The organism is Mangrovibacillus sp. Mu-81 (assembly GCF_036867415.1).
In the GTDB taxonomy this organism is placed as follows: domain Bacteria; phylum Bacillota; class Bacilli; order Bacillales; family Bacillaceae_B; genus Rossellomorea.
Window position 1 is genome coordinate 57026 of record NZ_JBAJHU010000012.1, and the last position, 45609, is coordinate 102634.

Genomic DNA, 45609 nt, shown 5'->3' on the forward strand with positions numbered 1-45609 from the left:
AATGGCAAGGGTGAATGAAAACCTTGCCAAGATGCCCGGCGTCAACGTGACGACAGATTGGATGAGACGCTATTCAGGTGATGACACATTGCGATCCATCCTGGGGAAGGTATCATCAGCCGAGCAGGGACTTCCAAGTGAACTCGTAAACTCTTATACAGCCAAAGGATATGCCCTGAATGACCGGGTGGGAACAAGTTACGTAGAATCCCAGTACGAAGATGTCCTAAAAGGACAGAAGGAAGAAATCGAATATATCACCAAAAACGGAAGCGTCCTTGAAGAGCAGCTTGTAAAAGAAGGGCACAGCGGTAAAGATGTTGTGTTGACCATTGATATGAAGCTGCAGAAGGAAGTGGAGAAGATAGTGGAGGAGGAGCTGAGTAAGCAGGCAGCGAAATATTGGGAATCGCCTTATCTAGATCGAGCATTTGTGGTGATGATGGATCCTCATACCGGGGAAATTATGTCAATGGTTGGAAAGAAATATGGTGAAAACGCAAATGGACAAACAGAGCTTCAGGATTATGCACTGGGCACATTCACATCAGCTTATGAGGCTGGCTCCGCAGTGAAAGGTGCCACTGTTTTGACTGGATATATGACTGATAAGTTAAATATAGGTGACGTATTGTATGATGCACCTATGATGATAGGTGGGGAACTGAAAAGCTCATGGTTTAATGCCTCACAAGGAAGTAAGTATTTATCAGATATTCAAGCTTTGGAAATTTCATCAAATGTTTATATGTTTAAAACTGCACTAAAAATTGCAAATGCACCTACCACACACAATCAAGAGTTTGTTGATATTGACCTGGAAGCCTTTGACACTATGCGAAACCATTTTAGTCAAGTTGGTTTAGGTGTAAAGACGGGAATTGATCTGCCAGGTGAAACCTATGGTCTAAAGGGCCTTGAAAAAAAACCCGGATTACTTCTTGACCTTGCAATCGGGCAATATGATTTATATACCCCCATGCAGCTTGCGCAGTATGTTTCATCTATCGCAAATGACGGCTATCGCATTGAACCTCATATCATGAAAGAAATACGTGAACCATATCACGAGAAAAACAAGATTGGACCGATTGTTTACGAGAATAAACCTAAGGTCCTAAATAGAATAAATGTTTCAGAAAGAGAACTGCAGCAGGTTCAAGATGGATTCTACCAAGTGGCACATGGATCCAGGGGTACAGCACGTGTTCAATTTAGGGATGCTCCTTATAACGCTGCTGCTAAATCAGGTACCGCTGAATCATTTTATAATGGAAAAGATACTTATAATACAACCTTGATCGGTTACGCCCCTTTTAATAATCCTGAAATTGCCTATTCGGTTGTGGTGCCTTGGTCACATCAGGACACGGATCCCGGAGTCAATAAAACAATAGCCAAACGCATAATGGACAAATACTTCGAACTAAAAAAAGAAGCTGAAAAAGATGGTTTATTTGAAACATCCGTTGAAGGAGAAGTTCGGGTCATGGATGATTCAGATGGTCAATCACAGACGGAAACCGGAGAGTAACGAAAAAAGCGCAGTTCACAGCAATCATTATCACAATAATGGATTGCGGAATTTTCTAAAGTATTCAATAATATGAAACTTTTCTTCAGGTAACTCGTATATAGTAGTGAGCATAGGGTTTATTATCCTTATCTGTATAAGGAGGGGTTGATATGCTATGGTTCATCATTGGTTTAGCTATATTTTTCGCAGTAATCAGCGCAGCTTTGAGACGAAAAACATCACGCTTTCAGGATCCGAATGCCAGTGAGCGTCAAATACAGGAAGAAGAAAGAATCAAAGCAGGCAGCTGGTTTGGCGGTGGTCAATAATTTCGGGGATGCATGAGTGTTTTCACATGCATCCCTTTTAGTTAAATACAGGTTGTATTTATTGCAAAACACATAGAGAGGAAGTTAGACGATGAAAACCGAATACGACATCATTCAGTTAATTAAACAAGATGAGTGGATGATGAAAATCATTAAAGCAGTTCATACACTTGATTTGCCGGATAGCTGGGTTTGTGCAGGATTCATTCGGACAAAGGTATGGGACACATTGCACAGGAATAAACTTCGGTCCAATCTCGCTGATATTGATGTAGTGTATTTTGACCCCGATAATATTTCAGAAGAAAACGAGAAGAAATATGAACAAATACTCCACGGAATAATGCCTGTTGAGCCATGGTCAGTAAAAAACCAGGCAAGAATGCATGTCATAAATGGTGAAGAGCCTTATACGTCGACAATCGATGCTGTATCCCGTTTTCCGGAAACGGCCACTTCGATTGCAGTAAGGTTTATTAACGATGATGAGATCATCCTTGCTTCTCCATGGGGTATCGATGATTTACTGACTATGCAAATTAAGCCCACACCTTTTTTTATACAAAAAAAAGAGTTATCGATCATTTATAATGAAAGGATACATAGGAAGAAGTGGAAAGACAAATGGCCAATGGCAGAAATCCATTGCCTGTATCCATAATGATGAACACTGCTTCCCATCCTGCCTTCCTCGTATAGATGATATCTGTCAATCGTCTGAGAAGGGACACTATACGATTTTCCCGAAAAAGTGTATACTTATTTAGAGTAATTTTCTCTCAGCCAAAAACCTGAAGAGGTTTTGGCATTTTTTCAATTGAACAGATTATGTCTGTTTGATCAGTCAAATAGTAGAAATAGATAAACATCATTAGGAGAGTGACGTTTTTTTGGACGATATACCACTGTATTCATTGGTTTTATTGGGAGTATTAATTCTGCTTTCTGCCTTTTTCTCATCGGCAGAAACTGCTTATTCGAGTGTGAATAAGATCAGGTTAAAGAACTTCGAAGGTGACGGAGTAAGAGGAAGTAAAAAAGCTGTCTATATCGCAGAAAACTTTGATCATGCTTTGTCGACCATCCTCATCGGTAATAACATCGTTAACATTGCTGCAGCAAGTATTTCCGCAAGCCTTGCAGCCAAGATTGTCGGCGGCAATACCGGCTTGGTCATCAGTACATTTGTCATGACCATCGTCATCCTCATATTCGGGGAGATACTGCCTAAGTCATTGGCTAAAGAAAATGCGGAAAGCTGGGCCTTGACGATATCCGGAGTTCTATATTTGTTGATCAAGATTCTCACACCGATCAATTTCCTGTTCCTTAAGTTAAAGGAGCTGGTTTCTAAGCTGTTCTCTAAAAATGATGCAATGCCTTCAGTAACAGAAGAAGAATTAAAGGCAATGCTTGATATTAGTGAAGAAGAAGGCGTAATCGACAAAGAGGAAAGAGAGTTAATTTATCGCTCAATGGATTTTGATGATATCATCGCATCAGAGGTATTAACTCCTAGAATCGATGTAAAAGCGGTAGAAGTAAATCAACCAATAGAGGAAATTAAAGAAATATTCTTTGAAGAACGTTTCTCCCGTATCCCGGTTTACGAGGATCATATCGATAATATTATCGGTATTCTATCAGAGAAAGAATTCTTCACCCACTTATTGAAATTCGGTGAAGTAAATATCCGTGAACTGATCAGAGAACCGATGTTTGTATTCGAATCCGCCAAGATTTCTTTATTGCTTACAAAATTACAAAAAGATAAAGTCCATATGGCGGTCGTCGTCGATGAATTCGGTGGAACTACAGGACTGATCACGTTAGAGGATATCCTGGAAGAAATAGTTGGCGAAATCTGGGATGAACAAGATGAAAAAGTACATTCAATGACTAAGATCAATGAAAAAATGTATAAATTTGACTCTCAATATCAGCTCGATGATTTCACTGAATTACTGAATGTCCCGGAGCCAGAAAGCTCCTATCATACTCTTGGGGGCTGGGTAGTGGAAAGTTTCGAAGATATACCGACTGAAGGTGAAAGCTTCGAATACGAACACTTAAAGATTACAGTGGATGAAGTGGATAACCGGAGGATTCGTACAATCAAGGTCGACATTCTTGAACAATCAGCAGAAGACCTGATACAATCATAGTTTTACTGATAAAGGTAATAAGATTACCAGCAGTAAGAGAACATAATAGTTATAAATAACAGGCAGTTTAATGCCTGTTATTTTTTTAGAAAAAGAAGAAGGAGATTATACTTATATGACTCAACATGAAACGAAACAATATTTACTTCAAGAGCTTGAAGTCGTTGCTAAATGGGAGAAAGATCAGAAAGGGCTGTGGTTCTGGGAGAAAATCGGCAGGGTGCCATTTATGATACTTGATCGAATTACGCCGAAAATGGTACATAAAAAAGTGGGGCAGGCACTTGATGAAATCGGAAGCTTCATCCAAAAAGGAGGAAGCTATCTTACCAGCGAAAAAGAAGTGTTAAAAAGAGTTCATAAACTAACGGATAACGACCATGTATCGATCGATTCCCTTAAGGAGCTGCCGTTGACAGTGATGGATGATATCAGCGAGGCAATCGTTCAGTCCAGAAAAAAAGTGGCCATGACCCAAGGAGCAACGACAGGGATTGGAGGATTTCTTACATTAAGTATCGATATCCCATTCATTTTGGGTATCTCATTAAAAACACTCCAGGAAATTGCCTTAAGCTACGGATTTGACCCGAGTGAACAACGTGAGAGAATCTTTATCATCAAATGTCTTCAGTTCGTTTCTTCTGATATTGTCGGCAAACAGGCAATACTTCAGGAATTAACTGATTTTAACTCTCTCAATCCTGAAAAAAGGGACCAGACTCTCTCGCAACTTCAAGGATGGAGAGAAGTCATGGTCAGTTTCCGTGATAATTTCGGATGGAAAAAGCTATTTCAAATGATTCCGATCGCGGGCATACTGTTCGGATCATTGATCAATAAATCAATGATGCATGACATAGGGGAAGCAGGGCGTATGCTTTACAGAAAACGCCGCATTCTAGAAAAAATCGGGGAGAAGCAGAACGTTGATCATAAGCATTCTATAGAGAGTTCTTAATAAATGAAATCAAAACACTAAAGTAAAGGGAGAAAAAGAAAGTGAATATTAACGGTTATCGCATAGCTCCAGGAATATTAAGAGAATGGGGCAAGAGCCTGATTCCGGAATTGGAATGGTTTTACTTTGAAAAGAGTATTCCAGGGATGGACATGTTTTCACTGTCATCCTTAGAATATTCTGCAGTTCCGTTAGATATCCGAACGTCATATGGGACCTGGTCATTAAGCAGTGAAACGAAATTTTACACAAAGATGAGTCCACAAGTATTCTCAAGTCTATCCGCTTCTCTTCAAACTGAAATCATCAAGCAGCAGTGGCAGACTGGGAGAGGACTTGTATTTGAACTTGAAGAACTTATGGAGCTGGCAGGAATAAACAGACATTCATATACCGGCGTTTCGATCGCAGACAATAAAGAAATTATTTTGCTGAATCTCCCTTTATGGGAGAGCTTTTCGGAAATGGAGCGTCATCGTTTTCTAGTAAACTACGGAACTCAATGGGTGAATGATAAAGCACTTTGGAGTGAATTAGAGAAAGATAGTCAAAATGAGTTGAAAGAGAAATACCTTTGCCTTGCGGATAAAATCGATACATTTCCATCTTCGAATGGTCCGAATTGTTTGGCTGCTGTTGCAGGAGCCATTACAGGCGATGAAACATTTTTTAACTCATGGATGAAAGAGGAAGCGTTTTTAAGAGTCATAAAAGATGCGAATTATGAACCTCGCGGGTCTGAAACAATCACAGAAGGTGACGTATTGATATGGTTTAACGAATCGAAACAAGTCATTCATTCCTGTTATGTCTTAAATAGCGAATTTGCTTTTAATAAACAGGGACAAACCATGTTCAATCCATGGCAAATCCTTAAACTTCCGGATATCATCAATAGCTGGAAATATCCAGGTACTTACTCAATACTCTATAGAAAACCAAAGTAATAAAACAAAAGCGAGGGACGGGCCATCGTTTTCTAATGGCCCGTCCCTCGACGCGTTAATTGATTAAACGGTTTTACTCATCTTCTGACTCTTTGTTGAACCAAAGCGGTTCATCGTTGTCGACTTCACCGTTGTAATTGATGAGTAGTTCTTCACCTGCTTTAATATCTTCATAAGCATAAAAGTCAAACGTATGATTATCGAAATTTATCTCGTAAATCGTATTTGGGGTGTATGAATGGTTAAACAGCATACCATAGCCCAATAGCAAAGCAGTATGGTTGATTCCATATTCAAAAACATAATCTGCAAGGAACGTTTTTTCGATATGTTCGTGCTCTTCATTCGGATAGGGGATAACCGGTGCTTCATGTACGAGCTCCCCTTTAGTGATATCCCTCTTGGCAAAAACGCCTCTATTCAAATCACCATCACTTAGTGAGGACATCTTCACTTCAATCATTTTTTCACCTTCTTCTTATAATACTGACCTAGTAAGCTTGTCATGAATCGGGAGAGAAAGCAACTGTTTTGATAAGAATGAGGGAAATCAGAAGGTGATTCAACAATTCCCTAACTAACAAGAAAATATTGCAGGGAATTCCATTCCCTCGTTAAAACAACATTTCGAAGAAGTCGCCGATATTTCTTGCACTTCTTACAAACCAGTTTGCTTTCTCTACAGATACAGCGGCGTATACATCAACTGCTATTTCTTGTTCAAGATCGTCCAAAATGTACTCATTTTTTTCACTTTTAACTAGAACGAGTTCACCAATCTTTTCGCCTTTTTTTATAGGGGCTTGAAGTTCTCCGTTTTCGTTTAATTTATCCAAATTCAACTTCACTTTCGCTTCGCTGATTTCGTCTTTTGGCAATCGGATTTTCAACGGCTTTTTCACTTCCATCTTTACTGTATCCTTTTTTCCGTCTATTACCGGAAGCGTCTTTTCCTTTACAGCATCATCAAGGGTGAACTGCACAGTTTGTATTTGATTGAAGCCATAATCAAGAAGCTCTTTCGTTTGAATGAACCGCTCTGCACTGCTTGGTTGGCCGTATTCATCTTTGGCATCCAGAATGACGCTGATGTATCTTACATCATTTCGTTCTGCTGTACCAGTAAATGTGGAGCCTGCAAATGGGGTTGTTCCTGTCTTCAATCCATCCGCACCTTTATAGGCATGGGCACGGCCGTCCAGCAATGCATTTGTATTCTTCATCAGATACTCTTCATCCGTACCTTTTCGGAAGTACTTATAATTTGCTCCTGAAGTTTTCAGAACTTCGGGGTAATCTTTTATCAAATGATAGGCAAGTGTCGCCATGTCTTCTGCAGATACCATGTTTTCATCATTCACGTCTGTTCCTTCAGGATGTAATCCAAGCATATCATAGTTGCTCAAACCACTTGAATTGACGAACTGGTAATGTTCCAAACCAAGTTCTTTTGCTTTGGCGTTCATTCGCTTCACAAAATCGCCTTCGCTGCCGGCAACCACTTCTGAGAGAGCAATGGCTGCACCGTTCCCTGACTTGATGACCATCGCCTCATAAAGTTCCTTTACAGTGTACGCTTCTTCTGCGCGCAAAGGCACATTGCTCAACCCGGGGGCATTGGCGAGCTGATAGACTTTATCACTGACCGTATACGTATCAGCCCAATTAACCTTGCCTTTATCGATTGCTTCAAGTACGAGATATTCTGTCATCATCTTCGTCATTGAAGCAATCCCGAGAAGTTGATCTTCGTTATGTTTTTCAACGATTTTCCCTGTATCTGCATTCACCAATATCGCAGCATCTGCATGAATTTTAATTTTTGACTCTCCGTGGACAGTACCCTCGAGTGAGGAGAATGCCAGGAGAGATATCAATACCACAGATAGACTCTGTTTCACTCTGACTTTTTTCAAACCAGTACCTCCAGGTGGATTTTTCACAACTAAATTATTTTAACATAGAAAAATGAAAATATAGAAAGGATTCTGCAAGTCACAGAATTGTAAAAAACTATTGCTAAATAAAAGTAAAATGTTACCATTATTTAGTAGAGGAAAATGACTAATAAGGGGACTGGGACATGCCGAATAAATTACTTAATACGACAGGAGAAATCCTGTTAATCCTGGCGGGGATCATTTTTGTAAGCGCATCCTCAGCACTTTTTGAAAATCAGACTCTTTCAATGATGTCTTATATCAAACAAATCGGGGAAATATTTTCAGATCTGTTTTCTCCAGCCGACCTTGTATATATTAATCCAATATCGGATATCGAAAGAAATTTATTCCCTATTATCCTGCTGGCTTTGTGGAGCAGTGCCCGAATTTTTTTTCTTTCTTTAGCTCTGGCACTGATCGTTTCTATTATCCTGCTGATTCTTTATTTTACTTTTAATAGTTTTTTAAAGAAGGCATTAAAGGCATTATCATTCTTATTTGGTTCTTTACCAGATATCTTCATTATTATCGTTACTCAATTGACGATTGTCTGGTTTTTCAAAAACACAGGTATACTTATTATTGACCTTGCATCTGTTGGTCAGAATCAGGTCATCCTGCTGCCTGCAATAACATTAAGTGTGCTCCCTGCCTTTTTCTTTTTCAGTAATATGGTTCAATTTCTTCGTGAAGAAGAGGGGAAGCCTTATGTGGACCTTGCGAGAAGCAAGGGACTTACCCAATTCGGAATCTTATTTACCCATATGATGAGAAATGTCCTCATCAGCCTTACTCATCATGGAAAGCAAATTGCCTGGATGATGATTTCTAATCTATTGATCCTGGAGTATCTTTTCAACGTATTTGGCGTGACTTCTTTCTTATTCACTTATAATAGCCCTTCGATATTTGCGATTGCTTCCATTTTATTATTCCTTCCACTGTACTTGCTGATAAAATTATTGCAATTTGTCATCAGCCGGAAGACTGGAAAGGAGATGAGTTTATGAGAACCACGACTCTTTATTGGACAGGCATCATTCTATTCTCAGGTATCATACTGCTATTGTTACTCTCAAGCATTCTGTATAATCTAAACCCTGATAAAGAAATTCCTCAAATGCTTCTTCTTCGAGATAGTGGTGGAAAGATCATTGGGGATGCACCGTTTCCGCCTTCTTTTCAGTTCCTGTTTGGGACAGACCGTGAAGGATTCGATGTCGGTTATAAGCTGCTTGAAGGTGCACAATATACCATTGGAGCAGCAATCCTCATTTCACTCCTAACCTTTATTCTAGCTTTTATTATAGGTGTTTTTGGAGGTTTCACCCGATGGAAAGTTAAAGTGTGCGCACACAAATTCTTTACATCTTTCTATTTTATCCCTCAAGCGATACTAGCCTATAACATATTATATCCTGTTATTTGGGAACCTGCAGAAGGCTTTACGACAACTCTCTCTGAAAGGATGATCATTGAAATTCTTGTTTTGGCTATTATTATCGCGCCGACTACAGCCATTCTCATTTCAAATGAAACAGAACAAATTCTTGGCGAAGAGTTTATTACATCAGCAAGAGTGCTAGGCGGGAGTTCCTATTTTATTTTTTATAAACATCTGATGCCTCACTTAAAGATGCGGCTGTTTCTCATTTATCCGAAGATTGTGATTCAAGCTCTTCTTATCATTGCCCATTTAGGGTTTTTCACCTTGTTTTTCGGGGGGACGGATGTTTGTTACACACCCTATTGCCATCCACCAAAACCGATCATTCAGGAATGGTCGGGGATGATGGGAACCAATTACAAAGAATTAGGGCTTTCCTGGTGGATTTTCATGGCTCCATTGTTTAGCTTCGCCATGACGATCCTTCTGCTAAACGGGGTGGCGAAATGCCTCGAGGGATTAGTGGAAACTTCTGGTCACAAAATAAGTGTATCCCCTTTAAAAGAGGAGGAAAAAGCGGAGAAAAGTGAGCGATCTATAAAGCCTGAACATTTTCAACTTAGGGAATGGATATAAAAAAAGAACGAAGAATGAAAATGATTCCTCGTTCTTTATTGTCCTTATAGAAATAACACCATGTATTCTTCGTCCAAGTATTCTCCATTGTACTTTAGTGCCCTTGTTTCCAGCCCGAAAGTAGTAAAACCCATGGAAACGTATAATCCTTTTGCAGCGTCATTCGTCGTGACGACAGTCAGGTTAATTTGTTCAACTGTTTTAAGCTCTCTTGCTTTTAGAATCGCTTTATCCATCAATGCCCTGGCAATCCCGTTCGCTCTGAATTCCGGGGTTACGTACATACCAAAAATGGAGGCTTTATGGTTCATTTTTTCAGCTGATTCCGGTACCAGAATCAGCATCCCGGCTAAATTTCCATCCACAAACGCACCATATGTGAAATTTTCACGCTGATCGAGCCTTGCTGCCGTATGCTCAACAGGATTCTTTCTGGCAATTGTTTCTTCATAGCTTGAACCGAATGCCTCTGGATTTGTTTGAAGTGCTTCCAGTCTCAGCTGAAGATACGATTCTGCGTGCGACCTATCCAATCGTAATACTTCCATTGTTTACAACCCTGCTTTCCATAAAGTGTTATGATAGTAGAAACATATGTTTCTGAATTATTACCATTCGACAAAACTTGCTAAATTCCTTTGATGATAAGGGGGAAATTAAATTGCATATACATCAATGCCTGGGATGCCGGCTTGCCAATAAAGAACAAGTTGTTCATCTGATATATGAAAATGATAAATTGAGCTGTATATTGGATCATGATCCATTCAATGCGGGACATACTATGATTCTTCCTAAACAACACTTGGAAGAATCCCATGAGTTCAGCGATGAAATGAATCTTTCTATAATGAGAGCCGTTCAACTGTTATCAAAAGCCATCAACGAACTTTACACCCCAGATGGTATCACCATTTGCCAGAACGGGGGCATCTTCAGTGAATTGACTCATTATCATATGCATGTGGTACCAAGGTACACAGGACAGAATTTTGCTGACTTCTATCAAGACGGGGGAGCCATTGATGATCCCGATGAACCTTTTGAAAAGACAGCGAAAAAAATGAGAACTTATATTGAACGATTAGTAAGAGAGGAGTATTAAAATGAGTGAACATAAAGACTTTCAACATAAATTAGACCAATATGCTGAACTTGCGGTGAAAGTGGGAGTAAATGTGCAAGATGGCCAGGATTTATGGGTGGCAGCACCGCTTGGGACACAGGAACTTGTCAGGAAAATTGTCAGACACGCTTATATGGCAGGGGCGAAGTCTGTTCATGTACAATGGGAAGATGAAGATATTATCCGTATGCAATATGAGCTTGCACCGGATGAAACATTTCAGGAATTTCCCATCTGGCTCTCGGAGGCGTTCGAATGGGTGGTCGACAGGAAAGGGGCATTCCTGCAGGTTGAAGCAAATGACCCTGATTTATTAAAAGGAATCGATCCTGAACGGATTCAAGATTTCGAAAAAGCCAAAGGACTTGCACTTGACCGGTTCTATGAGGCGATCGACACAGATTCCATCAGTTGGTCGATTATCGCAATGCCATCCAGGAAGTGGGCGAACAAAGTTTTCCCGCATCTGAACCAGAAAGAACAAATGGATACACTTTGGGACCGTATTTTTGCTTCCGTTCGAATCGGAAGCGAAGACCCTGTAGCTGAATGGCGCAGCCATATTGACACGTTGAAGAAAAAAGCCAATGAACTTAATAAGATGAAATTAACAGGTCTTCACTACACAGCAGATGGCACTGACCTTACCATCGAGCTTCATGAAGATCATCAGTGGCTTACAGGAGCAAGTACAACACCGTCAGGTACTGATTTCATCGCCAATATGCCCACAGAAGAAGTCTATACGGTGCCTGTCAGAACAGGAGTAAATGGAATCGTGAAAAGCACAAAACCGTTAGCGTATAACGGAAATGTAATTGAAGATTTCACGCTCACCTTCGAAAAAGGGAAGATTGCAGAAATCCATGCAGGGGAAGGTTTGGATATTTTAGAAAAATTGATTGAAACGGATGAAGGCGCTTCTTATTTAGGAGAAGTCGCACTGGTTCCGCATAAGTCACCAATCTCAGATACAGGCATCCTTTTCTTCAACACATTATTTGATGAAAATGCCTCGAATCATTTAGCGATCGGTTCTGCGTACCCTACCTGCATCAAGGATAGCCAAACCCTTTCAGACGAAGAGAAAGAAGATAAGGGCTTGAATGAAAGCGTCGTCCATGAAGATTTCATGATCGGTTCCTCTCATATGAACATTGACGGAATCCTTCAAGATGGCAGCAGGGTCGCGATTTTCAGAGATGGAAACTGGGCATTTTAATGAAACGGGAGAGGACCGAGGAAACACTGTTCTCTCTGTTATGACAGGGAAGGGAGTCGATTTGAATGATCTATGAAATGACCGTACAGGTACGCGTATCAAATATAAAACAAGGGCAATCATGGTATGAAACGTTATTGAATAAAGAACCTGATTTTTCACCTCACGAAGGTTTTGCCGAGTGGCAACTGCTGCCTGGATGCTGGTTACAGGTAGCAGAAGGTATACCTTCTTCCGGAAGCGGACCTATCCGTTTAGGAGTAGCGGACCTGGACGGGGAAAGAGATCGCCTGATCCAATCATTGGGGATTGAGAAATTTAGCATTCATTCAAGGGAAGATGTTCCAGTCAAGTGGGCAACGTTTTCAGACCCATGGGGGAACGGCATAGGACTATTTCAGTATTCAGATCAGCAAGCGGTCCAGAAACGGATTGTGACCCTTTTAGGGAGGCACATCCAATGATAATAAACTCATTATCACAGCGTTTCAAAACCTTTGCAGAACGGGAATGCCATCAATCGAGTCCTTTATACGAGCACCTTGCCCACAGGATAGCAGATGATCATGAAATCTTGGTAATATGCAGTGCTTGCCGGGAAGGGCAGCCTGTACCAAACCTGCTGTTCGGTTCTGTACATTACTTATTAATGAACCATTCATCTCACACTTTACGGAACTATTATCCCAGCATCGTACAAACACCTTTACCTTTTATAGAATCGTTTCCCCACTTCAAAGAATTCTGCCTGCAGAATAAACAGCACCTGACTCACTTATTGCAAACCAAACTAGTCCAGACCAATGAAGTAAATAGATGTGCGTACTTATATCCGGCATTTTGTTATATATATGAAAAAGTGAAAAAACCACTTGCCTTGATCGAGATAGGGACAAGTGCAGGTTTACAACTTGCGTGGGATCGATATCGGTACCAATATAACCAGTTAAAAGAAACCTACGGCTATGCCTCTTCAGAGGTGATGATTTCTTCAGAAGTTAAGGGGCATCAACTTCCGAATCTTCACTCCGCTCCCCCGCCAATTTCATCCAGAACAGGGTATGATTTGCACATTAACAGTGAAGAGGACCATCCTTGGCTGTTAGCCCTCATTTGGCCGGAACACTCTGAAAGAAGGGACCTGTTTACTTCAGCTTCAAAAATGCTAAAAGAAGTCGATATTGATTATTTCGAAGGAGACGGTGTTGAACTCCTCCCTCATCAGATAAGAAAGATTCCTGAAAGCGATGCAGTCTGTATCTTCCATACCCATGTAGCCAATCAGATACCCGAAGTTTCCAAAAGGCAACTTCAAAAACAAGTAAAAGAATTAGGCAAGAATAAAGATGTATTCCATCTCTATAATAATATGTGGAATCGCAAGCTTCATCTAGATTGTTATATTAACGGCGAAGAAGAATGTCATGTCATCGGGGATACAGATGGGCATGGCAAATGGTTTGAATGGAATTTGTTACAACAGAGTTATTCCAAATAAGCTTACATAAAAGGAGAAATGCTTCATGGGTGAAAATGTGAAATTGGTAAAGCCAACTGTTGAATTAAGAGAAGAATACTTAGACTTCTATGATGAGTGGAAAGCTTCCGGTGAAGATATGGTCCCCTGGGTCATCAAAAAAGATCCCGCTAAATTTGATGACATGATTCAATCTTTGCATGATGCTGAAATAGGAGAAAGCCTTCCAGCAGGCTGGGTGCCGGATTCAACCTATTGGTTGATGACAGACCATAATCGTTTAGCAGGGGTGGTAAACATCCGTCACAGCCTGACTGAAAAACTATTGAATATCGGTGGACATATCGGCTACGGAATCAGGCCATCAGAAAGAAGGAAAGGGTATGCAACAAAGCTTCTTTCACTATCCTTGCAAAAAACAAAGGAACTCGGAATCAAGAAAACCTTGGTGGTTTGTGATAAATGGAATGAAGCATCCAAACGGACAATCCTAAACAATGGGGGAAAACCTGATCTTGACTTCATCGAGGAAGATGGTAATGTGATTCTGCGTTATTGGATCGATACGGAGGATAAAAAATAATGCAGGAGACGAATTAATGATCAAAGAAGAATGAACTCGAGCAAGGAAATGATATCAACTTAATTGAATGATAAATGTGAAATGTAAAGAAAGGGACATAGCTATGTTTTCCGAAGAAAGAAGAGAAAAGATTTTAGAAAAAGTAGAAAGACTCGGCCGGGTATTAGCAAAAGACCTTGCTGAGGAATACGGTGTTTCCATCGACTCGATTCGAAGGGATTTATCCATCATGGAGGAACAAGGATTATTGAAACGTACCCATGGCGGAGCAATCCCGAATCAGAAATCCCGCAATAAACCCCAGCCCGGTTCCAGACGATATGGAGAGGGAGATGTTCATCAAATTGCGATTGCAAAGACAGCCGTACACTATATCAAAGAAGACGAAACAGTATTTATCGGCGGTTCTTCAATCCATTATGTGATGCTTAAATACCTCCCCAAAACGATCGCTTTCACTGTTGTGACCAATTCTGTAGAACTTGCCTATCACTTAAGGGGATTTACAAATATTGAAACGTATCTGATTGGCGGCATGATGAAAGCCTCCGGAAATATTACAGACGGTTTGGCCAATGAATTTGCAAGGCAATTCACTGTGGACCTCCATTTCGCGACGGCCGGGGGGATATCCTCCCGCGGGCTCAGTACGGCCACACCTGAAGTAGCGAACTTCCATAAAACGATTATTGCTAATGCAAGGAAAAACATCGTATTGATGGAGAGCTTCAAAATAGGCGTCGATCTTTTTGCAGGAGTGACTTCTCCTTTGTCAAAACTGGACCTCGTCATCACTGATGATGAAGCAGCCGAAGATAAAATTGAACATTTGCACTCGAATGGTGTAAAGACGATCGTAGCAGATCGAGAAGATCAGTGCTCAATATAAGATTCATGAGCTGTACAGTGAATTCATGATTTAATTTCATTATCGGTTATACTTAAATAATCAATCCTCAAGCATACAAGGACTTCTATGCTATAATTACCACTTATAAAGAACCGTATATACCATAATTAGGAGGTGGAACCAATGAGCTTTGAAGGACAAAAAATACTTCCTGCCATACGGTCGATGAAGGACTTTGATAAAATGCTTGAGACATCATTTGAATACGGAGTCTTTCTTGATCTTCACGTCGGTATGCTGAAGAGTGTATTTCAATATGCAAGGCAGCAAGAACGGAAGATGTTCCTGCACATAGACCTTATCCACGGACTTACGAATGATGAATACGGGGCGGAATACGTCTGCCAGGAAATCAAGCCGTATGGGATCATATCCACCAAAGGGAATGTGATAAGAAAGGCGCGTCAGAAAGGTGTCTTTACTACACAGAGAATGTTCGTCATCGACTCCAGTGCCATGAACCGGAGCATCGAATTGATACATAAAACCGAACCGGATTACATTGAAGTACTTCCGGGAGTCGTACCGAAGATCATAAAAGAAATCCGCGAGAAAACAGGAAAACCTATATTTGCAGGCGGTTTAATTGAAACCATAGAAGAAGTGGAGAACGCCATAGCAGCCGGTGCTACCGCAATTACCACTTCCGACCGTACATTATGGAAGCACTTTGACAGGAACTGACTTTACCTCCCTGGAAAAATAAAAGTACCCGACAACCATTGACAACGTTTTCATTTCTTCGTATGATAGGTAACAAGTTAATACATTGTGTAAAGAGACAAAGAGACTTACGAGAATTCTGCCTTTTAGGGGCTTTTTCCGTAATGTCTCTTTTTTTATTTATTTATTAAAAGTTTTCATACAAGAAACTTTTTACCTGGAATCAGTTTTCCATTCGAAAATTGGGGATATATAAACGTGTAGTCCCAATTTGCAACCAGTTATGAAAACGTTCTCTTTCACAATAATTTAAATGGGAATGAGGGAGTAAGCATGACAGCTTTTTTAGGAGAAGTAATCGGAACGGCACTACTTATCATCTTTGGCGCTGGAGTATGTGCAAACGTAAACTTAAAAAAATCATATGCCTATAATTCCGGATGGATCGTTATTACGTTCGGTTGGGGACTTGGAGTTGCGATGAGCGTGTATGCTGTCGGGCAATTCAGCGGTGCACATATTAATCCTGCAGTGACGTTGGGACTTGCTTTTAACGGTGACTTTCCTTGGAGTCAGGTACCTCAGTACATCGCAGCCCAAATGCTTGGGGCCATCATCGGCGCGATGATCACTTATCTTCACTTTTTGCCGCATTGGCATGCCACGAAGGATCCCGGGGTTAAATTAGGTGTCTTTGCCACTGGGCCAGCGATTCCACACGTTTTTTCAAATTTATTGAGTGAAATGATCGGAACTTTTGTATTAGTGGTAGGATTATTATCAATCGGAGCGAATTCATTTACTGATGGGCTAAATCCTTTCATCGTCGGGTTTCTCATAATAGCAATCGGTATTTCCCTTGGCGGGACGACGGGTTATGCCATTAACCCTGCACGGGATTTGGGTCCGCGGATTGCCCACTTCCTTCTTCCAATTCCGGGAAAAGGACCATCAAACTGGGGGTATTCCTGGATCCCGGTATTAGGTCCTGTATTGGGCGGTTCCTTAGGAGGGGTATTCTATAAAGCTGTATTTATGGGAAATGTAACAACAAGTTTCTGGGTCGTTCTGATTGTAACGTTGACTGTTCTGGGGGCAGCCTACTTCAGCGACAGAAAATTAACCCTTTCACAAAAAGTAGATAAATTATCAACTGAAAACTAAGTTTACGGGAGGAATCATAATGGAGAAATATATTTTATCATTAGATCAGGGAACAACAAGTTCAAGAGCCATTCTATTTAATAAAAATGGTGAGATCGTCCACACAAGTCAAAAAGAATTCACACAGCACTTTCCTAAACCGGGATGGGTGGAACATAATGCAAATGAAATCTGGGGGTCCATTTTATCGGTGATTGCAACCGTTTTATCAGAATCAAATGTTAAACCGGAGCAAGTAGAAGGAATCGGTATCACTAACCAACGCGAAACGACCGTTGTCTGGGATAAAGAAACCGGCACCCCTATCTATCATGCCATCGTTTGGCAATCAAGACAGACTTCTGACATCTGTGAAGAATTGAAGTCAAATGGCCATGATGATACGTTCCGGGACAAAACCGGTTTATTGATCGATGCTTACTTCTCAGGAACGAAAGTGAAGTGGATCCTTGATCATGTCGAGGGGGCTCGTGAGAAAGCGGAAAACGGCAAGCTTCTGTTCGGCACAATCGATACTTGGCTGATTTGGAAAATGTCCGGCGGAAAGGCACATGTTACAGACTACTCGAATGCTTCAAGAACGTTGATGTACAATATTCATGATTTAGAATGGGATAATGAGCTTCTTGATATTCTCGGTGTTCCCCGGTCTATGCTGCCAGAAGTCCGTCCATCCTCGGAAGTGTACGCGAAAACCGTACCACACCATTTCTTTGGCCAGGAGATTCCGATTGCAGGAGCTGCAGGAGATCAACAGGCTGCTTTGTTCGGACAGGCATGCTTTGAAAAAGGGATGGGTAAAAATACGTATGGGACGGGCTGTTTCATGCTTATGAATACTGGTGATAAAGCAGTTAAATCCGACAATGGGCTGCTGACGACACTTGCTTGGGGAATTGACGGAAAGGTTGAATATGCATTGGAAGGAAGTATATTCGTAGCCGGTTCCGCTATCCAGTGGCTGCGTGACGGACTTCGAATGCTGAAAGATGCCAAAGACAGTCAACAATATGCTGAAAGAGTGGAATCGACCGATGGTGTATATGTTGTCCCTGCGTTTGTAGGACTCGGCACACCTTATTGGGACAGTGATGTAAGAGGCTCGGTATTCGGTTTGACTCGAGGTACGTCTAAAGAACATTTCGTACGTGCAACATTAGAATCTTTAGCTTATCAGACGAAAGATGTCCTTAAAGCGATGGAAGCTGATTCAGGCATTGCATTGAAAAAACTCCGCGTAGACGGGGGAGTTGTAAAAAATGATTTCCTGATGCAATTCCAGAGTGACCTGTTGAATGTACCGGTTGAACGGTCCGTCATCAGCGAGACGACGGCACTCGGTGCTGCATATTTGGCTGGACTTGCTGTAGGATATTGGAAAGACCGGGAAGAAATCTCTAAACAATGGAACAAAGACAAAGAATTCGAACCAAAAATGTCTGAAGAGGACCAGGAAGAACTTTACGCTGGATGGAAGAAAGCCGTAAAAGCAGCGATGGCTTTTAAATAAAGAAATAGTATGATATAATTAATTTAAGTTAATAAATCGGTAAGAGACCCAGAGAGACCAAACTGCATTATGGATCTGTAAATCCATAGTGATAGTTTTGGTCTCTTTTTTTATGGATATACACTTACTATGGAGAAATTTATAAACTGATATAGAATTCACTAAATTCGAATACAATTGATGCATGGGAGGACTTACAATATGGCGTTTTCAAGTACTTCAAGACAGGAAATAAAAAAACAATTAAGCTCTCAGAACTATGACCTGATCGTCATTGGCGGTGGTATTACTGGTGCCGGTATTGCCCTTGACGCCTCTAAGCGCGGAATGAAGGTTGCCCTTGTCGAGATGCAGGATTTTGCTGCCGGAACATCCAGCAGATCCACGAAACTCGTACATGGCGGATTGCGATATTTAAAACAGTTTGAAGTAAAGATGGTTGCCGAAGTAGGGAAAGAACGTGAAATCGTCTACGAAAATGGGCCTCACGTAACCACTCCCGAATGGATGCTCCTTCCATTACATAAGGGCGGTTCATTTGGCAAATTCAGCACATCCATCGGGTTAAAAGTGTACGATTATCTTGCAGGTGTCAAAAAAGGGGAAAGACGTTCCATGCTTTCTGCAGCGGAGACCCTTTCCAAAGAACCCCTTGTTAAGAAGGATGGATTGAGAGGCGGAGGTTATTACGTTGAATATAGAACGGATGATGCACGACTGACGATCGAAGTCATGAAAGAAGCGATCACACACGGAGCAACAGCCATTAATTATACTAAATCACAGCGATTCCTATATGAAAACAAAAAAGCAGTCGGAATCGAAGCAGAAGACCTCATTGATGGGGACACCTTACAAATCCGCGGGACAAAAATCGTCAATGCCGCAGGGCCATGGGTGGATGAAGTCCGTGGAAAAGATTACAGTACCAACAATAAGCAGCTGCGCCTTACAAAAGGAGTGCACATCGTCATAGATCAAAGCAAATTCCCTTTGCAGCAGGCGGTCTACTTTGACACACAAGACGGAAGAATGGTGTTTGCAATTCCAAGGAACGGAAAAGCATACGTGGGGACGACAGATACCTTCTATGATAAAAACAAGGCTGAGCCGCAAATGACGGCAGAAGATAGAGACTACATTCTTGATGCGATTCGTTATATGTTCCCGGACGTTAACGTGTCAAAAGACGATGTTGAATCAAGCTGGGCCGGAATACGCCCGCTCATTTTTGAAAAAGGGAAAGATCCTTCTGAAATTTCCCGAAAAGATGAAATCTGGGAAGGGGAGAGCGGACTGATCACCATAGCGGGTGGAAAACTGACAGGATATCGTAAAATGGCAGAAACGGTTGTCAACCTGGTATCCACACGGTTGAAACAGGAAGCGAAAAAGAAATTCCCTGATTCTTCTACAAAGAAGATGCCAATTTCCGGAGGACATGTCGGAGGATCGAAAAACCTGCCTGCTTTCATCGAACAAAAAGCCAAAGAAGCCTTGCAATATGGTCTGACAGAAGTAGAGGGGCGAGAACTTGCAAACATGTACGGATCCAATGTCGATCAACTGTTCAAACTTGCCCATGCATACAGCGGTACTTCCGAAGAGCGAATCGTCCCGGTGACGTTATATGCACAGCTCATTTATTCAATCCAAGAAGAAATGGCCGCTGCGCCGGTTGACTTCTTCATCCGGAGAACAGGTGCAATGTTCTTTGACCGAGAATGGGTTGAGAAATGGCACGAACCCGCCATAGACATCATGGCTAAACTGTTGAATTGGAATACCGACCAAAAAGCAGCGTACACAATGGAATTGAAAAAAGAGTTAAAGAATGCTGTGGTGCCGGTGGATCAACAGTAAAGATAAAAAATCAGCAGGAACAGTCCCTGCTGATTTTTTATGTATAAGTATGGTCATTTGTCTTCAAAAACAATGTACTATCCTTGAATTTGCTATCTATAATGGGAAAACAAGGAAAAACACTGCGCCTAAAATAGAATTGGATTATTTGCGTGACAACAAAACGGCAAGGGACTGTTATCAAAAACAGGTATTTACGATTCTCAGGGAATAAGTGTATAAAAACGTTGAATGAGGGGGAATGAAGTGAAAATATCAAGAAGCCTTCCAAAGGTTATGGTTATCGTAATAGTAAGCACTGTTATCAGCACACTTCTGGTGAATCTTATCGAAAAACGAGACCATCTTACAACAAAAGAAAATCTCGCTTCACACTTAGAAGAATTCAAGACAAATAATCAAAATAAAGCCACCGTCGTTCTACAAAGAAAGATCGGGGATCAGCATGTGCTCTTATATACCCAAAAAGGGAAGAACGATAAAATTGGCATTGCTTACTATATAAAAACAGATTTGTTTCCCTTTTATGAATTGGTAAGAATCCAGGAAGCAAAACACCAATTACTGGGATCGAGTTTTTTGAATAACGGACAATTTATCGTTTATGGAAATGTTAAGGACAGTGGAGCAGAATACTTTCAATTTCGTAATAATATTGATTTTAAGAAAGTACAATTAGACGAACAGCCTTACTTTATCCATGTAGAACCCTATGGAGGACAGCTCAGTGTACCATTAGTGACATTTTATAGCAATGCAGGTGAGATGCTCGCAAGTGCGCCTGCGAAATAAGGCTTCTTTACGTTATGCTTAAAATTATATAAATATATGAATGCGTGCGGAAACGACCATACACTTTTGTACATTTAAGCAGAGAAGCATTAACGGCATTATAGTGTATTTGATATTCGGGAAAGAAATTTCGTATACTTGTAAATGAAATTGACACCATATCCTCGACTTTGACGGCTTCAATGGGATGAAGCCGTCTTTTTTCTATGTATCCATCCACATCTGCTATAGTATAAGAAAGTGAATGGGGGGTTGCTCATTGGATAAAAAAACGGCCATTGTCACTGGTGCCAATAGGGGATTTGGATTACTATGTTCTATTGAGCTAGCATGTAAGGGTTATCATGTCCTGGCAACGATGCGTGACACTAGGAAAGCTGAAAAACTAGTGAAAACAGCTAAATTACGAGAAACAGATCGACATATTACCATTATGCAATTAGATGTAACTTCGGAAACATCCATCCACGATTTCAAAGAAGGACTTACAAAGTATTCTTCCATTGATCTTCTTCTGAACAATGCAGGATATGCACTCGGCGGTTTTGCTGAAGAAGTGAGCATCGAAGAATTCAGGGAACAATTTGAAACCAATGTATTCGGGGTGATGGCTGTCACCCAAGCCGTATTACCTTTTATGAGGCAACAGGGGTACGGGAAGATCCTCAACATGAGCAGTATCAGTGGACGGTTTGGGTTTCCTGGTTTGAGTCCCTATGCGGCCTCGAAACATGCACTGGAAGGGTATAGCGAAAGTCTTCGATTTGAGCTTAAACCGTTTGGAATTGATGTATTTCTGATTGAACCAGGATCATATAAAACAAATATCTGGACATCAGGAATGAAAGTAGCAACTCGATCTCTAGATAAAGAATCCCCATATTATACATATTTGAAGAGAATTGAAACAGAATTGGAAAATGGCCGGGATCGATTAGGTGATCCTGCTGAAATTGCCGCACTTGTTGGCGAAATTGCTGTTGGTAATAAAACCGCATTCAGAATTCCTGCAGGGAAAGGAACAAGGGGAATGATTTACATAAAAAGCATTCTTCCATGGGGAATGTTAGAGAAAATGATTAGAAGAAAACTAAACATGTGAATTTCCTCTAACCCCCATTATCGGCGTTGACTTCCAAATTTGATTTATGATGGCACTTATGATTACTTTCAACTTCTTTGATTATCAGAAAGTATTCTGAAAAATAGAAATTCATCTCAAGAGAAGGAGAAAATTGTAAAAAAAACGAATAATCCAGGGAGAAATATTTTTCATTTCAGCATGAAGAAATGAAGGGCAGGTTTTTCTATTACCTATACAGGGGAGGGGAGATTGAATGGAACGGAAAGTGGCTTCCGCTCTATGTATTCAAGACAAACGTTTACTAACAGTTAACCAAGGGAAATTGATTAATGAAGGATTTACTATACATACAATGAAGTGCTATGTTTAAATACATTCAATATAATTGTAAAGTACGATTAAGCGAAGGAGAGATTAATAATGGTTAAAAGAACAGGAGAAGTAGTGATGGGAATCATAGGAATCGTTTTATCCGCATTGTTTTCCATCATCGGGATTGCGACGAATATGAGTTTGGGTGACCCCGCCATAATGGATGAAATGCAGCAAATGATGGAAAGTGACCCTGCGATGACAACTCAGGATACGTCATTTATTCTGGGCATGGCTGAAACTATGGGTTGGTATTTAATTGTAATCGGCATCATCGCTTCCATTTTCGGGCTGATCGCCGTTCTTACAATCGTAAAAAACAGAAAACCTGTCCTTTCAGGGATTATGTTTATTATTGCAGCACTGGTGATTGGTGTCGGCACAATCGGATTCGGTTTCATTCCCGGTTTATTATTTTTAATCGCGGGAATCATGGCTTTTGTCCGCAAGCCTAAACCGAGCGAAACCGTTTACTGATGACCATGAGACTGCCGAATGGAAAGAGCTTAGAGATCATGCCTCTAAGCTCTTTGTCATTTACGAAAAATTATTCACGTATATAGGAAGGATTTGACCTTAAACGCCCTCATAATAAATGCATTATCAAAAACATAAGCTTGTGATATATCGAAAAAAACCTTTCAAGATTACAACTTGATTTTAATCTTCTTCTATACTATCTTAAAAGTAGAGCATAACTAATAACAAAGAGACACCGGTTGCAGCCGATGTCTCCTGCCACACAGCAACTGCAAGGAAAGCAGTGGCCCAATAAAGAAAGGAAATAACTCTGCCCTTCCAAGTTTAGGCGCTTAAAGAGGGTGGGGTTATTTCTTATTGTCATTCGAAATAACAATGGCAATGATGGAGACGATTAAAGAGCTAAACGTTATCATTAGCGTCAAAGCCTCATACGTTGTCACTATAGGCACCACCTCCTTTACCCAGGAAGTGGCCACTCCCACCCAACATCTGCTGTGTATCCAAATTATAGCATACATAGGTCCGACTCTTTATAGGCAAGAGGTAGAAAAAGCACCACCCTCGCAAAAAAACAGCAGGGTGTTTTTTATTTCAACATTTCTTTCCCGATTTAGATGATTTCACTGGCAGAGGAAAATATGTTAGCATGAATATGCTCATTTAAAACGATTACATATTAAAAGCGGTATCAAGGAGGAACCAAAAATGCAACAGCGATTAGAACAACTCAAACTATGGTTGAAAGAAGAAAGTATTGAAGCAGCGTTTATTAATTCAACAGAAAATGTATTTTATTTAACAAATTTCCTAACAGACCCTCACGAACGTCTAATGGGGCTGTTCGTTTTCCCAGATGCGGATCCATTTGTGGTCCTTCCTGGAATGGAAGCTCGACAAGTAAAGGAAGCTGGATGGAAAGATGAAGTGATCGGCTATTCCGACCATGAAAATCCATGGGATTTTATTAAACAAGCCATTGCAAAACGAGGTTTGACTGGAAATAAAGTCGCGCTTGAAAAAGACGTCCTGACATATGGGCGAAGTGAATCATTCCTATCCATCTTTGACAATGCAGAGGTCGTAAATGCTGAAGACAAGTTAAATGAAATGCGATTGATCAAAGATAAGAAAGAAATTGAAATCATGCGCCGTGCCGCTCAAATGGCAGACTTCGGAGTGGAGGTAGGCGTTCATGCACTCCAGGAAGGCGTCACGGAAATGGAAGTTCTCGCTAAGATCGAATACGAACTGAAGAAAAAAGGGATCCGTGAAATGTCCTTTTCTACAATGGTATTGTTCGGTGAAAAGGCAGGGGATCCTCACGGGAATCCTGGTGAAAGGAAGCTTAAAACGGGAGACTTTGTACTTTTTGATCTCGGAGTGGTCCTTGAAGGCTATACCTCAGATATCACACGTACTTTTGCGTACAAATCAGTTTCTGATAAGCAAAGGGAAATCTACGAGACGGTACTCCAAGCAGAACTGGCATCTCTTGAAGCAAGCAAGCCAGGTACCCGGATCGGGGACTTGGATCAAATTGCCCGTGATATCATCACCGAAGCAGGATACGGCAATTATTTTCCTCACCGCATCGGTCACGGGCTGGGTATTAATGTTCATGAATTCCCTTCCATGAGCCACTTGAATGACGGCATCCTGAAAAAGGGTATGACCTATACGATCGAGCCGGGCATTTATATCCCTGAAATAGGAGGAGTCAGAATAGAAGACGATGTCCTCATTACAGAAGACGGTTACGAGACATTGACCAAATATCCTAAAGAACTTCAGATTATCGAATAACATGGAAAGAGCTGATGAAATATCAGCTCTTTTCAAGTTTTTCAGTATATATCAGAGGCAGCTTTAATTAAGGCAGAGAAACACCAGCTGTCTTAACAGAAAAAAGAAATGAAACTTTTATGGGATCCTGATCGTATATAGTACTGAAATCCAAAAAAGGAGAGTGTACATGAAAAAATTCATCATTTTACTATTTTCACTATTTCTGCTTTCCGGCTGCGGGATATTAGAGGAAGCAAATAACAGTCTAACCTACGTTGAAGAAATGACGGATTACTTAAACGAAGCCGAAAAATTTGCCAATGACTTTCCTGCATTAGTGGAGAATGCTGCTGCGGATACTTCGGCCATCCCTCAATTGGAAGACAGACTGAATGAGATGAAAACGGAAATAGAAGAAATAAATGATCTGACGCCTCCATCCCTCGCTGAAGATCTTCATACGAAAGTAGAGAAATATAACGATAAAGCACTGAACAGTATCGAACAGGCTCAGATACAAATCGACAAAGGGGACATACAATTGACCGAGCTTCAAAATCTGGAAATTGTACAAACCTTTAATCAACTTCAGCAAATCAAAGGTAACCTTGAGAACTTAGGTCAATAACAATTAAAAAGTGTTTCAGGTGCTCTCTCATTTGAAGCACTTTTTTCTTTTATAGGACCTATTAAGTTTCAACATCTTTTGCAAGAATATAGATCATTTTGCAGAACAACAGTTCGAAAAACGTGATATAATGAAAGAAATAATGGTATAGACAGGAGATATTCGATGAAAGTTGTGATAGCCGAAAAACCTGATCAAGGGGCCACTTTAGCAAAACCATTTCCTCATCGAAAGAAACAGGGTTTCATAGAAATACAACCGAACGAAACGTTCCCGAAAGGGGCTTATGTCACATGGGCAGTCGGACATCTGTTTGGTCTGCAGGCTCCTGAGAAGTATGATGGCAAATGGAAGAAATGGTCGGTAGATGACCTTCCCATCATCCCTTCCAGATTTCAGTATGAACTATCAAGGGCGAAAGCCAAACAATTTTCGATTATTAAACAACTGCTTCATAATAAAGACGTAACAGAAATCATACATGCAGGTGACGCGGGACGTGAAGGGGAATTGATCATCCGAAATATCATTTCTATGTCCGGGGTACAAAAGCCGATGAAGAGACTTTGGATATCTTCACTGACTGAAAAAGCAATCATCAATGGCTTTCATTCCTTGCGGGAAGAAGAAGAATTGCGCAGCCTTTATTATGAAGCCTATTCACGTGCCTGCGCCGATTGGCTTGTGGGTATGAATGCATCAAGGGCGTACAGTATACTATTGAAAAAGCAGGGCATGTCGGATGTATTTTCCGCTGGCCGGGTGCAGACTCCCACGCTTGCTCTGATCGTCAAACGTGATGAAGAAATCCAGCAGTTCAAAAGTGAAGCATTTTGGGAAGTGAAGGCAGAATTTCAAATAGATAAGCATACATACGAAGGTACATGGCAAAAAGACGGTGAAAGCCGGATTAACAAGGAAGCTCTCGCCAGGAAAATCGCTTCATTCTGCGAAAATAAACATGCGCACATCAAAGAGGCGAAAACCGAAAAAAAGGAATTTTCACCTCCGTTGCTGTTTAATCTTTCATCCTTGCAGGCGACTGTCAATAAAATGTATAAATTTTCTCCTAAAAAGACTCTTGATGTACTGCAGAAACTATACCAGAAAGGAATTGTATCGTATCCCCGGTCTGACTCACAATACGTGACAAAAGGAGAAGCGGAGACATTTCCCGGCATTCTGGAAAAAATAAAGGAATTTGCTCCTTACAACAAATGGATCCCAGTACCCCAAAGCAGTCTGATGAATAATAAACGATATGTAAATGATGCTAAAGTATCGGATCACTATGCGATCATTCCGACGGAGCAAGTGACCGATCCAGCCTCTTTATCTCCGGACGAGAAGAAAATTTACGATGTCATCCTCAAGAGATTCATTGCTGCTCATCACGAAAAGGCCATTTTAAACTATACAACGATCATCACTCAGGTGGATGGACGTGCAGACTTTGTATCAAAGGGAAAACAGATTCTGCAGGAAGGCTGGAGAAAGATAATCGTTGAGAATGACAAAGAAAATGAGCCGCTTCTCCCTCCTGTAAAGGAAAATGATCAAGGCATCGTAAAAAAAGTGCACGTCAAGGAAGGAAAGACACAGCCGCCAAAGAGATATACCGAAGGACAATTGATCACCTTGATGAAAACCGCTGGGAAATTCATGGATAATGATGAACTCGAGAAGGTCCTTAAGCAAACGGAAGGACTCGGCACAGAAGCGACAAGGGCGGGAATCATTACAATGCTTAAAGACCGCCACTATATTGACATCCAGAAAAATATCGTTTTTCCGACTGATAAAGCAAAGGTACTCATACGTGCAATTGGAGAAAATGTACTCGCATCAGCTGAAATGACTGCAAAATGGGAGCAGCGCCTTCAACAAATCGGAAAAGGGAAAGCATCTGCCCCGGAGTTTATGGAACAAGTGAAGAAATTAAGTCATTCACTTATTCAGAATGCATTGCGTGAAGCAGAATCCTGGGATTTTAGCGATCTTGATACTGAAACCATCCAGCGCATACCTGGAAAAAAAGGAAAACGCGGCAGCAAAGCAAGCCTCGGTACCTGCTTGAAATGCGGAGGCAAAGTCTTAGATAAGGGCAAGTTCTATGGCTGTTCCAACTACCAAAAAACAAAATGCAGTTTTACGATCTCTAAAACGATCCTTTCAAAAAAGATTACCGGTACAATTGTAAAAAAAGTGTTGAAAGATGGAAAATCAGACCGAATCGATGGTTTTAAAAAAGGGGAAAAACAGTTTTCCGCTTACCTTGGGTGGGACCAGAATCAAAAGAAAATACAGTTTTTATTTGATGTGAATTAAAGCGGTTAATCTATATAATACTGTCTATCTGCCTTGCAAAACAGCGATTCATCAGAATGAGCCGCTGTTTTTTCTTATCGCTTTCCGATCTGCATCTGAAATGATTCAAAGCAGCTAACATCAATTAAACGTTTAATCTTCCTCAGAACGGATAAAACAAATATGTACACAGAAGAAGTGATTAAATACTGGAGGGTATAAATTGAAAAAAATCTTAATGGTGTTAACAAATTCAAGTAAAATTGACGATGAACACGAAACTGGTCTTTGGTTATCAGAATTCGCAGAACCCTATGCCGAGTTTAAAAATCAGGGCTTTGTAGTAGATGTAGCTAGCCTCAAAGGAGGAAGAATACCTCTTGACGCGAACAGCTTGGATGATGAAAACGTGGAAACCTGGAAGGGAATCACGAAGGAATTGGATCAGACATTGGTACTCTCCCAATTGAACGTAAATGAATACAGCGGCATCTTCCTTCCTGGCGGACATGGAACAATGTTTGATTTGCCGGATAGCACAGCACTCCAACAGGCACTTTCACATTTCGCTGAAAATCATAAAGCAATCGGAGCTGTATGCCATGGTCCGGCAGGCTTTGTGGGCACCAAATTATCAAACGGAAAATGGCTGGTTGACGGAATTAGCCTTACAGGATTTACGAACGAAGAAGAACAGCAGACTGGCCTCGATTCATTAATGCCGTTTCTGTTAGAAACAAAACTGCGTGAACAGGGTGCACAATTCGAGAAGTCAGACGCATGGAGTGACCATGTGATAACGGACGGAAAGTTTGTAACCGGCCAGAATCCTCAATCCAGTCAGTCTACCGCAGAAGCTTTCGTGAAAGTGGTATAGTATACTTATAAACATAGAAAGCCAAAGGAGACATTTCTCCTTGGCTTTTTTTCATTAAAATACAGGGGACTGGCTATGCTGAACGACACCTTCCACTTTAAAAAATGAAATGGTTTCGGTATAGTAAGAGAAGATGAAATTCATAAAGAGAAGGAAGATAATATGATAGTCAAAACAGACGAAGATTTACAAGCGTTGAAGGAAATCGGCCGCATCGTCGCAGCCATCCGTGACGAATTGAGGTCAAGAACAAAACCCGGGATCACCACAAAAGAACTTGATGAGATAGCAGGAAAAATGTTTGAAGATAACGGATCCATTTCTGGACCAAAAGGAGAATATGACTTCCCTGGGTATACTTGCATCAGTGTAAATGAAGAAGTTGCTCACGGTATACCGGGAGAGAGGATCATTCAGGAAGGTGACCTTGTAAACATTGATGTATCAGGTTCCAAAAACGGTTATTATGCCGACACTGGCATTTCGTTTGTGGCAGGTGAGGGAGATCCGCAACTGACAAGCTTGTGCGAAGCCGCCTTGAAATCCTTCGAAGCAGGTCTTCGTAAAGCGAAGGCGGGATCAAAACTGAATGGTATAGGAAAAGCCGTTCATAATGAAGCCAAAAAAAATGGCTTCACGGTTATTAAAAACCTCACAGGCCACGGTGTAGGAAAGTCACTTCACGAAAAACCGGATCATATTCTCAATTACTTCGATCCCTGGGATAACGGTCTTTTGAAAGAAGGCATGGTCATTGCCTTTGAACCATTCATTTCAAGAAGAGCTCAAAATGTGATCGAAAAGGGCGACGGATGGACATACGTCACACCTGACAAAAGCCTCGTCGCCCAAATTGAACACACCATTATCATCACCAAAGAGGAACCAATTATTTTAACAAAGTAAATCAGAGAGGGACGGACCATTTAAATGGTCCGTCCCTCTTTTAGCTCTTATACGATTTTCGTTTTACCGCACTCCTGACACTTTCGATAGAATTTCCCATCGAGCACTCTTGATTTAAATATATTATTTCCACATTCACATCGTCCGGCATTTTCATCCGGCTCGTCTTTGTAAAGTACGATTTTCTCATTATGGTTTTCCATTATTGGTCTTGAGCCTCCACTTCAGTTTCCGTTGTTGCTATTAGTATATATGGAAAATAAAAAGATGTTAAGAGAGAAAACTGAGTAGTTTTTTCATTGTCTGTTCTCCGTTTCTACTATTCCGGACATCTAAATTCATCCTCACAAACCATTATTTGCTTTAATAATTGGCTTAATATTCCTCCAAATGATATTTTATACAAGAAAACGCTTAATATTACAGATGTGAAATATTCTTGACGCATGTTTATAATTTCCTTGTTATTGTATTGAGATTTTACTGTGTTAGTATTTTCCCTGTTAGCAAAAAAATATATCGCTAGCTACATAAGGAGGAATTTTTCTATGAAACTAAAAAAATCGATTATTTCTGTTGCTGCATTCACTACTCTGGCAGTATCTGGTGGAGCTAGCGCTTCAGCTCAAGAAATCGAAGTCAAAAAGGGAGATACGCTTTGGGGACTGGCGAAGGAATATGGTACAAGTATTGATCAACTTAAAACATGGAACAACTTAGGTTCCGATATTATATATCCTGATCAGGAACTCAAAGTATCTTCTAAAGAATATTATACAGTAAAAAAAGGCGATACACTTTGGGGAATCTCTTCAAACTATGGCGTTTCAGTGGACAGCCTTCTCGGATGGAATGCACTGGAAAGTGACCTGATCGTGCCTGGTCAAGAATTATTGATCAACCTGGATGATAAAAAAGCAACTTCAACTCCTGCAAATACTTCTGAGCAAGAAGAGGCTGCACCAGTGCCTGCACCGGAAGAGACACCGGAAGTAGCTCCAGAAGCTGAAGAGCCTGCTGCAGAGCCGGTACAAGCGGATGCTCATGAAGAGCAGGACGCAGTAGTAAAAGAACTTACAGTTGAAGCAACTGCATATACGGCTGATTGTGAAGGCTGTTCAGGAGTCACTGCTACAGGTGTTGACCTTAAAGAAAATCCTGACGCAAAAGTAATCGCAGTGGATCCGGATGTAATCCCACTTGGATCTAAAGTATATGTTGAAGGTTATGGATATGCAACTGCTGAAGACACTGGCGGAGCAATCCAAGGAAACAAGATTGATGTATTCATCCCTTCAAAAGACCAAGCGGTTGATTTCGGCAGAAAAACAGTAAATGTTCAAGTTCTTGAAACAAAATAATTTATATGGATCGCCTCATTAGGAATCTTCTCCTAGTGAGGCTTTTTAATGCTCACCAACTAAACCATACTCTTATATAATTTCCTCTCTAAACAGATCTTGGATTGACTTCCAGAACTGTTGATTGAAAACTATCAATATTCCCTACTGTTACAACTGTGTCATCTAATTGTTACTCGATTATAAACAGTTTGATATATGGCTGAAGCATGTCTATGTTACCATTTCTTTTGTTGGTTTCATTCACAAACCACAAAAGGAGGAATTTGACAATATGAAAAAAGTTTTATTTTCCATTTTTTCCTTCACAGTGATTCTTTCAATCGGATTATCTTCTGCATCTGCAGAATCAGACGTTAAGACTGAAAAAGCTCTAAATGATTATCATAATATAGAAAAAGGCGATATCCTTTGGGAAATTGCCAAACGTTATCATATTTCCATTGAAGAAGTAGTTACCCGCCAGGAATTGCTGGAACAGGGTGTGACTGTGAACGGTGAAAAACCACAGGATGAAGGTGTAAAGACTGCAGCAACTGTAAAACCTGAAAAAGAAGAGAAAAAAGATAATGTAATCAAAGAAGTAAATGTTACAGCCACTGCTTATACTGCATATTGTGAAGGTTGTATCGGCATTACAAAGACCGGGGTGGACTTAATCGCCAATCCTGAGGCAAGAGTCATAGCGGTCGACCCGGATGTCATTCCATTAGGATCGAAGGTTTACATCGAAGGGTACGGTTATGCACATGCAGAAGATACAGGCGGCGCCATCCGAGGAAATCGAATCGACATATATATGGAGCATGAATCAGATGCTCTTCAATACGGAGTAAGGGATGTAAAAGTGAAAATAATAGAAGAATAGACAATAAAGACGTTCTCTTTCCAGGGGAACGTCTTTTCACATTCTATTTTTTAATTGAAACTAAATGGAATGAAAACGCTGTTAAGGCAAATACTAGTCTAAATTAAGGCATATCGCTTGCAAATCCAACCTTTTTTTTGATAGGGTAACAAATGTTGGTTTCAAAGGCGGAAAACAGGGAATAAGAAAATGGGCCTATTTCTGTTACTACGATCCGCAGAATATTTACAAATACATAAATCAGAAAGGAGATATTTATGAAGAGAATTTCAAATGTTTTCTGGATTACAGTTGTGCTGGTTGCAGCAGCTGTAGCCTATGGAGTCATCGCTCCAAAATCTTTTGAAGACGTAACCGCTAAAATGCAGACATTCATTACCTCTACATTTGGGTGGTATTATTTAATATTAGTAACCGTAATTGTGATTTTCTGTGTATTCCTTATCTTTAGCCCCATAGGGACAATTAAATTGGGGAAACCTGATGAAAAACCGGAATACACCAAAGGTACATGGTTTGCCATGTTATTCAGTGCCGGAATGGGGATTGGCCTTGTATTCTGGGGGGCGGCAGAGCCGCTTTCTCACTTTATGACACCGCCGCTTGCAGAAGGCGGTACCAATCAAGCCGTTAAAGAAGCAATGCGCTATACGTTCTTCCATTGGGGAGTACATGCCTGGGCCATTTATGCAATCGTAGCGTTAGCCCTTGCATACTATAAATTCCGTAAAGATGAGCCAGGATTGATTTCTGCAACGCTCAGACCCATTTTTGGTGACAAGGTGGATGGACTGCTGGGAACGGTCATTGATGTCCTTGCTGTTTTTGCAACGGTAGTCGGCGTTGCCACGACGCTCGGATTCGGCGCTGCACAAATTAACGGAGGGCTATCCTATCTATTCGGGATACCGAATAACTTCACAGTACAGTTCATCATTATTGCGATTGTCACTGTTTTGTTCATGATTTCTGCATGGTCCGGATTAAGCAAGGGTATCAAATATTTATCCAATGCAAATATGGTACTTGCAATCGGATTATTCATCCTGGTATTCTTTATCGGCCCTACACTGTTGATCTTGAATATGTTCACGGATACGATCGGTGCGTATATTCAGAATATCGCTGCAATGAGCTTTCGAATCGCTCCATTGAACGAAGAGCATCGAGGCTGGATCAATGGGTGGACAATCTTCTATTGGGCATGGTGGATTTCCTGGTCCCCATTCGTCGGGATCTTTATTGCACGTGTATCGCGAGGAAGAACGATCCGTGAATTTTTGATCGGGGTACTCCTGCTTCCTGCTCTTGTCAGCTTCCTTTGGTTTGCAGCATTCGGAACATCTGCTGTCGAGGTACAACAGGCTGGAACCGATCTAACTCAATTTGCAACAGAAGAAGTACTTTTTGCCGTATTTAACAGCTTTGAATGGTCTACAATATTGTCTGTTGTGGCGATAACACTGATTGGAACTTTTTTCATCACTTCAGCAGATTCAGCAACATTCGTTCTTGGAATGCAAACGACATATGGGTCATTAACTCCTCCAAACTATGTAAAATTAACTTGGGGCATCGCACAATCAACCGTTGCATTGATTCTATTATACAGCGGGGGATTGCAGGCTTTGCAAAATGCACTCATTGTTGCAGCACTTCCATTCTCAATCATTATGGCACTCATGATGGTCTCGTTATACAAATCATTGAATCACGAGAAAAAGGAACTTGGATTATACATTAAACCGAAACCAAGAAAGAAAACACATCCTAATGAGAAAATTCAATAAGTCAACTGCGTCCAGACATTCAACGTCTGGGCGTTTTTTTTATTTCATCATAGGGCGAATGCAAGAATGTACATCTGGACGTTTTCACCATTTATTGAGTATGATAGCCTGTATAAATCCTTATATAGAAGGATTTCCGTTACAAATCAAGAAGAATCCCCCACAGTAAAAATGATTTTAATTAACCTACAATTTGTCCTATACATACATTAATATCGTAGTTAGATAACTGGAGGTGACTGATTATGTATGGTGGATACGGATACCCTGGATATGGATGTGGTTACGGCGGAGGCGGATACGCTGGCGGCTTTGCTTTAATCGTGGTTCTATTCATTTTGTTAATTATCGTTGGAGCAGCGTTTGTTTACTAATAAAAAAAATTCAATATGAATGATCCGAAGAGTACAGACGTGACTCAATCGGGTCATTTTTTTTGGGTTGTCCACAATTTATACGATTGAATTTAAGGACTGCTCATATTAAAATACTAAAGGGAATCATCATTATGAAAGGAGGCGTGGCTATATGTCACCTAAACCGAAAAAGAAGAAGACAATGAAAAAAAATAAGCACGCCTCACTATTTAAAATACTTTTGATCCCTTTTGTTATATTGACAATATATTTTGCAGCGAACGATCTGCCCAATCCCAACAAACTATCACTGTTTGGAGAAGAAGAGGTGCCACCGCAATATATACCCATTTACAAAGCAGCTGAAAAAGAATACGGAGTGCCTTGGAATTTATTAGCGGCTCACCATCGCGTAGAAACAAAGTTCTCCACTATGAAATCACTCATTTCACCTGTAGGTGCGGAAGGGCATATGCAGTTCATGCCATGTACTTTCGTGGGCTGGTCTCACCCGACATGCGGTGATCTTGGCAAAGGGGACATACCAGAAGAGCAGAAGACCGATCCCAAGGCTATTGAAAAGTACGGAGGTTACGGGGTTGACGCCAATGGTGATGGCTTGGCCGATCCTTTCCAAATTGAAGATGCCGTTTTCAGTGCGGCAAACTATCTTGCTCACAATGGCGCAGCAAACGGCGAGATCGAACAAGCTGTTTACTCTTATAATCACAGCACTGAATATGTCGATGATGTCTTATATTTTGCTGAAAGATATATCGAGAAATCAACAGAAAATGATAACCAATAACAACCTTATAACTAGTAATAGGGAACCGGCACGAAATACGGTTCTCTTTTGTTTGCTGTAACCCCTTTGTATGAACGATACATTCAATCAAGGCTGTAACTTCACAGCATACATAAAAATTGTTATGATTATTATTTGTCTGAATTCAAAAAAATACAGGTGGTTACAATATGAAGATATCTTCATTGATAGAGGAATGGCAGGCAGCACTAGAGATAGAAATTACATATTTAAAGAAAATGGAATCTAATGGAATCTATATTGATGAAGGCAGATGCCTGAGAAAAGATGATTCTGCATTCATTTATTGGTTCACTCTTGCATATCCTGCTTCCCTTCCCGAAGGCAGCACCGCTATATTTAAAACCGGGAAAAGGGAGTTTCACGGGAAAGTGATCAGTTCTGAAAAAAGAGAATGCATCTTGGAATTCGATCAATTCCTTGGGGATCCCGTTTCAAACGGGCAGCTCTTATATGAACCGTGGGAACTGCTTGAGAAACTTACGGATAGACTTGATGAAGCAAAAGAGAGACATGGTAAATCAAGAAGAATAAAAGAGCTCATGTTTCCCTCAAAAGATACATTTCATAGAGCAGTCTCTGTAAAAAACACTTTACATGAAGCCTATATAAGAAGTAAATACAATCCTGTAACATATCTCTGGGGGCCGCCGGGAACCGGTAAAACGTACGCATTGGCTCGCGTAGCAGCCTATCATTATTCAGAAGGTAAACGGGTATTGCTCCTTTCTCACAGCAATGCAGCGGTGGATGTATTAATAGAGGAAATGTACAATTTCCTCACAGAACATGAACGCTGGAAACCCGGGGATGTCATTAGGTATGGAGACAATCGTAAATCGTATCAAGAGGATGTTACTGATTTAAGTGTAACCCAGCTGTTAGAGCAAAAGGATCCTGAACTTGCTAATGAAAAGAATAAAGTGGAGACATATCGCAGGAAGCTGAAGAAAAAACTTGCCAAGTCATTCTCTCATTATGACTCTGAGCGGTTATCTCAATTGGAGATTCATTATCAAAAGCTGAAAGAAAAACTCAAGAGGCGGGAAGGAGGGCTTGTCCATGATGCAAAGGTGATCGGGGCAACCTTATCCAAAGCTGCGATCGATCCCATCATATATGATGAAGAATTCGACCTTGTCATTGTCGATGAATCAAGTATGGCATATGTACCTCAAGTGGCATTCGCGGCTTCTTTAGCAAAGAAAATCATCATATGCGGTGATTTCAAACAGCTTCCTCCGATCGCGGCAAGTTATCATCCACTGGTTTCGAAATGGTTGAAGGAAGATATCTTTCATCTGTCTAAGGTTGCCGATTCAGTGGAAAATGGGAAGGAGCACCCGCAATTGCTTCTTCTTCCGGAGCAAAGACGCATGCATCCTGACATATCGGCATTTACGAACCAATTCATTTATCATTCCAAAGTCAGTGATCACCCCGATGCTGCAAAAAATAGAGAAGACATTCTAATAAGAGAGCCATTTCCCTTTCAAGGAAGCATTCTTTATTCACTCAGGGAAGGTTCGGAATGGGGAGCTGCAGAACGAGGGTCAAGATGGAACATCCTTTCAAGTTTCATCACTATCATGCTTACCTTGAAGGCACTGGAAAATGGAATTCGTTCAATTGGAATCGTCACTCCTTACCGTGCACAGGCAAAATGGTATAACCTTCTGATTCAAGAACTTATTGCACCCAGCTTCAATAGTGAGGATTCAAATTTATATGCGGCCACCGTTCATGGGTTTCAAGGATCAGAAAACGATATGATTCTATTCGATACCGTGGATGGGAAGGCACACGGTAAAGCTGGTGCTTTACTTACCCGCAAAGGAAGCGAAAGGCTTATCAATGTTGCTGTAACAAGGGCGAGAGGCAAATTCATACTGATTGCAGACGATGACTTCTTAAAGAAGAAAACTCACAGGTCACAGCCAATACACCAACTGATCAATTTTCTCCAAAACAAAGGTTATGTGGAAAATGACAATCAGTCTTTCACTGATACAGAAATAAGCTCTACAAAAAGATTTAGATGGTACTCTATCACCGATCACAAAAGGATCATCAGCGACCTGCATGCATCGAGGAAGGAGATCATCGTTAATGTAAATCGCTTAAGCGATATTCCTCCTGCGATGTTGAAGGCATTAATGGAAGCAGGAAGAAAGGTAACTGTGGAAATACTATGTAAACAAAGTGACCTTGAAAACGTCCCGTTCACCTGTAAAGAATCCACCACGAATATACCATTTCTCAGTTTAGATAAGAAGGTTCTTTGGTTTAATTGTTTCCTGACAGGTGAGCACAAAAGATACCCTTATCAGATTCGAATATTTTCAAAATCGGTCCACCGGCATTTCTTTAAACTTATCGAATAAACCCCCTTTAGGCGTCCTCACACCTCAAGGGGGTTAGCTATTCTATCAAGAAAAGACACGATTCTGCAAATGTCTTCCATACCATATCTTAAATTCCGATGAAGTCAACGGTTTGCTGTAATAATATCCTTGAGCGATCAAATCTCCTTTTGATATCAAGTAGTCCACCTGAACTTTTGATTCCACCCCTTCGCATACTACACTGCTTTCCAGTTTCTTAGTTAAGTCCAGGATACTGTCAAGAAATGCTCTGTCTCTGTCCAATTCAACATGATCAATAAACACTTTATCGATTTTGATTTTATGGAGAGGCAGCTCTTTCATTTGTCGCAGGGAGGAATATCCTGAGCCAAAGTCATCCAGTGCAAGTTTGATTCCCATATTCTTAAGTTCATTCAGGGTCTGAAGTGTCTGACTTGAATACTCAAAGAAAACATCTTCAGTGATTTCAAATTCAATAAACTCACCGAATACATTTGATTCTTTAAAGAATTTGTTTAATACATCGGCAAAGCCTGAATTAACAATAGTGGAAGGGGAGATATTTATCGCCATTTTCATACGGGGCAAACCCTCTTCAATCCACTTATTCTGCTGATTCAATGCTTTCTTAATAACCCAGTGGGTAACCTCATCGATCATTCCGTTATTTTCACACAATGGGATGAATTCGGCCGGAGAAATCATTCCAAGGACAGGATGGCAGTACCGAAGAAGAACCTCGACTCCGGCAATTTCATTCGTTTGAACATGAATTTGAGGCTGAAAAACAAGAAAAAAATGATTCTGTTCAAGCGCTACTCTTAATCCATTTTCTATCGTGGTTCTGCGGCTATATGTCTGTTCAATCTTACTTGTATAGTATGAAAGGAAATTGTGTTTATTATTTTTTCAGGGGAGAGTCGTAAATGGCTGATAATGGTGAGGGACAGCATAAGAGCTGGTTACTCAATATATTTCATACTTGATACAGCGGAGACAAAGTGGAGTGAGCCTCAAGGATCCAACCTGTTATTTTTCACTTGAGGCTCACAAAAAATTATTTCGAAACAATGATAGGTTTATCCGTTCTATCCTTCACTTCACCAATTACCCATCCACATGATGAATGCTTCTGCAACTCATCGATATACTTTGATGCCTGGTCTTTTGGCAGGCTTATCAATAAGCCTCCCGAGGTAATCGCGTCACAAAGGATCAGCTGCTCAACTTCTGTCAGTGTCGAATCATATGAAACGACATCATTGAGCCAGAGATGATTAGCTTTCGATCCCCCTGGGATGACACCTGCTTCTGCAAGTTCTCTTGTACCGGACAACAGCGGAATCGAGGAGTAGGTAAGATGCAGGGCTGCATTGCTTCCTTCAGCCATTTCGAAGGCATGACCAAGAAGTCCGAAGCCCGTAACATCTGTGACGGCATTTACTTGATAGTCCTGTAAAAACTCTGCGGCACTCTTATTCAGCATACACATAGCTGATACCACTTCTTCTTCCTGATCTTTCGTGACAGCCTGACGTTTGATGCCAGTAGTCAGAATTCCCGTCCCGATTGGTTTCGTCAACACCAATGAGTCTCCAGGAAGAGCACCTTTATTCGTCCAGTACTGATTTGGATGAACGACTCCCGTCACACTCAATCCAAACTTCGGCTCCGCATCATCGATGGAATGACCACCTGCAGTGACAGCACCGGCTTCCAACACTTTATCCTGTGCACCTGTAAGAATCTGTGCCAGTGTATCACTGCCCAGTTTCTTCACCGGAAATCCGACAATATTCAATACTGTTTTCGGTGTGCCGCCCATGGCATACACATCACTCAAGGCGTTCGCCGCAGCAATTTGGCCGAATAGGTAAGGATCATCGACAATAGGAGTAAAGTAATCGACTGTTTGAACAAGAGCGATCTCATCGTTTAGTTGATAAATACCCGCATCATCAGAGGATTCATTTCCCACTAACAACTCTTTTGTTTCGGGTTGGGGTGGCAGCTGGCGCAAAACTTGCGCCAAGTCACTTGGACTTAGTTTGCATCCTCAGCCTGCTTTGGAGGACAGAGACGTCAACCGAATGATCTCTTCTTTACTCATAGCTATCACTCCTTTATGTATAGATACCTCCATTGTACAGGAAAAATAAGAGAACGGGCAAAGTCTAAAATGAACTGCTCGAATTGATTTGCTTCAGGCTCATCTCTCCTTTAAAATGAAATCAATAAAAGTATAGAAAGGCGGTAAGGGCATGGATAACCGTACAATTAAAATCGAATTCTGCTTAAGGTGAAACTATTCACCAAAAGCCGCGAGTTTCGCGGAACAGCTATTTACACATTTCAGATACGATATTGAAGAAGTTCTTCTCGTTCCATCATCAGGAGGAGCCTTCGAAATCACGGTAGGAAGCAAAAAGATCTATTCAAAATTGGAAACAGGCGTATTCCCTGAAGTAAATGACATCATTACTGAGATTGAAAGTATGTAAGTATTCAAAAAAGCCTGGGTTCCCAGGCTTTTTTCATTTATTAGAGAGAATGTGGATCATCATCACATATTCCCTGCACCCGGATGATTAATGAAGTTCTCTTAGAAGACTCCTGTTTGGGTACGTTGATTTCGATCGTGTGATGCTCCAGAGAATAAGTTAAATCGCGCTGCTGCAGGCAAAAAGGAAACTCAATATCCCTGCACCTCGCTCTTAATTCATTCTTCAATCTAATCGATATAACGAGCCGGTGATCTTTCTTCATCAGAATCAGCTCATCCGGACAAATATTTTCAGTTTCGACTTCCACGATAAATGAATTTGTCGTGTCGAGGAAGTCAATTCGGAATTCTTTTTCATCTAGCTGAACTTTATCGGGATCCAATAACCAATCCTTCATTCTCTCTTCCCAGTTCTCTAAATAAAAATCTTCCTTATCCTTTCCCATTTACACCTGACCCCTTACTTTCTCTTTTACACATTCTATTCTTTCTACATTAAAAGGTGAGGGTGTTATAATGGGGAAAAGTTACTAAAGGAGGTAATCATGAAGGAACAGCTGAGACAAATACCCCCGATCCATGAACTTCAGCATACAGCTGAATTCAACCGCTTCATTTCGAGCCGGAACCTTACATTTGAAAAAGGGACAGACCTTGTGAAGGAAAGTGTCACGCATATAAGAACCCTTATCCAGAAAGGTGTATGGAATGGCCCCATACCGGAATCAGACCTCTTTATCGGGTCTATATTCACTCTGGCCACTTTCCTTGAAGAGGAAAAACTGTCCTTGTCTTTACATAGAGTCATCAATGCAAGCGGCACGATTTTACATACAAATTTAGGCAGGGCGCGGTTGGGACGCGAGACAATCGAGCACATGTGTAATGTGGCAAGTTCTTATAATAATCTGGAATATGATATAAAGAACGGCAATAGAGGATCTCGCCATACACATGCAGAAAAGTTCATATGTGAATTGACAGGTGCGGAGTCTGCGATGGTCGTTAACAATAATGCTGCAGCAGTGTTTCTCATACTTACTGCACTTGCAAAAAATAAGGAAGTGATTGTATCCAGAGGGGAGCTTGTAGAAATAGGTGGATCCTTCCGTGTTTCTACCATCATGGAAGAAAGCGGGGCAAAGCTAGTTGAAGTCGGAACGACGAATAAAACTCATCTACAGGACTATCACCGACAGCTTGGTGAGGAAACAGCGATGATCATGAAAGTGCACCAAAGCAATTTTATCATGAAAGGATTCACTTCCTCCGTAGATACAGGCAGGCTGGCGGAACTTGCCAATGAACATGATCAAGTGATTTATTATGAAGATCTGGGGAGCGGGGCACTTTATGACTTTTCAAACCACGGCATCGGGAATGAACCTCTGGTCAGAAAAGTGATCGATCAGGGTGCCGATCTCGTTTCCTTCAGCGGTGACAAACTGTTGGGAGGACCTCAAGCCGGCATTATCGCCGGCAGGAAGAAAATTATCGACTTACTAAAAAAACATCAGCTCGCACGTGTTCTGCGAGTTGATAAAATGACGCTGGCGGCTCTTGAGATGACTTTGCTGCATTATCTCAAAGAAGAGGAACATAAGATTCCCGCCATTAACGATATAACCCGTCCGAAAGAAGAAATACTCCAGCAAGCAATGTCTTTGGTGAAACAGTTGATGCAGAAAGATGGTACGTTCAAACTTGAAATCGTGGAAGGAAAAAGCAGAATCGGTGGAGGGACCATGCCCGAAGTAGAGTTGGATACGTATCTCATTTCTATACTTGAGCATCGCCTTTCCCTCCATGAATTTCACGAGCGATTAAGAGTAAGCGAACCATCGATTATTACGCGTATTCAGCAAGAGCGCCTTCTTATCGATTTACGAACCGTTTCAATGGAAGAACAGGAAGAAGTCATCGACGTACTCGTTACAATAAATAAAGAATTAGATCGTTGAGGACATCATGCTCCTCTATCCAGGCTGAAATTGGACTTAAATGCAAAAAGAGGCACATCCCATATGGTGGAATGGCCTCTTTTTGCTTTATTGTTGTCCGTTTACTTCATTTACAATCGTTTCAATGTCAGATTTGAATTTTTGCAGCTGAGCTTTCTGGGTGTCTGTAGCCACTTCAAGGGCATTTTCGATTTGTTGATATGCTTCGTTGACTTCATTTCTTAAGTGGGAAAGCTGGGAACCATAGCTTCCCCCATCCAGCACCAATTCATTTACTGTATGTTGAACGTCAGTGAATCCCTGCTGAGCAGCTTGAAATGCTTGTTGTTTATCTTTATTGTAAGGCATTGTTTTTCTCTCCTTCAAAAGTAAAATAGCCTTTATATTATAGGCATTTCAGCAAAGATCTATACGTATGCATAAACTCTCCCCGCCAAATCCATTCTAATTAGGAGGAGGGATGGAACATGAACAAAAATGACAGTAAGGATATGAGAAAAAACGCCCCCAAGCAATCAGGGCAGCCAGAACCGTTAAGCGGCTCTCACAAAGTGAAAAATCAAAACCATACCCGTCAAAAGCATAATAGCAATCACGATATGTAAATGGCAAAAAACTCTGCACGTTCATTTGCAGAGTTTTTTGTTTATTTTCATAAAGAAGGGGTAAGTCAGAAGGGAAGTGCCATATGTTCCGGCTGCACCATTCCAGCAAGCAGAAGCTATTGATTTGTTTTTCTCTTTTTATTGTTTTGTCGCTGAGCTTCCGTTAACGGCTCATTGGAAAACTCTTCATTATAACCGGCACCCTTGCCCTGTGCTTTTGCGGCATTCATTCCATTCATCACATGATTTGCTTTTCGTTTAGCCAATTGTAACACCTCCATATGAATAGGATGCCTCCATACGTTTACTGTATTAGAGGAAAACCATTACAAGTGCTAATTGTTTTATCGAAATAACATTTTTCTTCAGGCGACATCTTTTGACAAGAGCAAAAATACTGTATTATCAATATTTTGTTACAAAACAAAAGACGATTACATATTCAGATAAGTAAAACTTATCAAAAACAATAACTTTATTGTTATTTACTTATGTAATCGCTTGTATTAAGATTGTTAATGTGAGAAAAGTTCGTTAGTTTCACAGCGAAAACTTTTCGACTTATGTGTAATGTAGTTAGAGGGGGAATCGAAATGGCAAAGAACGATGTATTTAATGCACGATCTTCTTTCGAACTGGAAGGAAAACGTTATCATTACTATCGTTTAAAAGCACTTGAAGAAGCAGGCGTTTCAAACATTAATCGTTTACCTTACAGTGTGAAGGTATTACTTGAATCAGTACTTCGTCAGTTTGACGGACGTGTAATCAATAAGGAACACGTGGAAAACCTGGCAAATTGGGGAGCATCAAGCAAGGATGCGGAGGTTCCATTTAAGCCTTCTCGTGTTATCCTTCAGGACTTCACCGGAGTACCGGCTGTTGTTGACTTGGCTTCATTGCGTAAAGCAATGGCAGACATCGGCGGGGATCCTCAAAAAATCAATCCTGAAATTCCTGTTGACCTGGTCATTGACCACTCTGTACAAGTTGACAAGTACGGTACAGCAGATGCATTGAAAGCAAACATGGACCTTGAATTCGAACGTAATGCCGAGCGTTACCAATTCCTAAGCTGGGCTCAAAAAGCATTTGAAAACTACCGTGCTGTTCCGCCCGCTACAGGGATCGTCCATCAGGTGAACTTAGAGTATCTTGCAAACGTTGTCCACGCTGTGGAAACAACAGAAGGTGATTTTGAGGCATTCCCGGACACGCTGGTAGGTACTGACTCTCATACAACGATGATCAACGGTATCGGTGTTCTTGGTTGGGGTGTCGGAGGAATCGAAGCGGAAGCGGGCATGCTTGGCCAGCCTTCATACTTCCCGATTCCTGAAGTTATCGGTGTTAAATTCACCGGCGAGCTTCCAAATGGAGCAACAGCCACTGACTTGGCACTTAAAGTAACGCAAGTGCTTCGCCAAAAAGGCGTAGTAGGAAAATTCGTCGAGTATTTCGGACCAGGTGTTGCGACACTTCCGCTTGCTGACCGTGCGACGATCGCTAATATGGCACCTGAATATGGTGCAACATGCGGATTCTTCCCAGTCGACTCAGAATCACTTGATTACTTACGCTTGACTGGCCGTGACGAGACGCATATCAAGATGGTGGAAGAATATCTAAAGCAGAACGAAATGTTCTTTACACCAGAAAAAGAAGAACCAACATACACTGATGTTGTGGAAATCGATCTTTCTGCAGTGGAAGCAAACCTTTCCGGACCAAAACGTCCACAGGATTTGATCCCGCTTTCTGATATGAAAGAAACGTTCCATAAATCAATTACCGCTAAAGAAGGTGTCCAAGGCTTTGGTCTTGATTCTTCTGAAATCAACAAAACAGCTAAATATACAACAGAGGGCGGCACAGATGTTACGATGCCAACCGGAGCCATCGGTATCGCAGCGATCACTTCCTGTACAAATACATCAAATCCGTATGTAATGCTTGGTGCGGGTCTTGTAGCTAAGAAAGCTGTAGAACTTGGAATGGACGTTCCTGATTTCGTTAAAACATCCCTGGCTCCCGGCTCTAAAGTCGTGACAGGGTACCTGAGGGACTCCGGTCTTCTTTCTTACCTGGAGGAAATCGGATTCAACCTGGTAGGTTACGGTTGTACAACTTGTATCGGTAACTCTGGTCCACTTCGTCCGGAAATCGAAAAGGCAGTTTCGGATGCAGATCTTCTATTGACATCTGTACTTTCCGGTAACCGTAACTTTGAAGGACGTATTCACCCACTAGTGAAAGCTAACTATCTTGCTTCACCACCGCTTGTCGTTGCTTACGCACTAGCAGGCACTGTGGATATCGATCTTCAAAATGAGCCAATCGGCAAAGACAAAGACGGAAATGATGTATTCTTTAAGGATATCTGGCCATCACAGGATGAAGTGAAGGATGTTGTTAAAGCAACAGTAACTCCTGAACTATTCCGCAGAGAATATGAGCATGTGTTCTCTGAAAATGAGCGCTGGAATGAAATTCAGACCAGCAACGAACCATTATACAGCTTTGATGACAAATCAACGTATATCCAGAATCCGTCATTCTTTACAGGACTGGCTCCGACACCTGAAGATATCCAAGGATTAAATGGCCTTCGTGTCGTGGGTAAATTCGGTGATTCAGTGACCACTGACCACATTTCACCTGCAGGTGCGATCGGTAAGGATACACCAGCTGGTAAGTACCTGCGTGCTAACGGTGTAGAGCCGCGTGATTTCAACTCTTACGGATCCCGTCGCGGTAACCATGAGGTAATGATGCGAGGTACATTCGCAAACATCCGTATCCGAAACCAAATCGCTCCAGGGACTGAAGGCGGATTTACGACTTACTGGCCAGAAGAAGAAGTTATGGCTATCTATGATGCATGCATGAAATATCAGGAAGACGGCACTGGCTTAGCAGTACTGGCTGGTAAAGATTACGGAATGGGATCTTCACGTGACTGGGCTGCTAAAGGCACGAATCTTCTTGGAATTAAAACAGTCATCGCTGAAAGCTACGAGCGTATTCACCGTTCAAACCTTGTGATGATGGGTGTCCTTCCACTTCAATTTAAACAAGGTGAAAGCGCTGAAACTCTTGGCTTAACAGGAAGGGAATCAATTTCTGTCAATATCACAAACGATGTGAAACCTCGTGACATCCTGACTGTTACTGCAGTTGCCGAAGATGGTACGAAGAAAGAATTTGAAGTACTTGCCCGTTTTGACTCTGAAGTTGAAGTTGACTACTACCGCCACGGTGGTATCCTGCAAATGGTACTTCGCGGCAAGTTCCAAGCATAATAAATAATTGAAGAAAGCCCTGAGATTTTATC

The 45609-nt window shown here is 41.1% G+C and carries 44 protein-coding genes and 2 pseudogenes (1 of these 46 running past the window's edge); 36 read left to right on the plus strand and 10 right to left on the minus strand.

Annotated features, from left to right (window positions below):
* The 6 genes from V6B33_RS18795 to V6B33_RS18820 all read left to right on the plus strand — a co-directional run.
* Positions 1-1534 carry the 3' portion of a peptidoglycan D,D-transpeptidase FtsI family protein gene (locus V6B33_RS18795; RefSeq protein WP_334219261.1) on the plus strand. It extends 581 nt beyond the left edge of the window, so 1534 of the gene's 2115 nt are visible here — the last part of the coding sequence; the start codon falls outside the window, past its left edge; the stop codon is at positions 1532-1534.
* A 152-nt stretch (positions 1535-1686) separates the two neighbouring features.
* On the plus strand, positions 1687-1845 hold the full coding sequence (locus V6B33_RS18800; protein ID WP_334219220.1) for a hypothetical protein: 159 nt from the start codon (positions 1687-1689) through the stop codon (positions 1843-1845).
* Between the two features lie 91 nt (positions 1846-1936).
* Positions 1937-2506 (plus strand): nucleotidyltransferase family protein, encoded by a 570-nt coding sequence (locus V6B33_RS18805; protein WP_334219221.1) that lies wholly within the window; start codon positions 1937-1939, stop codon positions 2504-2506.
* 229 nt (positions 2507-2735) lie between these two features.
* On the plus strand, positions 2736-4010 hold the full coding sequence (locus V6B33_RS18810; protein ID WP_334219222.1) for a hemolysin family protein: 1275 nt from the start codon (positions 2736-2738) through the stop codon (positions 4008-4010).
* Positions 4011-4125: 115 nt separating this feature from the next.
* The gene (locus tag V6B33_RS18815; RefSeq protein ID WP_334219223.1) at positions 4126-4971 is read left to right on the plus strand and encodes an EcsC family protein; all 846 of its coding nucleotides are present in this window, start codon (positions 4126-4128) and stop codon (positions 4969-4971) included.
* Positions 4972-5012: 41 nt separating this feature from the next.
* Positions 5013-5918, plus strand: coding sequence for a hypothetical protein (locus tag V6B33_RS18820; RefSeq protein WP_334219224.1), 906 nt, complete (start codon positions 5013-5015; stop codon positions 5916-5918).
* 73 nt (positions 5919-5991) lie between these two features.
* Here V6B33_RS18820 and V6B33_RS18825 read toward each other — a convergent pair whose 3' ends face one another.
* A complete protein-coding gene (locus V6B33_RS18825; protein ID WP_334219225.1) occupies positions 5992-6381 on the minus strand; it encodes an SET domain-containing protein in 390 nt (129 codons plus the stop codon).
* Between the two features lie 151 nt (positions 6382-6532).
* A complete protein-coding gene (locus V6B33_RS18830; protein WP_334219226.1) occupies positions 6533-7834 on the minus strand; it encodes a D-alanyl-D-alanine carboxypeptidase family protein in 1302 nt (433 codons plus the stop codon).
* 167 nt (positions 7835-8001) lie between these two features.
* Between V6B33_RS18830 and V6B33_RS18835 the strand changes: the two genes are divergently transcribed.
* A complete protein-coding gene (locus V6B33_RS18835; protein WP_334219227.1) occupies positions 8002-8871 on the plus strand; it encodes an ABC transporter permease subunit in 870 nt (289 codons plus the stop codon).
* Positions 8868-9884 carry a hypothetical protein gene (locus V6B33_RS18840; protein ID WP_334219228.1) on the plus strand — a complete coding sequence of 339 codons (1017 nt, stop codon included), beginning with the start codon at positions 8868-8870 and terminating at the stop codon, positions 9882-9884. Before V6B33_RS18835 ends, V6B33_RS18840 begins: the two co-directional genes overlap by 4 nt.
* Positions 9885-9928: 44 nt before the next feature.
* Here V6B33_RS18840 and V6B33_RS18845 read toward each other — a convergent pair whose 3' ends face one another.
* Positions 9929-10432, minus strand: coding sequence for a GNAT family N-acetyltransferase (locus V6B33_RS18845; RefSeq protein WP_334219229.1), 504 nt, complete (start codon positions 10430-10432; stop codon positions 9929-9931).
* Positions 10433-10545: 113 nt separating this feature from the next.
* Between V6B33_RS18845 and V6B33_RS18850 the strand changes: the two genes are divergently transcribed.
* The 13 genes from V6B33_RS18850 to V6B33_RS18910 all read left to right on the plus strand — a co-directional run bounded on the left by V6B33_RS18850 (position 10546) and on the right by V6B33_RS18910 (position 23127).
* Complete coding sequence (locus V6B33_RS18850) at positions 10546-10989, plus strand: HIT family protein (protein ID WP_334219230.1); 444 nt, start codon at positions 10546-10548, stop codon at positions 10987-10989.
* A 1-nt stretch (position 10990) separates the two neighbouring features.
* Positions 10991-12232 carry an aminopeptidase gene (locus tag V6B33_RS18855; RefSeq protein WP_334219231.1) on the plus strand — a complete coding sequence of 414 codons (1242 nt, stop codon included), beginning with the start codon at positions 10991-10993 and terminating at the stop codon, positions 12230-12232.
* Between the two features lie 65 nt (positions 12233-12297).
* Positions 12298-12696, plus strand: a complete 399-nt coding sequence (locus tag V6B33_RS18860; RefSeq protein ID WP_334219232.1) for a VOC family protein — start codon at positions 12298-12300, stop codon at positions 12694-12696.
* The gene (locus V6B33_RS18865) at positions 12693-13730 is read left to right on the plus strand and encodes a DUF2332 domain-containing protein (RefSeq protein ID WP_334219233.1); all 1038 of its coding nucleotides are present in this window, start codon (positions 12693-12695) and stop codon (positions 13728-13730) included. Before V6B33_RS18860 ends, V6B33_RS18865 begins: the two co-directional genes overlap by 4 nt.
* Before the next feature lie 25 nt (positions 13731-13755).
* On the plus strand, positions 13756-14292 hold the full coding sequence (locus V6B33_RS18870) for a GNAT family N-acetyltransferase (protein WP_334219234.1): 537 nt from the start codon (positions 13756-13758) through the stop codon (positions 14290-14292).
* A gap of 103 nt (positions 14293-14395) precedes the next feature.
* On the plus strand, positions 14396-15181 hold the full coding sequence (locus V6B33_RS18875; protein WP_334219235.1) for a DeoR/GlpR family DNA-binding transcription regulator: 786 nt from the start codon (positions 14396-14398) through the stop codon (positions 15179-15181).
* 144 nt (positions 15182-15325) lie between these two features.
* Positions 15326-15886: a glycerol-3-phosphate responsive antiterminator gene (locus V6B33_RS18880; protein WP_334219236.1), complete on the plus strand. Its 561-nt coding sequence runs from the start codon at positions 15326-15328 to the stop codon at positions 15884-15886.
* A 312-nt stretch (positions 15887-16198) separates the two neighbouring features.
* A complete protein-coding gene (locus V6B33_RS18885; protein WP_334219237.1) occupies positions 16199-17029 on the plus strand; it encodes an MIP/aquaporin family protein in 831 nt (276 codons plus the stop codon).
* Positions 17030-17048: 19 nt separating this feature from the next.
* Complete coding sequence (gene glpK, locus V6B33_RS18890; protein ID WP_334219238.1) at positions 17049-18539, plus strand: glycerol kinase GlpK; 1491 nt, start codon at positions 17049-17051, stop codon at positions 18537-18539.
* 201 nt (positions 18540-18740) lie between these two features.
* Positions 18741-20402: a glycerol-3-phosphate dehydrogenase/oxidase gene (locus tag V6B33_RS18895; RefSeq protein WP_334219239.1), complete on the plus strand. Its 1662-nt coding sequence runs from the start codon at positions 18741-18743 to the stop codon at positions 20400-20402.
* 246 nt (positions 20403-20648) lie between these two features.
* Positions 20649-21194: a hypothetical protein gene (locus tag V6B33_RS18900; RefSeq protein ID WP_334219240.1), complete on the plus strand. Its 546-nt coding sequence runs from the start codon at positions 20649-20651 to the stop codon at positions 21192-21194.
* 259 nt (positions 21195-21453) lie between these two features.
* Positions 21454-22296, plus strand: coding sequence for an SDR family oxidoreductase (locus V6B33_RS18905; RefSeq protein ID WP_334219241.1), 843 nt, complete (start codon positions 21454-21456; stop codon positions 22294-22296).
* Positions 22297-22698: 402 nt separating this feature from the next.
* The gene (locus V6B33_RS18910) at positions 22699-23127 is read left to right on the plus strand and encodes a DUF4064 domain-containing protein (RefSeq protein ID WP_334219242.1); all 429 of its coding nucleotides are present in this window, start codon (positions 22699-22701) and stop codon (positions 23125-23127) included.
* Positions 23128-23477: 350 nt separating this feature from the next.
* Here V6B33_RS18910 and V6B33_RS18915 read toward each other — a convergent pair whose 3' ends face one another.
* Complete coding sequence (locus V6B33_RS18915) at positions 23478-23573, minus strand: putative holin-like toxin (RefSeq protein ID WP_224874344.1); 96 nt, start codon at positions 23571-23573, stop codon at positions 23478-23480.
* A 265-nt stretch (positions 23574-23838) separates the two neighbouring features.
* Between V6B33_RS18915 and V6B33_RS18920 the strand changes: the two genes are divergently transcribed.
* The 5 genes from V6B33_RS18920 (at position 23839) to map (ending at position 29636) form a co-directional block, all read left to right on the plus strand.
* A complete protein-coding gene (locus tag V6B33_RS18920; protein WP_334219243.1) occupies positions 23839-24936 on the plus strand; it encodes a M24 family metallopeptidase in 1098 nt (365 codons plus the stop codon).
* A gap of 169 nt (positions 24937-25105) precedes the next feature.
* The gene (locus tag V6B33_RS18925) at positions 25106-25546 is read left to right on the plus strand and encodes a DUF6376 family protein (RefSeq protein ID WP_334219244.1); all 441 of its coding nucleotides are present in this window, start codon (positions 25106-25108) and stop codon (positions 25544-25546) included.
* A gap of 165 nt (positions 25547-25711) precedes the next feature.
* Positions 25712-27874: a DNA topoisomerase III gene (locus tag V6B33_RS18930; RefSeq protein WP_334219245.1), complete on the plus strand. Its 2163-nt coding sequence runs from the start codon at positions 25712-25714 to the stop codon at positions 27872-27874.
* Between the two features lie 202 nt (positions 27875-28076).
* Positions 28077-28730, plus strand: coding sequence for a type 1 glutamine amidotransferase domain-containing protein (locus V6B33_RS18935; RefSeq protein ID WP_334219246.1), 654 nt, complete (start codon positions 28077-28079; stop codon positions 28728-28730).
* Between the two features lie 162 nt (positions 28731-28892).
* Positions 28893-29636 carry a type I methionyl aminopeptidase gene (gene map / locus V6B33_RS18940; protein ID WP_334219247.1) on the plus strand — a complete coding sequence of 248 codons (744 nt, stop codon included), beginning with the start codon at positions 28893-28895 and terminating at the stop codon, positions 29634-29636.
* A gap of 47 nt (positions 29637-29683) precedes the next feature.
* On the opposite strand, the gene V6B33_RS18945 is transcribed toward map, so the two are convergent.
* On the minus strand, positions 29684-29839 hold the full coding sequence (locus tag V6B33_RS18945) for a hypothetical protein (RefSeq protein ID WP_334219248.1): 156 nt from the start codon (positions 29837-29839) through the stop codon (positions 29684-29686).
* 345 nt (positions 29840-30184) lie between these two features.
* On the opposite strand from V6B33_RS18945, the gene V6B33_RS18950 reads away from it, so the two are divergent.
* The 6 genes and pseudogenes from V6B33_RS18950 (at position 30185) to V6B33_RS18975 (ending at position 37224) form a co-directional block, all read left to right on the plus strand.
* Positions 30185-30997 carry a LysM peptidoglycan-binding and 3D domain-containing protein gene (locus V6B33_RS18950; protein ID WP_334219249.1) on the plus strand — a complete coding sequence of 271 codons (813 nt, stop codon included), beginning with the start codon at positions 30185-30187 and terminating at the stop codon, positions 30995-30997.
* Positions 30998-31271: 274 nt separating this feature from the next.
* Positions 31272-31865, plus strand: coding sequence for a 3D domain-containing protein (locus tag V6B33_RS18955; protein WP_334219250.1), 594 nt, complete (start codon positions 31272-31274; stop codon positions 31863-31865).
* Positions 31866-32122: 257 nt separating this feature from the next.
* Complete coding sequence (locus V6B33_RS18960) at positions 32123-33655, plus strand: glycine betaine uptake BCCT transporter (protein ID WP_334219251.1); 1533 nt, start codon at positions 32123-32125, stop codon at positions 33653-33655.
* Positions 33656-33948: 293 nt separating this feature from the next.
* A pseudogene (locus V6B33_RS18965) lies at positions 33949-34029 on the plus strand (YjcZ family sporulation protein); the annotation flags it as partial.
* A gap of 154 nt (positions 34030-34183) precedes the next feature.
* Positions 34184-34819, plus strand: a complete 636-nt coding sequence (locus tag V6B33_RS18970; protein WP_334219252.1) for a lytic transglycosylase domain-containing protein — start codon at positions 34184-34186, stop codon at positions 34817-34819.
* 170 nt (positions 34820-34989) lie between these two features.
* Positions 34990-37224, plus strand: coding sequence for an AAA domain-containing protein (locus V6B33_RS18975; protein ID WP_334219253.1), 2235 nt, complete (start codon positions 34990-34992; stop codon positions 37222-37224).
* Positions 37225-37269: 45 nt separating this feature from the next.
* On the opposite strand, the gene V6B33_RS18980 is transcribed toward V6B33_RS18975, so the two are convergent.
* Together V6B33_RS18980 and selD are read right to left on the minus strand one after the other, a co-directional pair.
* Positions 37270-38073, minus strand: a complete 804-nt coding sequence (locus tag V6B33_RS18980) for an EAL domain-containing protein (protein WP_334219262.1) — start codon at positions 38071-38073, stop codon at positions 37270-37272.
* Between the two features lie 190 nt (positions 38074-38263).
* On the minus strand, positions 38264-39316 hold the full coding sequence (selD, locus tag V6B33_RS18985; RefSeq protein ID WP_442915559.1) for a selenide, water dikinase SelD: 1053 nt from the start codon (positions 39314-39316) through the stop codon (positions 38264-38266).
* A 205-nt stretch (positions 39317-39521) separates the two neighbouring features.
* Between selD and V6B33_RS18990 the strand changes: the two are divergent.
* Positions 39522-39707 (plus strand): annotated as a pseudogene (locus V6B33_RS18990) (Rdx family protein); the annotation flags it as partial.
* A 40-nt stretch (positions 39708-39747) separates the two neighbouring features.
* On the opposite strand, the gene V6B33_RS18995 reads toward V6B33_RS18990, so the two are convergent.
* Positions 39748-40155 carry an Hsp20/alpha crystallin family protein gene (locus tag V6B33_RS18995; RefSeq protein WP_334219255.1) on the minus strand — a complete coding sequence of 136 codons (408 nt, stop codon included), beginning with the start codon at positions 40153-40155 and terminating at the stop codon, positions 39748-39750.
* Positions 40156-40254: 99 nt separating this feature from the next.
* Between V6B33_RS18995 and selA the strand changes: the two genes are divergently transcribed.
* Positions 40255-41670, plus strand: coding sequence for an L-seryl-tRNA(Sec) selenium transferase (gene selA, locus V6B33_RS19000; protein ID WP_334219256.1), 1416 nt, complete (start codon positions 40255-40257; stop codon positions 41668-41670).
* An 87-nt stretch (positions 41671-41757) separates the two neighbouring features.
* Here selA and V6B33_RS19005 read toward each other — a convergent pair whose 3' ends face one another.
* Positions 41758-42018, minus strand: a complete 261-nt coding sequence (locus V6B33_RS19005) for a hypothetical protein (RefSeq protein ID WP_334219257.1) — start codon at positions 42016-42018, stop codon at positions 41758-41760.
* A gap of 119 nt (positions 42019-42137) precedes the next feature.
* Between V6B33_RS19005 and V6B33_RS19010 the strand changes: the two genes are divergently transcribed.
* A complete protein-coding gene (locus V6B33_RS19010) occupies positions 42138-42275 on the plus strand; it encodes a small acid-soluble spore protein P (RefSeq protein WP_032088517.1) in 138 nt (45 codons plus the stop codon).
* A 116-nt stretch (positions 42276-42391) separates the two neighbouring features.
* On the opposite strand, the gene sspO is transcribed toward V6B33_RS19010, so the two are convergent.
* Positions 42392-42541, minus strand: coding sequence for a small acid-soluble spore protein O (gene sspO / locus V6B33_RS19015; RefSeq protein WP_172248698.1), 150 nt, complete (start codon positions 42539-42541; stop codon positions 42392-42394).
* A 327-nt stretch (positions 42542-42868) separates the two neighbouring features.
* Between sspO and acnA the strand changes: the two genes are divergently transcribed.
* Positions 42869-45577, plus strand: a complete 2709-nt coding sequence (acnA, locus tag V6B33_RS19020) for an aconitate hydratase AcnA (protein WP_334219258.1) — start codon at positions 42869-42871, stop codon at positions 45575-45577.
* The last annotated feature ends 32 nt before the right edge of the window (positions 45578-45609 follow it).

What these genes read in the sequence shown, in the direction of transcription:
- V6B33_RS18995 (WP_334219255.1), bottom strand. Translation starts at nt 40,155, where the DNA reads ATGGGAAAGGATAAGGAAGATTTTTATTTAGAGAACTGGGAAGAGAGA.
- V6B33_RS18930 (WP_334219245.1), top strand. Translation starts at nt 25,712, where the DNA reads ATGAAAGTTGTGATAGCCGAAAAACCTGATCAAGGGGCCACTTTAGCA.
- V6B33_RS18805 (WP_334219221.1), top strand. Translation starts at nt 1,937, where the DNA reads ATGAAAACCGAATACGACATCATTCAGTTAATTAAACAAGATGAGTGG.
- selA (WP_334219256.1), top strand. Translation starts at nt 40,255, where the DNA reads ATGAAGGAACAGCTGAGACAAATACCCCCGATCCATGAACTTCAGCAT.
- V6B33_RS18840 (WP_334219228.1), top strand. Translation starts at nt 8,868, where the DNA reads ATGAGAACCACGACTCTTTATTGGACAGGCATCATTCTATTCTCAGGT.
- V6B33_RS18950 (WP_334219249.1), top strand. Translation starts at nt 30,185, where the DNA reads ATGAAACTAAAAAAATCGATTATTTCTGTTGCTGCATTCACTACTCTG.
- V6B33_RS18955 (WP_334219250.1), top strand. Translation starts at nt 31,272, where the DNA reads ATGAAAAAAGTTTTATTTTCCATTTTTTCCTTCACAGTGATTCTTTCA.
- V6B33_RS18895 (WP_334219239.1), top strand. Translation starts at nt 18,741, where the DNA reads ATGGCGTTTTCAAGTACTTCAAGACAGGAAATAAAAAAACAATTAAGC.
- V6B33_RS18875 (WP_334219235.1), top strand. Translation starts at nt 14,396, where the DNA reads ATGTTTTCCGAAGAAAGAAGAGAAAAGATTTTAGAAAAAGTAGAAAGA.
- V6B33_RS18845 (WP_334219229.1), bottom strand. Translation starts at nt 10,432, where the DNA reads ATGGAAGTATTACGATTGGATAGGTCGCACGCAGAATCGTATCTTCAG.
- V6B33_RS18975 (WP_334219253.1), top strand. Translation starts at nt 34,990, where the DNA reads ATGAAGATATCTTCATTGATAGAGGAATGGCAGGCAGCACTAGAGATA.
- V6B33_RS18825 (WP_334219225.1), bottom strand. Translation starts at nt 6,381, where the DNA reads ATGATTGAAGTGAAGATGTCCTCACTAAGTGATGGTGATTTGAATAGA.
- V6B33_RS19005 (WP_334219257.1), bottom strand. Translation starts at nt 42,018, where the DNA reads ATGCCTTACAATAAAGATAAACAACAAGCATTTCAAGCTGCTCAGCAG.
- map (WP_334219247.1), top strand. Translation starts at nt 28,893, where the DNA reads ATGATAGTCAAAACAGACGAAGATTTACAAGCGTTGAAGGAAATCGGC.
- V6B33_RS18910 (WP_334219242.1), top strand. Translation starts at nt 22,699, where the DNA reads ATGGTTAAAAGAACAGGAGAAGTAGTGATGGGAATCATAGGAATCGTT.
- V6B33_RS18865 (WP_334219233.1), top strand. Translation starts at nt 12,693, where the DNA reads ATGATAATAAACTCATTATCACAGCGTTTCAAAACCTTTGCAGAACGG.
- V6B33_RS18945 (WP_334219248.1), bottom strand. Translation starts at nt 29,839, where the DNA reads ATGGAAAACCATAATGAGAAAATCGTACTTTACAAAGACGAGCCGGAT.
- V6B33_RS18970 (WP_334219252.1), top strand. Translation starts at nt 34,184, where the DNA reads ATGTCACCTAAACCGAAAAAGAAGAAGACAATGAAAAAAAATAAGCAC.
- V6B33_RS18885 (WP_334219237.1), top strand. Translation starts at nt 16,199, where the DNA reads ATGACAGCTTTTTTAGGAGAAGTAATCGGAACGGCACTACTTATCATC.
- V6B33_RS18835 (WP_334219227.1), top strand. Translation starts at nt 8,002, where the DNA reads ATGCCGAATAAATTACTTAATACGACAGGAGAAATCCTGTTAATCCTG.
- V6B33_RS18800 (WP_334219220.1), top strand. Translation starts at nt 1,687, where the DNA reads ATGCTATGGTTCATCATTGGTTTAGCTATATTTTTCGCAGTAATCAGC.
- V6B33_RS19010 (WP_032088517.1), top strand. Translation starts at nt 42,138, where the DNA reads ATGAACAAAAATGACAGTAAGGATATGAGAAAAAACGCCCCCAAGCAA.
- acnA (WP_334219258.1), top strand. Translation starts at nt 42,869, where the DNA reads ATGGCAAAGAACGATGTATTTAATGCACGATCTTCTTTCGAACTGGAA.
- V6B33_RS18960 (WP_334219251.1), top strand. Translation starts at nt 32,123, where the DNA reads ATGAAGAGAATTTCAAATGTTTTCTGGATTACAGTTGTGCTGGTTGCA.
- V6B33_RS18860 (WP_334219232.1), top strand. Translation starts at nt 12,298, where the DNA reads ATGATCTATGAAATGACCGTACAGGTACGCGTATCAAATATAAAACAA.
- V6B33_RS18855 (WP_334219231.1), top strand. Translation starts at nt 10,991, where the DNA reads ATGAGTGAACATAAAGACTTTCAACATAAATTAGACCAATATGCTGAA.
- V6B33_RS18925 (WP_334219244.1), top strand. Translation starts at nt 25,106, where the DNA reads ATGAAAAAATTCATCATTTTACTATTTTCACTATTTCTGCTTTCCGGC.
- V6B33_RS18870 (WP_334219234.1), top strand. Translation starts at nt 13,756, where the DNA reads ATGGGTGAAAATGTGAAATTGGTAAAGCCAACTGTTGAATTAAGAGAA.
- V6B33_RS18880 (WP_334219236.1), top strand. Translation starts at nt 15,326, where the DNA reads ATGAGCTTTGAAGGACAAAAAATACTTCCTGCCATACGGTCGATGAAG.
- V6B33_RS18815 (WP_334219223.1), top strand. Translation starts at nt 4,126, where the DNA reads ATGACTCAACATGAAACGAAACAATATTTACTTCAAGAGCTTGAAGTC.
- glpK (WP_334219238.1), top strand. Translation starts at nt 17,049, where the DNA reads ATGGAGAAATATATTTTATCATTAGATCAGGGAACAACAAGTTCAAGA.
- V6B33_RS18920 (WP_334219243.1), top strand. Translation starts at nt 23,839, where the DNA reads ATGCAACAGCGATTAGAACAACTCAAACTATGGTTGAAAGAAGAAAGT.